Source organism: Methanococcus voltae, from assembly GCF_024807655.1.
Classification (GTDB): domain Archaea; phylum AGJL01; class Methanococci; order Methanococcales; family Methanococcaceae; genus Methanococcus; species Methanococcus voltae_D.
In genome coordinates, this window is record NZ_JANUCR010000002.1 from 230,686 (window position 1) to 288,356 (window position 57,671).

Here is a 57,671-nt window from a genome sequence, read left to right on the forward strand (position 1 = left end):
AAGTATTATAATCAAGATAAAACATTGTTGTACGTTGGAGTATCTAACGAGGTAAAATTAAGACTTTTAAGTGCTTATTATGGGCGTTCTGACTATGCCGTATTAGAAAATAAAAAGAAACTTAGACAAAACATTGCATATTATAAAGTTAAATATTGTGGATTAGACCAAGCTCGTAAGATTGAACATAGAATTAAAAAACAATGTAAATATAACCTAAATTAATTAAAATTTATAATTCTTAAAAATTTTATTAGTAATTATTTATTGATATTTACCACTTAGAATTTAAATAAATAAAATTAATAATTAAATTATTAATTAAATAAATCTCAAACGGTGGTATATATGGTTTTAAATCTTGAAGATTTAGACAAGTTGGACAGTATATTTTCCGATGGTGGTATTGATAAAATTGAGAATAAAACTAAGAATTATAATAATGATAGCGATAGCTTTAACGTTTTAGATGCTTTAAAGGAAGTAAATAAAATTTTTGAAAACTGGCGTTCTATTCGAGGCATCCCTAAAGCTCAAAATATTCAACCCCTTAAAGAATATCAAGTTTCAAAAGAAAAACAAACAGAAGTAAAAAAAGACTCAAACGAAATAACTAACGTTTCAAATACAAACAACATAAATAAAAATATATCTGCACAAGATATTTATGACAATTTTTTGCAAGCTTTAGAATTCTTTAAATCAAGTTATGGGGATATGCCAGTATCTGAAATGGTTTCTACATTGAAAGAAAATAAAGAAGATATACTTAGTGTAATAAATCTTAGTATGGGTGATGTAAATGGGGCGTAAACCATTAGACCCAAAAGCTATTAAAAAGAAATTAGAAGAACACGAAGCAGGAACTATAAAATTACCTTATTCTACATTACAACGTTATAAAAATACATTAGATAAACAAGACCTTAAGGAAAAAGACGAAGAATATAAACAAAATATTGATTTAGATGACGAATTAAATAATATAGATTTAAACAGTGAATATGTTAATTATTATGATATTATAGATTTTAAAAATCCCTTTTCGATGTGCGTATTTGGGATTAAGAGGCAAGGAAAAACAACTTTATTAAAACATATGGCATACAGTAATCAAAAAGATGTTTTAATTTATGATTTAGTGCATAATTTTAATAATTTTGGAAAAAGGTGTTATCAAGCAAAAGAAACGCAGTTCCCAGATAGTGCTTTAGAGTTTCAACGTTTTTATTCTTCAATATATAATAAATTAAATAAAAATCGTGAAAACCCTATATTACTATTAATTGACGAATGTGATAAAATAGCCCCTAATAATAGTCGAATGCCTGGAGGTCTTGCAGAACTTAACGACTTGCACCGACACGCTAAATTTAATACCTCATTTGTGTGTGTTGCCCGAAGACCTGCAACACTTAATACTAATTTAAAAGAAATTGCCGATTATATTATATTTTTTAAATTAACGGGTAAAAATGATAAATCATTTTTAAATGATTTACATAAAGACCTTTACAATGCAGTTGAAAGTTTAAACGCCGAAGAACACGAATTTATTATTTATGATATGCCTATGTCAAAAATTTATAAATCCAAATTGGATTTAAATATAAATTTTAAAAAATAACCATTTTTTTATTTTTAATATTATTTTTATTCTTAAAAATAATTATTAATTATTATTTTATTTTTTTGGGATTATTTAAGCAGTTAAGATATATTTTAGTAAATACAATTTAAAAACGTAAATAAATAAATAAAAAAATCTCAAACGGTGGTTATATGACCAAAACAATAAATGGTATTAACTTTAAAGCGATGGGAATCGTCACGATTTCCAAAGTTGTAGGTGAACAAGTATTAACCCCTATTATTGGGAACGGCACTGTAAAAAGTGGCTTACCTAAAATTTTAGGGGCGGTATTGTTGGCAGGAACAAAAAACACATATGCAAAATATGCAGGTACAGGTCTTGCAGTCGACGGCATAGAGGATATATTAATGGGTAGTGGTATATTATCCAAATTAGGCGCCGTAGCAGGTGCAAAAACAACAGCAGGAACAGGAAACACGAACAACATAGACATAATGTAAGGTGAAAAAATGGCAGTAGTAAAACCAGGAAACGGAGACCCTTCAGTATTGGGGCTTAATGATTTTGAATTTAATGCAAAAGGCGACACAATTAAGGCAGGTAGGTGGACAGATATATATAAATTTACCGTGCCAGTACAGGAACAGGTAGCAATAGGTAGCGATGACAACGGGAACGTAGGGATTTTATACGGTATCATAAAAGATAATTCAGAGACGCCTGCAGAAGTATCCGGAGTTATAAGAATTTCAAGACGTCCAGCGAGGGAGAATGTAAGCGATAGACAATTAGAAGTTAGAACTGAAATGATAAAAGACACTATGACGGATAGATTAAAAGCTTATTTTTTACCGGTGAAGCGAAATAAAAGAATAGGCGAAAACTCGAAGCTTGTTATTGAATTTATGCCCGATACTGATTTTGTTTTGGGCGATAGTGTTTTACAAATTCCTATTACCAGGTGGTAATATGGGATTATTTGACACATTGATAAAAGACACAGCCAGTAAAATAGATAAGGATACTTTAGAAAGTCCTTATTATCAAATTATCATTAATCCGGGCGAATTACAACCAGGCGAGGCAAACGCGCATTATGTAGATATCGATGAGATTAAGCAACTTAAAAGATTTAATTATTTCAACTCGATAAGTGTTTTAAATTTGAGTAATCAAGAAATAAATTTAAATTTAGACTCTGACAAGGTTAAAAAGCTAATACCCGGTAATTATGACAGTTTATTATTAGATGTAAAATTTAGACGTGTAAAAATCATAAATAACTCTAATGAAACAAATAATAATAAAATAGAAATCATATTAAGGAAAGAATTAACAACAATGGAAACATTTAAAATGATTTTAGGGTTATAGGTGGTGGTATATATGGTTGCCCCAGTAATAGCGGCGTTAGGCGTTGCAGCAGGTGGAGCAGTTGCCGGAGCGTTGGCGGGTGGGGATAATGAAACCGTGACCAACGCCAACCAGTATACAAGCACGTACGCCCCGCAAACCACGACACAAACAACAAGCACGTACGCCCCAGTTACGACAATACAGTATCCAAGCTATAATATACAGTATTATAGTCCGGGTGGGTCAATTACAACAAAAAAAGAACAAAAGACAGCAAGCGCCCCAACGGTACAACCAACCGCAACACCGACAAATGCACCAGAAACACGAGCAGACCAGGACGCAAGCGCCAGCACCAGCGACATGAAAAAAATCGCATTAATTGCAGGCATTGCGGCGGTTGGTTACGCATTTGTAAGTAGTAGCGGAAAAACTGCGGAGGCGGTTGCAAATGGATAAAAAATTAATTTTAGGAGGCGGTGCGTTATTACTATTCGCATTAGCGGGTAAATCTGAAAAAACGAACGAACAACCCGCAAGCGTTCAATATGTACCCTATACAGTCCCCGAAGAAACAACCCCACAACCCGTTTTTAATTTCCCAGAAATCCCGGAATACAACGCAAAAACTTATAATCCTCCAGATGATGAAAGTTCGGGAGTAAATACAAAAAAAGGAACGAAAACAAGCGGGGGAAATAATAATAATTTTGTAGACGTAGTTAATGCAACAACGGGGGAAACTCCGGGACTAAGATATATGGATACAGATTTACATCCTAATACTTATGTTGTTGCAGATAGTGCAAAAACAAGCGACTTTATTAATAGTCTTTCGAGTTCAGTTATTGAAAATTCTAAAAAATCGTACCGTGCACCTATTGTAAAGTTAGAGTCTGAAATACAACAAGAGCAAGCTGAAGCAGAAACCAAAAAAGAACAAAAGAAACAAGAACAGATAAATGAAACATTAGCTAATTTTACCCACCGGGGAGCGGGGATATTATGAATGACGTTAAAGAGTATATAACGGCGGGTTTAGTAGGTGGAAGTGCGTTATTATGGCACTTCTTACAAAAAATTAAGAAAGCAACAATTAAAATAAATACGGATGAAAAAGAAATATTTATAAAATATAGGTAGGTGGAAAAATGATAAAATCACAGTTTTTAAGCGTTCAAAGTGTTATAAGTGTCCCAAATATTGAAAGTGTTTCGCAACCCCTACCTAACATTTTATACATTGATGAAAATACTAAATTTTATTATTATTTAGTCGATGGGATATTATACAGCCCTCAAAAGGAGATTAAGGAAAGTATAGAAAGTAAAATAAGAAAAGCTATGATAATAGGGGGTGAATTATGATAATTAACAAATTTAAACGAATTAGTAATTATTATGTGAATAACTACCCGCATCAAAATATAGGGCGATTAATCGCCCGTGGGGGGGAATATTTAAAAAATATAATAAGTATTTCAGGGCAAGGTACTTATTATAATATCAATAGTCCGACCAATAGTACCAATAAAGTTGGATTATCAACAACTAAAACAAATATTGATACACTATTAACTAATGAAATTAATATATTATATCATAACTCAGACACACTAAATTTAGCAATATATGAAGACGACGAATTAATATTTTTCAGTAATGGAATATCCGGCGGAATATTCCTAATATTAGAAAAGAACGAGAGTTCAACGTATACAGCGACGACAAACGGTTCAGCAGATTTATTCGAAAGAAATATTACAAAAATTAATCAAACTCAAAATTTTACAGAAAATTTTACAGAAAATTTTAGTAAATACCCCCAAGATACAACGACACAAAATAATCTAATATTCTGTGTTGGAGAGGGTCAAATTGAAATATTTTCAAAAAGAACCGTAGACACAGACCCTACCGATTTTATAGATGTGATAGAATGATATTTTATAATTATGAACTTGGAAAAATTTTTAAAATAGAAAATGGGGAAAAAGTAGAATATACCCCACCAGTAGAAGAACCTACCGAAGAGGTTCAAGAATGAAAATTATAAAATAATAGTTAATTAATTTATTTTTGTATTATTTTTTTAATTATTTTTATTTTAAAATGTTAATTAAGTTACCCTAATATATTATAATATTATATGATATATTGGTGATATTTTGAAAACAAAATTATGTTTAATAATTGGATTACTTGGAATTGTTTTAATTAGTGGTTGTACAAGTAATAAAATATCTATAAGTGGTAGTGATACGGAACGTACTGTTTCAGGTCAGAATTTAGATATTGAGATAAGTGGAATAGATAACCATATTGTAGTTGCTAAAGGTTCGACAGTTAATAGTATATCCATAAGTGGTATAGATAATATTGTTGAAATACCTGAAGGTCAAACTCCATACATTGACCATAGTGGAATAGATGTACAAATAATATATTATTAATTTTTTAATCTTTTTTAAAATAGTTTTTTTATTAATTAAAAGTATGGGGTGGTTAGCCCCATACGGTTAAAATCTCAAACGATGTACATAGTCGACTATATACAATAATCTATTTTGAAAGATAGCTATATAAATATATCGCTTTATGATGATGTCCAATATTTATATATAAAAAGTTGTCTAATTATTATATAGTTGGTAAATTAATTTTACAAAAAAGGATGAAACACGTTAAAGTTAATAATTTAGAGTTTTAAAAACTCTAAATACCAACTAATAAAAAACCAACGTACTAAATAGTACAATAAATAGTACAATATATACTTTGAACTACTAACTATTTAAAATAAGTACATTATGCGATTAATACAATTGTCGACGTGATATAAACCATTTTATATACATTTTGTCTGCTTTATATACTAACGTCAAATAACTGTAAAATGTGCTTTTTTTAAAATTAATGGTTAAAATAAATGTTTCGTAATCCTTTAAAAAACCTGCAATACTTTCCTATGATGTATTAATTCATATGGTTTTAAAGGTTTAACTTCATAATATGGTAGTATGTTGCTAAAATAGTGTAAAAAACTAAGATATGCATACATATACATACGGATACGATAGAATATAATATCTTTTAACTTATAAAATTTATAAAATTTATAAAATAGCTTCTTTTTAATTTAGCATTGTTTTATCATTGTTTTAATGTATTTTAAAATAATATATGATATATTAACAATATCTGTAAATAATCAATTAAAAAAGAAAAAAAGTATTTTGAATTAATAATTTTAATTATATAATTAATTCATATCTTTTGTCCATTCTGCAACTGCTTCAGGGTTATTTGCAACCCATTCTTTAGCAACTTCTGAAGGTTCTTCGTTTAAATCACTGTATTTATATATCCATTCACTTTGTGTAGCAGATGATATATTGAATTTTTGGAAGAATGAGTATACTTCTGGATTATCATCTTTGAAGTCTTTTCTAACGATGGTATATACTTGTTCTGTACCGCCGTATACATTTTCAGGGTCTTCCAACATTGTAATGTTAAATTTAACAAATGCGGAATGAGGTTCCCAAAGTGTAACTACAACAAACTCTTCGTTTTTAATTGATTTATCTAATTCAGCAATCATAGCAGGAGTACTACTTGTTTTTAACTTGTAGTTATTTAATTCATAATCAGTAATTGCTTTTTCAGTGTTTATTACAACACCAGCACCAGGTTCAATACCTATGATTGTGCCATCAAATTTATCACCATTACCTTTTAAGTCTGCAATGGTGGTTATTCCACTATCATATACGTAATTAGGTACGGCTAAACCAACACAAGCTACATCTAAGTTAGCGTTTGCTTTATCTAATTTATCACCGTACTGTTTCCAATATTCTGCGTGGGTTACTGGCAACCAACCTGCAAGTGTACCATCTAATTCTCCATCGGCCAATTGGGCGTAAACAATACCTGCATCTAATTTAACTAATTCAACAGTATATCCTTTTGATTCAAGGATTTCTTTTACTACTTCTGATTTAACTGTAACTCCTGGCCAAGGAGGTAATCCTAATTTTACGACTTTTTCGTCAGTTTTGTCTGCTGTATCATCAGACCCAACACATCCTGCAAATGATACCATTATGCTAATTAAAGCAACTAATAATATTTTTGCAACATTTGAATTTTTTAAATAATTCACTGGTTTAATATCCAAATTAACACCTTTGATTTTATTATAATTTAAATAAATATTGATTAATATTTATTAATATCAATTAATATCAATTAATAAATTTAATACAATTATTGTCAATATTAACTATTTTTAACAAGATTTCTGGTAATTCTATCAAAAATCACTGCTAAAAATGTTACAGCGATGCCCGCTTCAAGTGCAGGGGCTAAACTATATCTCTGAATTCCAGAGATAATGGAATCTCCCAATCCACCTGAACCAATAAATCCAGAAATTACAACCATTGAGAATGAAAGTAATATCGTTTGATTTATTCCCATAAGTATGGAAGGCATAGCCGTAGGTAATTCTATTTTGGTCAATATCTGCCAAGAAGTTGCCCCAAAAGATTCCCCAACTTCTACGAGCTGGTCTGAAACCTGTTCAATACCCAAAGCGGTTAATCTAATAGTGGGGGGCATAGCAAATATGACTGTTGACAAAACCCCTGGAGCAACACCAGTACCAAAGAATAATACGGCAGGTATCAAATACGCCAAAGATGGCAAGGTTTGCATAAAGTCAAGCAATGGGTTAAGTAATAATTCAACTTTCTTACTTCGAGCTTTCATTATGCCCAATGGTATACCAAAAATCAACGCTATTAAAGTTGACGTTATTATTAAAGCAAGAGTATTCATTGAGATTTCCCAAAGACCCATGCTAATAATTGCCAACAAAAATACAATTGTAAAAGGAACGGTTTTTAAATTAACAACTTTCCAAACAATTAACGCTATAATTGCTACAAATAATAAAGGGGGAATTATTAAAAGTCCATCGTTAAAAAGAACTACTATTTGTTTAATAATTTCAGATAATCCATCGAAAAACCAAGAATAATTATCAACGAGATAATTAATAAGGTCTACGAGTAAATTACCTATTTCAATTTTAGGAATTAATTCTTCGTACAAGATTTCACTCTCTAATTCTGTGTTTTTCCATTTTTAATAATGTATTGTACATTATTTTGAATTTCGATATTCGTTTCAATTTTATTTTTAATTTTTAAGATTATAATTTATTTTTAGATTTATTTTTAATTTTTTGTCCGTTTTTTAAATTATTAGTTTTAACTTGTCAACTAATATAGTCAACTAATATGGGTTAGTCTTTAATTATCTCTACAACGTCTTTTAAGTCTACATAGCCCATAAATACACCATCTATATCAATAACTGGTACGGGGTGTTCCGATGTTATAAATACTGGTAGTACCTGATTTATTGTTTTAATATCTTCCACAGATTTAGTTTTAATAATACAATCTGCAACAGATTTGCAAGATTTTAATTGCTCAGTTTCAACAATACCCACATATTTACCCTGGTCTAAAACATAGGCATAATCCATTTCTAATTTTTCAAGAGCCTTCATTGCCGAAGAAATTTCCGTATCAATAGTAATGGTCATTTTTGGCTTTTTCATTAACATTTCTACCCTAATAACTGTAGTTTTGTCAACTTCTTTAACAAAAGACTCTACAAAATCGTTTGCAGGCTCTAAAAGTATCTGTTCCGGTGTACCCATTTGAACAAGTTCTCCCTGTTCATTTAATATCATAATTTTATCCCCAAGTTTAATAGCCTCATTTAAATCGTGGGTGATAAATATAATAGTCTTTTTCATTCTCTTTTGGATTTTAAGCAATAGTTCTTGCATTTCTACCCGTATGATAGGGTCTAACGCACTAAATGGCTCATCCATTAATAATATCTTAGGGTCGATTGACAAAGCTCTTGCAATACCCACACGTTGTTGCATACCGCCACTTAACTCTGTTATCTTACTCTGTTCCCAGCCTGATAAACCAACTAAATCAATAGCTTTTTCAGATTTTTCATATCGTTCATTTTGAGGCATTTTTTGAACTTCTAATCCTAACGCTACGTTATCTAAAACAGTTCTATTCGGTAATAATCCAAATTTTTGAAAAACCATTCCAAAATACTTTGTTCGAATTTCTCTTAATTCTTTTTTCGATAATGTGCAGATATCCGTACCATCGATTAATATATTACCACTCGTAGTAGGGATTAATCTGTTTATACATCGTAATAATGTTGACTTACCACTTCCTGAAAGACCCATTACAACGAATATTTCACCTTCTTCAACATCAAAATTGATATTCCTAAGGCCTACCACATTACCAATTTTTTCCTTGATTTCTGTTCTATTTAACCCTTCTTCGATTAAAGGGTAAGCTTTTTCAGGCTTTTTACCAAAAATCTTATATAACTTATTTACTTCTATAAGTGTCATTAAATCTCCTCTAAAATAAAAAAATATGGATTTTAAATAATTTTTTAATATTTCGTAATTTTTCCATATAATTTGTAAGTCTGAATTGTAAATCTAAAAACAATTTTAAATATAATTTTAAAAACGATTTTTTAAAATCACGATTAAAAACATAATCTTTATTTTATTTTTTACCCTTTATATAATTATGGGAAAAAGTTTATATACTATTAATTTTGAAAACCCCGAATATGTCATATTTTTTCATAATATGCCTTATTTCTAAAGATTTATAAAATGAATAGGAATACCCCTATAAGTAGTAGTATGTACGGCATACTGTAAAAAAATCACATTTAAATATATAACCCGTATTTTACTATTAAAATAACATTTATGGGTTATTTCATAAAAAATAAGATGTATTATGTACATTTAATTGATAAAATAGTATTTATAGTAAATTTAATCAAATAATAATCTGTTTAAATGTTTTATTCAACTTTTAAAACATTAAATTTGGTTTCATTGGAAAATATGCCCTTTTTTAAAAGATAATCGGATTTTAAATTCAATGTACCCGTATTCTTATCTATTTGAACGTTTATATCTATACCTTCGCCAGTATCCTTTAACAAATATGATATAATATACTTATTACTTTTATTTTCAAATTTATACGGTATTTGTATCTGATTTGATTTATTATCGTTTAAATCTTTTAAATAAATGTTTACTTTTTCATTGTCGTAGAATGTTAAATTTAATAAATATTTTTTATACTCATTATGATTATTATGATTATTATGATTATTATACTCACTATATTCGTTATTTTTTAAATTTTGATTATCGTCAGAAATATTAATTTCATAGATATAACTTGAAATTTTATTGCTGGAATTGTCTATACACCCACAAAATGAAATTAAAAAAGGAGGTAGTAAAGAAAAACATATTATTAAAATAAATATGGAAGTATATGTACTGTTTTTTCTGTTTTTCTGTTTTTTCTTAGTTTTTAATGATTTTTCCAGTAATGGACCTCTTACCATAACCTATTACCTCAATATCAAAGTATTTCCCTATTTCAATAATTTTTTTATCTTCATCGCTTGAGGTATCAATCCCTATAAGTAAAGGATAACTTCCAAATTGGCGACCAAAATATAAATTATCTCGCTCTTTAAGTTCAATGAACACGTTTTTTAAAACCGTACCTTTTGGAACCATTCTTTTTAACATTGGATTGTCTACTTCATTTCTAATCTTCTCACGGAATGTTAAAAACTTATGTCTGAATTTTTGAGCTTTTTTGATATCTTTTTCAGTAATATTCGTACCAAAGAAAGGCACAACCTGACGTATGTTTATCCTTCTTAACATATAACCCAAGTCATATATTTCCTTAAGATTTTCGTAGTTTGTTTCAAAAGTGTTCTTATTTTCTCCTTTAAGTCCAAATAATAGATTTATACCGGGTAATAAATAAGGAAGTCCTGTATCGCTCCTTTTACCGCCTTCTTCATTAAGTATTTGTACAGCGTTAAACACATCTTCAGGTTCTGTAAGTAAACAATTTTTTTCAATAACTTTTTTATCAAAACTTTCAACACCAAAAGCTGCAGTATTGCCACCCGTACAATACTTTACAAGTGTTTTAGCAATTTCTCGACTTTCTATTTCGTGCCGTGCAATTACGGAAGGGTTTGCGTTATCAATATGCAGTATTTTGGGATTTGCTACATCGACTATACCTTTAAACAATTTTTCAAGTGCTTCAGGATTTGGTTTAGGTATCTCGTATTTTTCAGACTCCTCACTCATATATGAAAATATACACGGTTGACGACCTACACGATAATATTTAATACCGTTTTGTGCAAGTGCCTTTACTTCGTCTATTACATCTGAAATAATTCTAAATTTTGGGCTTCCATAACGTTTTGGTTCTGTACAGAAGCTACATCCACAATTGCAATTACTATCGTAATTATCATTAAAGTTATTTCCTTCGGCACTTAAAGCACGGGAGCAACCCCTATATGTTTCAATTTCTAATATTATATTTGGATAATTCGGGTGCATTTTTACAATATTTGCCCCCAATATCGCAAATTCGCTAATTTCATCATATTTACGTGTTTTTAACGGATTAATTTTTAAATTTATTTTTGAAACAGTATCCTTTTTATTATTTGTATCGATTAACTTATTTTCCACAAATTCGGAAATTATGTCATTTAATACAATTTCAATATCTCCCTCAACTACAAAATCAAAGAAATATTTTAAATTATCGTCATTATTTATTTTACCGCCTTCCATAGAAGACCCGAATTTAGTGGCTACAGGACCGCCAAGCATTTTATATCCTTTAAAATTGTGCATAAGTGAAACAAATTCCCTAAGGGTTGCAGGATTTGCATTAATATACTTTCCAGGTGTGTGAAATCCACAAATGGCAATTATGGCATCATATCTATTTAAATAATCAATTCCTTTGCCATTATATTCTTTTAAATCTTCCCTAAGTTTGTCAATAGTCGTATAATGGACTTCTTGTTTATATTTATATAATACCCCGGCAACATATCGGGGATAGGTGCCCATATAAGGGGGAACTCCAAGTCCTGCAGGTTCGTCAGTGTATCCATCAAGTATTAAAAATCTCATAATTTCCCTTAGTTTTTAAATTTATTTTTTTATTTTTATTAATTTATCAATTCATCAACTTATTATTTTATAATTTGATATTTTTTGTACTAAATTTTTAAATTTATTTTTAAGTTTTTAATTCTAAATAGAATAATAATATATATTAATTAACAATAGTAATTAACAATAGTAATTAACAATATGGTAAATTAGTTTTAAGCCGATGATGAATTAAGCTATCTGAATATTCATTTTTATTGAAATGGTATTTATTATCTTTTTCAATCAAGTATGAATATGTATGATGAACCGTATGAGCTCTGAGGCTTTAACCTTTTAGGTTAATTTACTAACTGAAAACATATTTTATTCAGATTCAAAATTATCCCCAATTGTTTTTAAGGTGGATGAAATAACCATTTCTCGCACATTCGGTATACTTTTTTCAAGGTCTTTTAATACAAAATGGGCTCTTTTTCTAATTCCATCGCCGTTAGCTCTACTATATGGACATTCATCTTTATCTTTGTAATACCAAAGTCCACATTCTTCAAGTGCTTTGATTATTTTTTCCTCCTTAATTGCTAATATCGGTCTTATGATTGTACAAGGTTTTAAGTCCAAATCAAAACCAAAATCCTCAAATGATATATTCATAGGCGTAAATTTTTTTATCGGTGCCAAAGATTTTATTTTATCGCCTTTAAACATATTTGCAAGTATTGTATCTGAATTATCTTCAAGAGTATGGCCAAAAGCTACTTTATAATTTTTATATTCCGCATTTTTTCTATTATTTTCCCTATTTTCCCTATTTTCATCGTTTCCATTGTTATTATTTGTATTATTGGTATTGGTATAAGTATTATAATTATTATTACAATGTTCGTGAATATAATTTGTAATTATATGTCGTCTTGTAAGTGAGCAGGAAAAACAAGGGGAGTATTCCATACCTTTTATTTTGGCATTTTCAGTTAAATAGTTCGACATTTCCACAACGTTTCCACAATGGCTAATGATTTTATGAGGAATGTTTAAATTTTCACATTGTTTATGAACTTTTTTTAAGTTAGGATTTTCCTCAATATTTCCCCAAGGTCGTTTACCATTAATATTTAAATCTGCCGTAATTGCAGTAATGGATATACCAAATTTACGGCGATAAGGTTCTAAAAGATGCATTAAAGCTATACTATCTTTACCACCGCTCAAACCAACTATGATTTTATTTCGAGGGTTTATAATGTTGTATTTTGCTACAAATCTACCCATTTTTTCAGAAATTTCTTCATAGACTCGAGAATAAACAACGGGTATCCCGAAATCTTTTTCAATTTTCTTCATTTTTTCCCGAGATAATTTTGCATATCTCTTATTTGAAACAATTAATTTATCGTTTCTTATTACAATATATGAGGGATTACAATATTTTTTTAATTCTTTAATATCAATAGGGTAATCAATTTTGTAATCATTATTTTTATAGTCCTTATTATCTTTATCATTAAATTCATAATTTTTAGAATTAGTCATAACTTCACCCATATTTAATATGCAATCTGTTTTAAATTAGTTTTAAATTAGTTTTATTTTATTTTATTTTAGTTTAATTTTTATCAATTATGTAGTTTATCTATATATTGATATCTAAATTTATAAAATATATGATTATCAATCTATTAAAAATATTAATGGCATACGGCTGATAAATTAGATTATTTTCTATTAAAGAGGGTTAATTAAGAATAATCCGATATTCGTTAATTTTTTTTAGAAAAAGACGAATTACACACCATTAATATAATATATAGATTATCTACATAGATATTATTTAGAGATACTAATACAATAAAACGTACAATAAAAAGTACAACATATATTATATGAGGTGAATCAGTATGAAAGCAGATGCTTTTAAGATATCAGACGGCACTTATTGGGTGGGTGTTATGGACTGGGATATACGAATGTATCACGGTTATACGTTAAAAGGTACTACTTACAACGCTTATTTAGTATTTGGTGAAGATAAGACTGTACTGATAGATAACGCTTATCCTGGACAGTCAGCACAGATGTGGGGTAGAATAAAAGATGCCTGTGAAAAAGAGGGAAAACCTTTTAAAATTGATTTAATTATTCAAAATCACGTGGAAAAAGACCATAGTGGTCTTTTGGTTGAAATACACAAAAAATTCCCTGAAGCACCCATATACTGTACAGAAGTGGCAGTTAAAGGTTTGTTAAAACATTATCCTGCTTTAAAAGGTGCAGATTTTAAGGTTATTAAATCGCTTGAAACCTTAGATTTAGGTGGTAAAACATTAACATTCCTTGAAGCACCATTATTACATTGGCCAGATAGTATGTTTACATTATATAACGAAGAAGGAATTTTATTCTCAAATGATGCTTTTGGGCAACATTTATGTTTCTCTGAGAGATATGATAATGAAATACCTGAAAATGTATTATTAGATGCAAATAAGAAGTTTTACGCTAATTTAATAACGCCTCTGTCAAAATTAGTTCTCAAAAAATTTGAAGAAGTTATTGAATTAGGGTTATTGGATAAAATAAAACTTATAGCTCCATCACACGGTCAGATTTGGACAAATCCTATGAAAGTTATTGGAGAATATCAAAAATATGCAACTGGTAAATGTGATGATAAAGCTACGATTATATACGACACCATGCACGGTTCAACTCAAAAAATGGCACACGCTTTGGCAGAAGGTTTAATGAGTGAAGGAATAGATGTAGTAATGTATAATTTACACAATGACGAGAGAAGCGAAATAGTAAAGGATATGTTGGACAGTAAGGCAGTATTATTTGGAATTCCGACAATTAATGACGTACCATATCCAAGTATTGGAGATTTAATGTACTATATTAAAGGCTTAAGATTTGCAAGAACTGGTTATAAAAAGAAATCTGTCGTGTTTGGTTCTATGGGGGGACGTGGAGGGGCTATAAATTTCATTGCAGATGAATTAAAAGATTCAGGATTTGATGTATTAGATAATTATGAATTATACTATATTCCAAATGAGGAAGAATTGGAAAACTGTTATAATATTGGTAAAAAATTAGCAAATGAAATTAAATAATAATACCAATAATACCAATAATAATAATAATAATAATAATACTAATAATACTAATAAACAACTAAATTACCCTTATCATATAATATGCCTAATGCCCAAATTAATTTTATTAATTTTATTAATTTTTTATAAATAATTTGATTTTAATAGATATATATGCCCACAACTTTTTTTATTTTTATAATTTATTATGAAATATGCACATTAATTTAAATAAATCTTTAAATATTTGGTAATCTATTTTTATATTAATTAACCTATTTTGACATTATGGATTTTGAACTTATTAATATTATGCGATATATCAAGAGTATGAATTTGGACGTGAAAAATTGGAAGAAACAAAACAACAAGCAAATAAAAAACAAGCAAATAGACAAGAAATAAAAAAGAAACAAATTGAAGAGTTAAATAAAAAAATAGATAATGAAGATTTAAATTTAAAATATTTTATCTTACGTTATGGTGAAATTGGCACAAAATCAAGGCAAACTATGCACAGATTTGAGCGCTTACTCGCAAAAAATATTAAATCAGTCTGTGAAATGTATGGTTTTAATGTGAACGTATATTTATTGCACACCAGACTACTTGTAGCAACAGAAGAAGAAAATAAAAATAAATTAAAAGAATTGTTATCTAAAACACCAGGTATAGTATCTTTTAGCCCTTGCACTGTAATACAAGAGCCTACTATCGAAAAAATAAAAGAAAAAGCTTTCGAAGAAGTAGAAAAGCGATTAAATAATATGAATAATAAAAACGATAAAAATAATAAAAACGATAAAAATAATAATGAAAAAATCACTTTTAGAGTTAAAACTCAAAGAATGCAGAAAAAATTCCCTATGAATTCATTGGAAGTTAATATGGCCGTAGGGGGTGAAATGGGTGGTAAATACGACCTAAAGGTTGATTTGGAAAATCCAGATATCTCTATAGATATAGAACTTTTAAACGATTATTCGTTTATATTTAGCGAGCGTATTGAAAGTATTGGGGGTTTACCTGTAGGAACACAAGGAAAAGTTTTAGTTTTAACATCTGATGGTATAGATAGCCCAGTTTCAGCTTTTATGATGGCAAAAAGAGGATGTAAATTAGTGCTTTTACATATGAAAACATCTGAAGAAGGGGCTGAAAAAGTTCAAAAATTAGTAAATGTATTAAAAGATTACGACCCCAGCTTAAAATACGTTGAAGTAGACTTTAAAGAGACTTTGCAAGGTATAAAGGACGATTTAACCGTATTAAAAAAAGAAAAATATACCTGCATTTTCTGCAAGAGACGAATGTTAAAAATTGCTGAAAGATTTGCATATAAATATAAGTGTGATGCCATAATAAACGGGGACAATATGGGACAAGTGGCTTCTCAAACGCTTAAAAACTTACGAGTAATCAGTAATTGCACTAATTTGCAAGTTTTACGACCTTTAATCGGTTTTGATAAGGTAGAAATTATGAGATTGGCCGAAAAAATCGGTACGCTTCAAATATCTATAAGTAAAGAATTACATTGTTTTGCGGTGCCAAAATTCCCAGCAACTGATGCAAAGGAAAATGAAATTAACAATATTGAAGAATTATTATTAAAAAATAAATTAGAAGAAAATTATTAATTAATAAATAAGTAATAAATAAGTAATAAATAATTAATAAATAATTAATAAATAGTCATATAATTATTAATTAGTTTTTAACTTTTATTTTTATTATTTTTTTATGGTGAATGTATGAAAACAGTTTTAGGAAAAATTCATTTAAGATGGTGTGAAAATTGCAACGTGCCAGTTTTAGATAAGAAATGTTCAAAATGTGGCAATCCTACCTTTGAAGTAAAAATAACACCCCCTGCAGACGCAAGACCTGCTTTTGAAAATGATATAACTTTAATAAATGAAACATTATATAATCAATTTGGAATTACCGAAAATCTCTTCGAAAATAAGATAACTTTGGTAAATAAAGTGCCTGGCATAGAATATATGCAGGAAATAATAATCGATGGGCAAGTTGTAGGTATATTAAATTATAATGAGAAAAAAAGCCAATGGAAAGTTATTCCCACGATTGAAGGTGCAAGAAGGTTTATAAACACATTGAATAAAAAAGTGATAATCGTTAAACACGATGTACCAAAATATATTTTAAAAGGTGCTTCAATATTAAGACCTGGTTTAGCTTATGCGTCAAATGATATACAAATAGACGACGATGTAATAATTTTAGTGGAAAATGAAGAGTTAATAAGTAAATATGGTAATATTGAAGGCGTATACACCGATTTATTAGAAAAAACCCCTCTCGAAATAAATGTAAAAAAAATGGACATTTTAGGCGTTGGTAAAGCCAGAATGAATTATAATGAAATTATTGAAGCTCAAAAGGGAATGATTGCAAAAGTAAGAAAGTCTGAAGAGCCAAAACCTGCAAATATCAATCCTATTCATTCAGATTTTAAAACAATGGTCGAAGCAAATAAAACACCAATGGATAAATTTGAGACTCAATCTGTAGGTTTTATGAGAAATACTGCTGAAAAAATAAATTTACCTACAACAGTGGCTTATTCTGGTGGGAAAGATAGTTTAGCAGTTTACTTACTTGCAAAAAAAGCATTTAATAACGACCCTGAAATTGAAAAATCACAGATAAATTATGAAATACTTTTCAATGATACAGGTATCGAATTTAACGAGACACTCGAAAATATAGATATGATGGAAAAGCATTATGGTAAAGAAATATTAAAGACTAAATCAAACGATTTCTGGGAATTAGCAAAGAAATATGGTCCACCTTCCCGAGACAATAGGTGGTGTAGTGAGGAATGTAAATTAAGACCTTTGGGCGAGCTGATAGACTCTAAATATCCAAAAGGTTGCCTCACTTTTGTAGGATTACGAAAATATGAATCCATTAACCGTTCAAAGAAACCAAGAATTTGGCAAAGCCCAAATATTAAAAAGCAAACACTTGCAGCTCCAATATTGGAATGGACAGCTATGCACGTATGGATTTACATATTCCGAAATGAAGCACCTTACAACGTACTTTATGAGCAAAATTTTGATAGAGTAGGTTGTTTTATGTGTCCCGCAATGGAAACCGGTGAAATTGAGCTTATAAAGCGTAATTATGCAGAATTATGGGAAAAGTGGGAAAACTTTTTAAAGAACTGGGCAAAAGAAAACAATTATGATGAAGAATGGGTTAAAAAAGGTTGGAAATTGAAATATCCAAAAGATGGTAAGAAAAGAGATAATAGTGATTATAATAATTAATTAAATATTTTTATTCTTTTATTCTTTTATTATTTTATTATTTTATTATTTTATTTATTTTTTATAGTTTATTTAATCCTATTTTTTATAATTCTATTGTATATTATATCTTAAAACACACCTTAATTATAAATACTATATTTTTAATAAATTTATTAAATTATATTCACAAAAAGATAAGTGATACTATGGGAAATACTGAAAATATGGAAAGTGATTACAGAAAATTTATAAATTCCTTGGATAAAATAAAAATTGATTCCGCAAACAAAGTATTTGAAATTTCAAAAATATTGAATGATAATGATAAAACCACTGTTAACACCTTAATGATTAATGACGTTGGCGGTTATAAAGTAGTTGGTAATTTATGCACTCGTGAGAATGTAGCAAAGAGCCTAAATATAAAGCCAAATGAATTAATGAATCATATGATTAAAGCAATGGAAAACGAACCAAACGGTCAACTTGTATTGGATGAGGAACTTGAGAAGCAATACGTAGACGATGACGTAAAGAAAATAACAGATTATCCAATTCCTACTTATTACGGTGAAGATGCAGGACCTTACTTAACTTCAGGTATCGTAATTGTCAAGGATAAAGACGAAGGAGTTAATGCTTCAATACACAGAATTTTAGTAAGACCAGATGGAAATTTAGTAATTAGGATGGTTGAACAGAGACACCTCCATTATATATATAACAAAAATATCGAAAATATGATAAAAGAAGGTAAAGACGGCGTTGATGTAGCAATAGTAATCGGTGTAGAGCCCGCATTACTTTTGGCAGCTTCAACTTCCGGAGATGTATCTTTCAACGAGTTAAAATATGCTTCCGCAATAATGAACAAACCTATCAAAACAATTAAAGGTAAAACGGTAGACTTAGAAATTCCAGAAGCTGAGTTTATAATAGAGGGTAAGATAACTAATAAAAATGATGACGAAGGTCCATTTGTGGATATTACAGGAACTTACGACGTTATCAGAAAACAGCCAGTAATTAAAATAACCGCACTTAGGACAAAAAAAGACCCAATTTTCCACGCTTTACTTCCTGGTGGAACAGAACATAAGATTTTAATGGGTTTACCTCAAGAGCCAAGAATGTTTAAAGGTATTAGAAACACCGTACCATCTGTTAAAAATGTTGCTTTAACCGAAGGTGGTTGTTGCTGGTTGCACGCAGTCGTATCTATTGATAAAAAAACACAGGGCGATGGTAAAAATGCAATTTTAGCAGCTTTAGCGGCTCACCCAAGTTTAAAACACGTTGTAATAGTTGATGATGATATAGATATCTACAATCCAATAGATGTAGAGTATGCAATTGCTACAAGAGTTCAAAGTGCAAAAGATGTTATAATCGTAGATGGTGCAAAAGGCTCATCTTTAGACCCTTCTGCAGACCATAAAATGAAATTAACGTCAAAAATGGGAATAGATGCTACTATGGACTTAATAAAAGGTAAAAAAGAATTTGTAAGGGCTGTAATTCCCGATATAAAATAAATTTGAGATATTTAATTTAAAGTAAGTTAAAGTAAGTTAAAAAAAAATACTTATTGAATTTTCCAATTGGAATATAATAATTAACATTTAGGATTGATTATATTTTTAAAAATTCAAAAATATTTCAATATATAAGATATCCTTAAATATGATTAACCTAAAAACAATATCTAATAATAAGAATACTATTAAATATATGATTAAATTGATTATCAAATTATTATATATTTTTAGTATTTTTTATTTTGTTAATGTTAAATGTGCATATATATGGCACATATTTTATATTTATCGTGGTGGTTAAATGCATAAGGATGAATTAATTCAATTACATCAACTTTTGGTATATATGAGAAAGGACCTATACACTACTTTTGGGGAGGATAACTTAGGAGAAAGTTTTGAGGAATATGACAATTTAAATATTAGACCTCATCACATTCATAGGACAAAATCAGAGCATACCTATGCAATATTTTTATTGTCAAGCATTATTGGGAAAATCTTGTCTGAAAAAGGAGATGTTCCGAGAAGTGTTGCAAGTAGGTTAAAAGATACTGGGGAAAAAATTGGGAAAGAAATTGCAAGAAAAAAAAGATAATAAAATAATAATAAAATAATAATAATAATAATAATAAAATAATCTTTTTTAATATATTTTAAAATAAAAAAAATAAATATTTTATGATTGTAAATAATTTTACGCTTTTAATTCATTGAATGAAAGTAATCTCAATTCTGACGGTCTTTTTGATACATTAACGTTTTTACCAATAATCAACTTAGTTTTATCGTATAATTTATCAACAATTTGCTGATTTATTGGATAATCTAAAATTATCACATCATTATCTTTTATTTCTGGATTATCCATTAATTCGTCGATATTTATAAGTTTTTCCACACCTTCGTGTATTAAACTTACCATTCCAGTACCTTGGATTTTATCAACGATAGATTTTACACTGATTATGTTGTTAATATCAATAACTGATTGTAATTCGTTTTCAGCACTTAATTCTTTGGCAGGTATTAATTTTTCAACCAATTCTTTGTTTTTTGAATCTTTACTTATTAATTCGCCAATGTTAAGTTCAGATTCGCCACTGGTATCTTTAGAAACTTTTTTAACATCGTTTTTTGATTTAATTTTACTATTTTTATTTTCGATTTTCTCAATTTTTTCAGTTTCCTTTTTTGATAAGTCATCAGACTTTTTAAACACTTTTTCTTTTTCTTTTTCCACAGCTTCTAAATTGGAAGTTTTTATACTCACTTCTGCAGGTGATTTTTTGTATTTTTCAACCCCTAATGTAGTATCTTTATCTTTATTTTTTTCTTTAGAACCTGTTTTAAGTGTTTTAGACTCTTCATTTAGTTTATCAACGTCTATGATTCCATCACTCTTTAGATAATTTTCCGAAGATGCTGATTTTTCAAATTTTTCAGTTTTTTCATTTAATATCTGAGATGTACTAAAATTTTCTTTTATATGTTCTAAATTAGAATTTAATTCTTTTTTATACTTATGGTATCCAAAACCCTCTGGTTTATCTTTAGATTGCTGTGAAGACTGTACTGCTACTTCTTCAAGTTTTTTAGCACCCTGAATATGCCCGTTTCCATTTCCATTTCCATTTCCATGCGGTTTTTCGTATTTGTTATATTTTTCGTATTTATCATTTTTAAGTTCTTCTGTATTGATATTATATTGTTCTATCGGTATTTTAGACCTTAAACACTTTAATATTTCTTTTTTAGATGTTTCTTCAACTTCTTTACCATAAGGCGCTCTTGCAACGTAGTCTACATCACAAGTTTGTAATAACTCTTTTAATATAAGTTCTCCGCCCCTGTCTCCATCAGTAAACACAGTAGTAGTTTTTCTTTTGGTTAATTCGATTATTGATTTTGGAACCGATGTACCTTCAACAGCTACGGCGTTTTTAATCCCACATCTCAGTAAATTTAAGACGTCCGCTCTACCTTCAACTACGATTATGGCATCAGAATGTATTACATTAGGGCCACAAGGCAAGTTTTCTTCGCCAAACTCTAAAATTTCCTGAACCCTAAGTGATTCCTTTATTTCATCGGTTATTTCGTAGGAATCTGCCATTTCGTCCATTAATTTTTTAAGTATATTTTGAGCACGTTCAGTAATGTAGTGCCTTTTAGATATTCTAATATCTTCTACATTCGTAATATTGACGGTGGCTAAGCAAGGACCCACTCTATCGATAGTTTCGAGAGTGGCAGCGAGTATCGACGTTTCAACCTTATCTAAACTTGAAGGGAGGGTAATTTTTGCAAGAGATTTACCACCCATATTTTCAAGTTCTACATCAATACGGCCAATCCTTCCACTTTTTTGTAAATCCCTTAAATCCAATTCATTACTTAAGAGACCTTCAGTTTGCCCAAAGATTGCACCAATAACGTCGTGTTTCTCCACATAACCGTCAGCCATTAATTCTGCGTATATAATATATTTACTTGTACCTAAATCCATAATAATCCTCTTATAAGTTTCATAGTTCATAATTTAATAAATAGAATTATAATTGTAGTTATTTATATCTAACATCAGTTTATTATTTTATTAATTTACTTTACAGTATCTAATTTATATATCAGTATATATTAATATTCAAATATATTAATATTACAATAATTTAGAATCATACTTTTAGCTATTCTGTACCCGTTTTTTAGGCTATATTTGTATTTTATATCACAATTTTCCAAGTATTTTAATTTTTTAATCATATTATTAGTTTTTAAGGGTTTTTTTAAAATTTAATTGATTTTATTCGTTAAAATTTTTGAATGTTTTGTTTCCTGTTTATTTCATAAACTTTATAATACGGTGATGAGATAATATATTAATCAATAATAATCATAATAATTGAAATAATGTATAAATTATTTTTTCATAATCTATACTAAATATGTTTTTATTGTTTTTTGTATATAAAGTATAACACAATGATTGATGATATTGTTTTTTAAAAATGTTTTGAAAGCGATAAATTTATAAGTATTATGAAAATAAGTACAAATGAAAATATATTTATTAACAAATTATTGCACTAATTATGCTAATTTGCATTAATCTATTAAATATTAAAATGGGGCAAAATATGATATTAAAGACTTTAGAACTTCAAAACTTTAGAAGCCATCGAAATAGCAAGATTGAGTTTAAAGAGGGCATTACAACAATCGTGGGGAAAAATGGTAGTGGGAAATCATCTATTTTTCAGGCAATTAATTACGCATTGTTTGCTCCAAGTAAAAGAAAGGAATATGAATTAAGCAATATGATAAAAAACGAAGCAGATAGTTTTAAAATTGTTTTTACGTTTGAGGTTAGGGGAAAAACCTACAAAATCATAAGGCAAAGAAATAGAAAGTCGACAAAACCTGAAAATATATTGCTTTTAAACGATACAATACTCGCAGATAATAATAGTATGGTTAATACGAAAGTTCAAGAAATTTTGGAGATGGATAATAACGTATTTTCTAATGCAATCTATATTAAACAGGGTGACATCATTAATTTGATTAATTTACCACCTAAAGACAGAAAAGACGTTATTGATAAAATATTGGGTGTGGAAAAATACGTAAAAGCACACGATAGAATGAAAGACGTTATAACACGTTATGATGAAAAAATAAACTTATTAAATAAAAATTTGGTAGATGAAACGCAAATAAACGAAAGTATTTTAAAAAATAATCAAGAAATAGAAAATTATAACAATTTAAGTTATGAAAAATCTCAAAATCTAAAAAATCTAAAAAATGATGAAAAAGAGATTTTAAATAAATTAAACCTTTTAAAAGCAAATAATGAAAAAAATGAGGAATATAACTTAAATTTATCCAAAAATAATCAAGAAATTTCCGTATTTAATGATACAATTTCTAATATAACGGCTGATTTAAAGACAATATTAAATAATAAAGATAATTTAAATTCTAAAGAAGAAAACTATGAAAATTATATTACTTTAATGGAAAAAATAAACAATTTAAATGAAAAAATAAACAATGAAACCAATAAACAGATTTATAATCATTATAAAGAGTTAAATTCAAAATTATCGTATTTAATTTCTGAATATAACGAATCTATAAGAAATGAACAATTTAACATCCGCAATGGAAACAAAAAAGAAGAAGAATGCAATTTATTAGATATAACAAATATAACAAATATAACAAATATAACAAATAATGAACGTTTAATATCAAATAATATTGCTGAAATGAATAGTATCGCAAAAAATACTAAATCTCTCAAGGATTTTGATAGTTCGTTAGAACTTTTGATAACCAATTTTGAGCAAATAGTTAATCAACTGGAAAATATGGAACTTCAAGAACGAAATAAGCAAGAAAATGAGCAATATTATAATACTTATGAACAAATAAATAATCAAATAATTGATTTAACGGAAAAAATAAACAAATCAACCTTATTGGAAGCTAATATTAAAAATACACTAAATGAACTTAAAATTTTAGAAAATAAATTATGTGAAAATACTAAGCAAACCGTAAAATTTAATGAAATCAATGAGCAATTAATAAGTTTAGATACTGTAAAAATAGAAAATGACATAAAAGCAAGTACTGAAAAACTAAACAATTTAAAATCAACAAAAATAAATTTGGAGTCTAAAATAGGCGAATTAGATTTATCAAATGATGAATTAAATAACATAAGTGATAAAAAAGTATGTCCTACTTGTAGGGCAGAATTATCTGACGAAAAAAAGAATGAAATCATAATGAATAATAATACTTTGATAAAAAACTACAAAGGGCGTTTATTGGACTGTAATAGCTCTATAGATAATGTTTCAAGTGATTTGAAAATATTAGCGGATAATCAAAATTTATCAAATCAATTAAAGACTGAATTAGCACGTTTAAGTTCTAAAATAGAATCAGAAATTAGTTTAAAAGATGAAATTACTGCTAAAAAAGAAATTTTGTCAAATTTACAAGCAGAAAATAAATTAAATGGTAAATTGGAAGATTTAGATTTATTAAATCAAGATTTAAAAGATAAACAACAACTTCTTAAGGATAAATATACAAAATATTTGTATGCTGTAGATTATCTTAAAAATTCTAAAATGGATAAAAAAACCTTAGAAAATAAAAAGAATGAAATTTTACTTAATTTTTCAGAAATAATTAAAAATTACAATGATTTGGATTTAAAAAACAATGAGGAGTTTGGAAATAAATTAAATTATAAATTAAATTATAACTTAACTCATTTGAAAACTATTGAAATTACGCAAACTATTAAAGCATTTAAATCTTCTTTAAAATCAAATTTAGATCTATTAAAAGATACTATGAAGTATTTAAGTGGTTTAAACAAAATATTGTGTAGTATTAATGATATATTGAATGAAATACTTGAAAAAGATTTAAAAAACAAGTATGAACAGTATGAAAATAATTTAAATGATAAATACCGATTAGAATCTGAGATAAAAATCTACACTGAAGATTATGAACAATATAAAAGCTCAGAAGCAATTATTAATACTTATATCTCAAATTACTGCTCTAAAAGTTCTAAATATTACAATACTTTTGAAAATCTAAACTCCGAATACATCGAATACCTCAAATATTTAATGGATAAAAACGTTAAAATAACTGAAAAGATAGTTAATTTCGAGAAATTACTTAATAATTTGTTGGATTTCTTTAAAAATTCCATAATGAATATTGAACTTAAAAATGAAGCTATAAAAAATGATATTCAGACTTTAAATTATTCTAAAGAAGAGCACGAGAATATTCGAATACAAAATGAAATCCTAAAACAACAAATTTATGATATTAATTTGGAGTTGCAAAAAATAGATTATAATATTTCAAGTTTAAATAAGGATAATATTGGCTTAAATCAAATTTTAGAAGATAATATTATTAAAAAAGATGAATTAAATAATTTAACGTACTTTAAAAACTATTTAGTTAAGGTTAGAGAAGTATTTTCAAGAGATGGCGTTCAAAAACATATTAGGGAAATGTACATACCTTTAATTCAAAAATATGCAAATGAGATATTTTCTGAATTTGGTATGCAATACTCCCACATACAAATAACCTCAGATTGTGATTTAATCGTTGATGGGATACCTGTAAGTAATATGAGTGGTGGGGAGCAGGTTGCTGTTGCTTTAGCTCTTAGATTAGGTATCGCAAATGCAATATGTGATAATATGGAATGTATTATATTAGATGAGCCTACTGCTTATTTAGACGAAGATAGGAGAAGGAATTTGTTGACCATTTTTTCAAGCATAAAGAAAATAAACCAAATCGTTATAATTACCCACCATCACGAAATGGAGGAAATTGCAAACGAAGTAATACAAATTTCCAAAAATGGGGATGATTCCAAAATAAAAATTGCTGAAACAAATTAAAATAATAAAAAAAGAATAAAAATAAAAGTATAAATATAATATATAATTTTAATTACAAGTTATTTGATAATAAATTGGCAATACATTGGCAATACATTGACAATAAATTTATAAATAACCTTGTAATTCGTAATATTTTTGTTGTTTAATTAATATAATTGGCACGCCTAATTCAATAATTGTTTTTTTTAAGAATTTGTCATTAGTCCCCACAATACAATTTTTATGATTTTTAACGTAATTAACTATCATTTCATCGGCGTATTTCCCTTCAGAATAATCTACAATTTTATAGCGAGTAATCAATTTTAAAGCTAAATTAATGGCTAACTTCTCTTTTCCCTTTAATTCCTTCTTAAGTTTATTTAATTCGTCAATAACACACTGTAGTATTATTACTTCACTATTTACAGGTATTACTCTTTCCAATTCATAAGTTATGTTTATACCTTGCTTAAACGAATATATTAAAAAATTTGTATCCAATATTATAGAATACTTGCTTAATTCAGTTTTAACACGGTTATCTACGTTATTATCTATTTTATCTATTTTATCCATTTTATCCCTTATTTTTGATATTATTTTTAACATATTCATTATAGTAATCTTCCACGTATTCCAGGTAGTTTTCTTCTTCCGAATTGATTTTATTATGTACATTCTCAACAAAATTAACATCTAAGCCTTTTGAGTATACGTAATCCTCAAAAACCTGTTTAATACTGGTTTCATTTACATTTGTAATATCTATTTCTTCAACGGATTTTCTAACTAATCTATAGAATAATGTATGTTCATTTAATTTGGCTTTTAAAGGTTCGTAAAGCTCTTCACAGACTTTTCCAATTGCAATAGGTTTTGAATCGTAGCTTTTTAAATTATTAACGAGCGTATTATAATCAATTTGATTGTCTACATCTATTTTCTCAAATTTTCTGCATTTAATATTTATTTTTTCAATGTTATTTTTATCGAGGTCGCAGTTGTCAAAATCAACGTAATAAAATCCTTTTCCATTTTTTTCATAATCGTAGTATTCTTTTTCAGACAATGAATCAGTAGAGCCAGAATATGCCAACAGTGGACTTTTTGTTTTAAATTTATGGTTAGAATCTTCATCGTATGATACAAGACTTCTTTTATGGATATGACCGCAAGCAATGTAATCTACTTCTGGAATATCGCCAATACCAACCTCGCATAATTCATCAAGCGGTAAAAATCCATTAAAACCTTGGTGCATCAATAAAATGGATTTTTTAACACCGTCATTCTGATTCAAGTTTATTTTTTGCTCTATTTCTTCAAGTTTTTCATCAATAACGGGTTTTTTATTAACTGGGTAATAATCAAAACCACAAACTGAGATGTCTCCAATGTTATGGCAGTTTTCTTTCCCAAAAGTTTTAAAAAACTCGTTTCCAAGCACTCTTTTTAAAACTACAAAAGGTTTACCTTTTGAAATATCTCGGGGCATATCGTGATTGCCTTGTATCGCATATATGGGTATCTTATGCTCTTTTAACTTTTCAAAGCCCTTAATGGCGGTTAACATCGCATTAATTGATGGATTTGACCTATCAAATAAATCACCACTATGTACAACAAAATCAGGCTCTAATTCTATTATTTTATCAATACACTGATTAAATGAATTATAAATGTCTTTTTCCCGTTCATCAAGTCCGTACTGCCTATTACTCAAGTGCGTATCTGCAATATGTACAAATCTCAAATTATCCCCTTTATATCTATTTTGTTATTATCTATTTTTTTATTTTTCTTTATTTTATACTATTTTCATTTTAATCTTAATTTTAGTCTTTTTTTATAAATTTAAGCTCATTATGATTAATAATTATGTTTCCAATACATTTATCATAAGTTTCAGGATAGTCTTCCCTATAGTGTGCACCCCTACTTTCCTTACGATATAACGCTGATTTTATAACTAATTCGGATACTAAAGCCATATTTTTAAATTCGAAATATTTTTGAACGTCATAAAGTCCCTTAACGTTTAAATTTTTAGATTTTTCAACTAATATGTCTAATTCAGCGAGTGCTTTATATAATCCTTTTTCATTTCTTACAATTGAAACATAGGTCCACATAATATTCTTTAATTCATTTATTAATTTAGAATAATTTAATTTTTCGTCTTCGTAATTATTTTCGCACTCTTTTTTTAATTTAATTTCGTTATTTACCTTTTTTAACTCTAATTCTATTATTTTGTTTAATTTATTCTCGTCTTCACGTTCAGTTTCATTGTTCAGTGCATATTTAACCGCATTTTCACCTGCTATAGCACCAAAAACTTGAGTATCTGCGAGTGCATTACCGCCTAATCTATTTGCACCGTGTATACCTCCTGCAATTTCGCCACACGCAAATAAACCGTTAATGGAAGTTTTACAATTGTTATTTATTACAATACCGCCCATAAAATGGTGTGCAGTGGGTGCAACGAGCATAGGTTCTTTCCTAATATCAACGCCTAAATTCATAAATTGTTTGAACATCGTTTCGAGTTTCTTTTCTATAACATCGTTATCAAGATGGCTTACATCTAAATAAACCCCTCCATTAACTCCATTATCCAAATTTAAGATTTCATTGTAAATAGCTTTAGCTACAACATCACGAGTGGAGAGTTCCATTTTTTTAGCATCGTATTTTTCCATAAATCGCTCGTGATTTTTATTGTATAATATACCGCCTTCTCCCCTAACTGCTTCCGTTACAAGAGTACCTTTCCCTACAACCCCAGTCGGGTGAAATTGAACCATTTCCATATCCATTAAATCTAAACCTGCATCATATGCCATAGCAAAGCCGTCCCCGACTTTTTGAACAGGATTTGACGTAATCGGGTATATTTGACCAGCACCGCCTGTGGAAAGAATGACAGATTTTGCATAAATCGGGAAAATTTCTCCAGTTATCAAATTTAAGAATATTGCACCAATGCAAATTTTATTATTATTATTATTATTTTTTATTTCTTTATTTTCGTTATTATTCTTATCATCTTTATTATTTTCCTTAATAATTAATTTTAAAGCCATTACTTCTTCCATAATGGATACATTTTCCAATTTTCCAATATATTCCATTAAACCAGTCATTATTTCGTGCCCAGTTCTATCGCCTGCATAGCAAGTTCTATTGAAGCTCTGACCACCAAAAGCCCTCTGAGCTGTTTTAAATCTATCATAAGGGTTATTGGAATTATATTGATTATTGTTATTCTCAGAATCTTCTTCGTATTCTTCGTATTCTTCGTATTCTTCGTTTTTCTCATTTTTTCGGTCAAATAAGCAACCAAACTTTTCTAAATTCTTTAATTCTTTTGGAGAATTTTCCACTAAAATTTTTACAAGCTCAGAATTATTTATAAAAGCACCGCCCTTCATAGTGTCGTAATAGTGCTTTTCACAACTGTCTCGGGAATTTAAAACAGCGTTATACCCCCCTTCCGCCATAACTGTACAGCCACTTTTACCAAATAAACCTTTTGATGCTATTGTGATATTTAAGTCCTTTTCAGTTGTTTTTGCGTTAGAAGAAGCTTCAACACAAGCACGTGCCGCAGCCCCTCCTCCACCGATTATTAAAATATCCGTTTTTACGTAATTATCTTTAGTACTTATTTTTTCGTCTCTCATTACTTAACCACCTGAATATTTTCCATAGTAATTAACCCATTTTCTCCAACAACCTTTGTTAATTCTGGTAAAACCTTTTTAAAATTTGTTTCATAATCGATACACTCTATAATTACAGGTAAATTCATAGATAATCTTAATATGTCAAATCGAGATACTCCACGTCTCCCATATCCACATTGTGCTTTAAATACTGTAGCACCCGATATACCACGACTTTTTAACAATTTTATAATTGTTTGAGTCATGTTTTGACCTTCAAATTTATCACTTTCTTTTAAATAAATCCTTAAAATTTTGCAATCTATAAATTTCATAATATCATCTCATAAACCGAACTAATTAAAATTATTAATTATATCTATCATCTAATATCTATCAATTTCTATTAAAATATATGGATTAGTCGAAAAAAATAGTATAAAATAAAAATAAAAATAAAAAATAATATAAAAATAATATAAAAATAATAAAATCAAATGTTTTATGAATATTTTATAATGTAATTATTCAAATTCAATGGTTGCAGGTGGTTTATCTGTAATATCAAGTACAACACGTGTGACATTTGGAATTTCAGAGGTAATTCTTTTACTAATTCTTTTAATAATCTTAAAGGGTAATTCTGGAGCTGTTGCAGTCATAGCATCCAATGATTCAACAAATCTAAGTGCTACAACCCAGTTGTAGTCCCTAATATCTCCTTTAACCCCTGTAGCTTTTGTATCGAGCACAGCAGCAAAGTATTGCCATAATTCTTTGTCAAGACCTTCTTTTTCAATTTCTTCGCTTACAATAGCATTTGCTTCCTTGCAAATTTCTAATTTTTCCTCGGTAATCTCTCCGAGTATTCTAACAGCTAAACCTGGACCTGGAAAAGGTTGTCTGAAAGCAACGTTGTCTGGCAAACCTAATTCAACAGCAACTTGCCTAACTTCGTCCTTATACAATTCTCTGATAGGTTCTACAACATCTAATACCATTCCTGAAGGTAAAGCAATGTTATGGTGTGTTTTAATTTCCCCTTCACTTTCAATCCAGTCTGGAGCAATTGTTCCTTGAATTAAGACTTCTTCGCCGTTTTCTTTTGCAACATCTTCAAATATTTCAATAAATAATCTTCCAATTATTTTTCTTTTTTCTTCAGGGTCGGTAATTCCAGCTAATTCTTTTAAAAACATGTCTTTTGCATAAACAACTTTTAAATTTACACCCATTTCTTCCTGGAAAATTTTTTTAATTTCTTCAGTTTCGTTTTTTCTCATTAAACCTGTATCTACAAATACAGCTAATAAGTTCTCTCCAACCGCTTTGCTAACTAAAACAGAAGCTACAGAGCTATCAACGCCACCACTTAATGCAATAATTGTTTTTCTCCCGTTGATGGCTGTTTTTATTTCTTCGATAGTTTCTTCTATAAACATTTTTGAATTAAACATATTTTAATCCTCCAATATAAAAAATTGAATTAATTGACGTATGGATAATATAATTATTATGTACCTTTTTATCAATACTCGTAATATTTATTTAATATAATTTTAATATACTTTTAATATACTTTTAATATAATTTTACTAATAGTTTTTAATTATTATATATACTTTTAGATGATGGGATTAAATAATCTAAAATTAAAATTAAATTGTATTTAAAGTCATATATACAATTAGATTTAATAAGATTTAAAATTAAAAATTTAAAAGAGAAAAATTTATTTTCTATAACTTCTATTCATAGCAGCTTTAACCAATCCATAGAATAAGGGGTGTGAAGCACTGAATCTTGATTTAAACTCAGGATGTGCTTGTGTAGCTATAAAATACGGATGGTCTTTAAGCTCTATAAATTCAGCTAATTTTCCATCTGGTGAAGTCCCTGAAATTATAAGGCCTTCGTTAGTAAGTACTTCGTGGAATTCAGGGTTTACTTCATATCTATGTCTATGTCTTTCCCAAGCTGTATCTGTACCGTAAAGTTCTTTTGCAAGTGTACCATCAGTTAAATGAGCTTCATAAGCGCCCAATCTCATAGTACCGCCCATTTCTGTAATTTCACGCTGTTCTGGCAAGTAATCTATAACTGGGTAAGGTGTTTTTTCATCAAATTCCGTTGAATTTGCACATTCTAAACCGCAAACATTTCTCGCATATTCGATAACTGCACACTGCATGCCCAAACAAATACCTAAAAATGGTATATTGTTTTCTCTTGCAAATTTAACGGCGTTAACTTTACCATCTACGCCCCTATCTCCAAAGCCACCAGGTATTAATATACCGTCTAATTTTCCATCTTCAACCATTACTGCTAATGATTTTGAAGGTTCTTTTTCCAATTCTTCGGAGTTTATCCATTCAATATTTACTTTAGCATCGTTTTTAGCACCTGCGTGTATCAAAGCTTCAGTAATGCTCATATACGCATCTTTCAATTGAATGTATTTTCCTACAATACCGATTGTGATTTCATTCATCGGATTTACAATTCTATCAACAATGGCTCTCCATTCGTTTAAATCCGGTTTAACGTTTTTCAAATTCAATTTTTCAGTAATTAATTTACCAATTCCTTCCTTTTCAAGATTAAGGGGTACTTCATATATTGTTTTAGCGTCTCTTGCTTCCACAACTGCCTCTTTTTCAACGTCGCAGAATAAAGCTAATTTTTCCCTCATTTTTTCGCCCATAGGTATTTCAGTCCTACAAACTAAAATATCAGGCTGTAAACCAATTCCTCGTAATTCCTTAACGCTGTGCTGTGTTGGTTTTGTTTTTAATTCTCCTGCAGCTCTGATAAATGGTAATAATGAAACGTGGATGTATAAAACATTTTCTTTTCCAATATCTTTTTTAAACTGTCTGATTGCTTCTAAAAATGGTAAACTTTCGATATCTCCAACAGTACCGCCAATTTCAATAATTGTAATATCTTGGTCACTACCTAATGTTTTAATCCTTTCTTTAATTTCATTAGTAATATGGGGTATTACCTGAACGGTTTTCCCAAGATAGTCCCCTCTTCTTTCTTTTGATAGTACGCTCCAGTAAACTTTACCTGTGGTTATGTTATTATCCGCTAATAGGTCAAGGTCAACAAATCTCTCGTAATTTCCTAAATCGAGGTCTGTTTCTCCCCCATCTTCAGTTACATAAACTTCCCCGTGCTCGTAAGGTGACATAGTACCTGCATCGATTTGTAAATAAGGGTCTATTTTTATCATATTCACTTTGAAGCCTCTTGCTTTTAGCAATCTACCAATCGATGAAGAGGTAATTCCTTTCCCAAGTGAAGAAACTACACCGCCAGTTACAAAGATATATTTCATTTTTTCACCAAATAATTATTTTTATCATAACAGTATAATTTTAAATTAATTTACTATTAAACTTTGTAATTTATCTTTTATAATACTTTATTGTACTATAAAATATATGAAAATTATAATTTAAGTATAGACTTATTGTATAAATGTTATAAAAACATAACTTATAATACATATGCAATTATAAAATGATGTACCTATAAACATATTTAAATAAATATATTTATAAAATATAATAATTATTATCACATATGTGTTAAACTACTAAATAATTCACGAATATATTATTAACTAATCATATAAAGATGTGATATTATGAGAATTTCTGCAATCGTAGACTTATCAAGTTTAGATTATCCAAAAGTACCTTCTTCTGTCGTATTTTTCTCAGACTGTAATATGAAATGTGGTTATTGCCAAAATTATGACCATATGCAAGAGCGGATGCAAGAATTAACCGCAGAGCAAATTTTCAATGGAATGGACAGAATGTTTTCTGAAGCAATTGTAATAAGTGGTGGAGAGCCTACTTTACAATTAGATGGTGTAAAAGAACTTTTAATAATTGCAAGAGAAAACAATTTAAAAACAAAATTAGATACAAACGGAACAAATCCTGAAGCTGTAAAAGAATTACTCAATGAAAATTTACTGGATTATGTTGCAATGGATGTAAAATGTGGTTTTGATAATTATTTGAAATTTACAAACTACAAAAATGAAAATATTGAAAATAAGTCCGAAGAAGAATTTAAACCAATAAATGACAAATTTAAAGAAAAAATGAAGCAAAATATTTTGAAAATCATAAAATACTGTAAAGACGCAGGCGTATTTATAGAATGTAGGACAACCTACATACCTCAAGAAATATCAAATACCGATATCGAAGAAATAGCAAAAATTGTAAAAGATGCCGATTTATATGCAATACAACAATACGACAATGAACACGCTTGTTCTGAGGAATATAAAGAAATGAAGCCTGCAACAGATGATGAACTTTTAAATGTGGGAAAATTAGCTAAGAAATATCATAATAATGTGGTTGTACGTGGTTTAGCTGGCGAAATTGTGGATTTAGAATAATTTATTATTAAATTTAATAATCTAACAATCCAAAATCTTTTTTATATATTATATCATATTGTTTTAATATTATTAAATCCATAATATCATTGAAATTAATAATATATGGATTAAACGATTATTAAAATTATTATATTGAATATATTTTTATATTTTTATATCTATATATTTTTATATTTATTATTTAATTAAATTTAAAAAGGGATAATTTGGATAAAAACACCTGGAATTCTTGGTATCATAAAATTATGGATGATTTAGGCTTCAATAAACATAATGATTTAAAAACAACGGAATTATTAAATAATTTATTAAAAGAACACCCTAAAAAATCCAATTTAAATGATTTGAAAAATTTAATCGAAAATAAAGAAGTTTACGTGTTTGGTGCAGGGCCTTCAATTAACAAACACATAGAAAAATTCAAAAAATTGCAAAAAAATAACCCGAATAATATAAATAAAAATAATAATTACGTGATTATATCTGCAGATGGTACTACAAAAGCACTTTTGGAGGAAAATATTTACCCTGACGTAATAATTACGGATTTAGATGGTCATATGGACGAAATCATACAATCATCTAACAATGGAGCCATAATTATAGTTCACGCACACGGGGACAATGAAGAAAACGTTATTATGTATGTAAATCAACTTTCAAATATAATAGGCAGTTCTCAAGTTCCAGATGTTTCAAATTTTGAAAATATATTAAATTACGGCGGTTTTACTGATGGAGACCGTTGTATTTTTTTAGCAAATGAATTTAAACCTTCAAAAATAGTACTTTGCGGTATGGATTTCGGAGACAAAATTACAAATTATTCAAGACCTAATTTAAAGAATAAAATTGAGCAAGCCGATGAAATAAAAATTAAAAAATTAAAATATGCTGAGGAATTAACTAATTGGTTAATTAAAAATGGAAATTGTACAATTGAATTTATAAAATAAATTTATAATAACATTATATGTGTAAAAATAACATATTTAAAAATTATAAGTAATTGGATTACTCAATTAATTAAATTAATCGAAACTCGTGGAATGAAATTATGACAATTAACTTAAGAACTTTTAAAGAATCGGATTTAAATAGGGTTTTGGAAATTGAAAAACAATCGTTTGATTATGAATATCCTGAATTTTTAATAAAGAGTTTACATTCAAAATGTCCAGACGGTTTTTTAGTTGCTGTAGACGAAAGCGGTTATGTTTTAGGCTATATAATCACAGTTTTAGAATGGGGCAATGCTCACGTAGTTTCTATTGCAGTGGATAAAGACTATAGACATCAAGGAATAGGTAATTTGCTTTTAGACGCTATTGAAAATCACTTTTTCACAGTTTACGCAGTGAAACACGTAGTTTTAGAGGTAAGGTTTACAAACACCGTTGCCAGAATGTTTTACTATAAACGAGGCTACAGTGATAGGAAAATTTTATATAAATATTATGATGATGGAAGCGATGCAATTTTAATGATTAAAAAAAGAAAAGGATTACTTAAAGATTACCCTATTTACATAAATATGTGGTAATACCGGATAATAATTTATTTTTTTACTATTTTATTCTTTAATCTTTTAAATTTTTTAAATTATACCTTACGTTTTTTAAGTAAATTATCAAATCCAAAAGATAATTTTATAAGTTATAATTTAAATATGTAAAATTATTATAATTATCATAATGTATTATCTAATTTATTAAGTGATATCATGCCAAGTAGTAAAAAAACCGAAATAACAATTTATTCCCCAAATTATTACACTTACGGTGCGATGCTAATCGGCGGAATCTTGAAAAACGAATTTAAAAATGGTAAGGTTAATTTAATAAATAATCTAAATCCCCAAAATAAAAAAATCTTATCAAATTCAAATTTTATAATATTTAGCCTTTATTCTACTCTTCATATATTAAACCAAGAGATAAAGGACACGATAAATGAAATTAAGCTAAAATCTCCCGATACAAAAGTTTTTGTAGCCGGTGCTATTTCTGCATATTATGAAATTATATTAAATGAAATGACAAATGTTGATGCTGTAATTGTGGGTGAAGGTGAATATACAACCCCTAATTTAATTAAATACTTCCAAAATACTGAGGATACAAAAAATTCAAAAAATTCAAAAAATATAAATCTCGAAGATTTTAAAGAATTTGGCGGTATAGCGTATTTATCAAAAGAAAATATAAAAGAAAATATTCAAGGAGAAAATCTCAATAAAATATCTATTCAAGAACCAAAAATGAATAATTCAATAGAATTGGACTTTTCGGACTTGTTAATCCCTAAAGATATTGAAAAACAAAGTATACGTGGAGCAAACGTATATATTGAAACACATCGGGGTTGTTTGGGTAATTGTACATTTTGCCAAGTCCCTGAGTTTTTTGGACGAGATATTAGAAGTAAACCACTTGAATTAATCTTAAAAGAAGTTAAAAACCTTAAAAAGCACGGCGTAAAAAGGATAGCAATTAGTGGTGGTACTGGAAGTTTATACAACTTTAAAAAATCATCTAACAGAAATTTGTTCATAGAAATGATAGAAAAAGTTTCAAGTATGGTGGGGTCAAAAAACTTATCGGTACCTGATATGAGGGTGGATTATGTTGATTCAGACATATTAACAGCTGTAAGAAATAATACTGTAGGTTGGGTATTTTATGGTATAGAAAGTGGCAGTAATAAATTGTTAAGTGATATGAAGAAAGGTACGAACCCAGAAAAGAATTTAAATGCAATAAAGCTTGCAAAAGACTGTGGTGTAAAAGTAGGGGGTAGTTTCATTGTAGGATACCCTACAGAGCGAGAAGTTGATTACTTAATGACTAAAGACTTTTTAGTCGACGCAGAACTAGATGACGTATTTGTAAGCAGTGCAGAACCTATCCCTAAAACCAGATTGTGCAATAAAGTACTGGAAACAAAAAAAGAAGATAATCCTACGTTTAAATCTCATAAAGGAATGTATGGAAAGTTAAATTTAACTGAAAGTGAGGCAAGATGTTTTGATTTGCTATTGCACGCAGAAATGTGGCGTTCAGTTCCAAGAATCCCGAACCCTCAAATCAAAAAGATATATTTGGATGAAGCTAAAACACAGGGTAATGATATTAGAAACATTACAAATTTGGTATATGAATACAAAGATTTAATTTATAAAGATTTTAACAATTAAATTTATGGATTTATGCAAATAGAAAATAAAACTAATATAAAATTAATATAAAAATAATATAAAATAATATAAAAATAATATAAAAAATCAAAACGTGAAATTATGAAATGCACAAAATCTGATTTAAAATCAAAAAATGAAACTAATCCAGATATAAAAAGCAAAACTAACGACTATACGGGCAATATTAATAAAAATATTGAATTAAACGTGTTGGATAAAAAAGTAAATTTAATAGTTGATTTTATAAGGGAATATTATGAAACTACGGGGGTAAAAGGCGTAGTTTTAGGACTTAGTGGCGGTATAGATAGCTCTTTAGTGGCTCATTTGGCAGTAAAAGCTTTAGGTGCTGATAAAGTTTATGGAATTATTATGCCAGAATCTAAATCTAACCCAATGGACAAAGAACACGGCGAATTAGTAGCTCACTTACTGGGAATTAATTATCATATAAGTGATATTACGCCATTAATGGAAGCATTCGGAGCAGGAGGATATTCCAAAGACGAAAATGGTAATTTAAAAGAGTTTGATAAATTAGCAGATGGTAATTTAAAGTCAAGATTTAGAATGTGCACGTTATATTATCACGCAAATAAAAATAATAATTTAGTACTCGGTACTGGCAATAAATCAGAGATATATATGGGATACGGCACTAAATTCGGCGATTTGGGTTGCGATGTATTACCTATCGGTCATTTATTTAAAACTGAAGTTCGTGAGCTTGCAAGATATATCGGCGTTCCAGAGGATATAATTACAAAAGCACCGTCAGGTGGCTTATGGGAAGGTCAAACCGACGAAAAAGAGATGGGAATTACTTATGAAACATTAGATAAATTATTAGGTGCAATGGAAATGGGTAAGGACCCAGAATATACTGCGGAGCTTTTAAATATTTCCACCGAGCAAATGATTAACGTAATGACTAGAATAGATAATAATAAACACAAATCATTACCTCTTCCAATACCTAATAAATATTTAGAATTAATCGATTAATATAAATTTACATTAAACGTTGGGTGATTTTATGTATATTTTGGGATATGATAAGAATATGGAAAGTGCCAATGAAATTTTAAAGGCATATAATAAGTTAAATTCTGAAAATATAAATGTAAAATTAGTTGAATCACCTAAAAAGTTTTTAAAATTGTTTGAAGATAGTCTAATAGATGATGATAACATATACAATAAAAGTCATACGGATAATATTGATGGCTTTGTGCGGGGTAATTTATCATCGTCCAAAATAATGCCTGAAATAAAAAGTATTATTGCAAATAAATTAAAAAGCAGATTTTACCGAGCTTCAATTCTAAAAAATCCTTTTACCGATAAAAATTTTATATTGGCACCTGTAGGTATCGATGAATTTAGTTTCGAGTATAATAAAAGAATTGATGATAAATTAGAGTTCATAGACTATATTGTAAGCTATTTAAAAACTCAAAATAATACAACTAATAAAAATAATACAACTAATATAAAAATAGGTTTACTATCCGGTGGCAGATTGTCCGATTTAGGTAGAAATCCTTCCATAGATAACACAATATACGAATGTAATGACATTGTAAAGTTATTTGAAAAATCTAAGCAAAATAATACCTTTTATGATAATGTAGATGTTGTACATAATGGTATTTTAATAGAGGATTATTTAAAAGAGGGTTTTGATGTAATTATTGCCCCCGACGGCATTTCTGGAAATTTAATATTCCGTTCTTTAGCGTTAGTTTGTGGATTAGAGGGTTGTGGTGCGCTTTTAACATCAAAAAAACCCATAAATTTTATAGATACAAGTAGAAGTGGAAATTATATGCGGTATTATAATGCTGTAAAATATCTTTATAATCAAAAAAATAAATAATTAATAATAATAAAATAGTAAATTAAAATAGTAAATTAAAATAGTAAATTAAAATAGTAAATAAAAAAAGTTAATAATTTAATGTTTTAAATATTCATATTCTATTTTTTCATCAATAGTTAATTTTAGACCTATTTTAGCAGGGATTGTTAAAATACCCGTTCTTTCAGTAATCAATTGCCCAAATTTGTCCGGCTCTTTCATTTTAGTGCCCATATGATATATGACTATTAATTCGGGCTTTTCAGACGGTTTCATACTATTTATTATAGAAATAATATCTTCCGAATACATATGTCCAGGGACTTTGATATCAGCTCGTACAACATTTGCAATTAATAATTTAACGCCGGAAAAGTCCTTAATAAGTGAAGGAATATTTTCAGTATCTCCAGTATATCCAATAATTCCTTTAGGGGTTTCAATTTTAAATCCAACTCCGTAAGGGTCGCCGTGCTTAGTTTTAGTTCCTTTAAAGCTTACATCATCTATATTAATGGATTCCCCAACTTTGAGGACGTGTTTTTCTAAAACTTTACTTTGATGGTATGTAGATATCTTTTTTTCAAATATCTCATTTCCAAGTAATACCGAGCTATTTCCGATAATTCGACCAGCTATTTTAGTCATACCAAAGGTCATAGCTTCAATAATCAACTCTGAATCCGTATAATGGTCAGGATGGCAATGGGAAACCACCAATAAATTTGTATCCCAAGGGTCAATGTTTAACTGATTCATTCGAACCAAAGCACCAGGTCCCGGGTCAACGTGAGCATTTAATTGCTCAGTGGTTATTCTAAAACCTCCAGTACCTTTATTTTGCTTAATGGTTTCCCATCTACCGCCACCGCCACCTAAAAATATTATTTCAACAGGTTTTGACAAATTAACACCTTACGATACTTATAAATTTATAAGTCTTAATGTATATTATTTTAATAATTTAATAATTTAATAATTTAATAATATTGTAATTCTTTATTTATTTAGTTATTTATTTTGTTTTTGTTTTTTAATTATCCCGTGGATTATATTGATATATTGAATATAGAATATGACAATTGTCTACCGATATATATCATCAATAAACAGCCTGCAACGTTTAAAAAAACATTGTAAAAAGCTTTGATTAAATAACCTTCATCCATCAATGAAAATGTTTCATAACTAAAAGTTGAAAACGTGGTTAAAGCTCCGCAGAATCCTGTAGTTATTAAAATTTTCCATTCTACAGGTATATCGACTAATAATGTAGAATAAAGCACAAAACCCATTATTAAGCTACCTATTAAATTAACTGTCAAAGTTCCAGAGGGTATTCCAAATTTTACCGGGATTATCCCGCTTATCACATACCTCAAGACCGCACCTAAGAAACCACCTATTCCTATAAGCAATAATTCTCGCAAATTTTCACACCCTATCTAAAAATTCATATTTTAATTTATTTTTCGTTCGTAATTAAGATATTTAAGATATTTTTTAGTTTAATAACCATACTAACCTATTTTATATTATATAAATATTTTTCAAATATACAATAATTAAAATAAAAATAAAATAAAAATAAAATAAAATACTTAAAAAAATGATTAAAAACCCATAAAATTAACTATATACTCATAATTAACTAAATAATCGTAATTATTTTAAAAAAATAGATTTTATTAAAACTACATAAATAGTTATATTTATATACAATAAAGTACAAATAACCGATTTAGATTGTTTTAAATTTAATAATACTACTGGTTGAATTATATGTGAAAATACAGCCGTAAAGTATGTTTTCACTGATTCTATGGGCCCGTGGTTTAGCTTGGATAGAATACAGGGCTTCGGACCCTGTGGTCGGGGGTTCAAATCCCTCCGGGCTCGTCCATTTAAATTAATATTATAATGTTTATTTTAAAAATATTTATTTTATAATATGTTATTATTTTTCAAATCTGCGACATAACTAACGAAAGCACCCGAAGAAATAGTGTCTCCAAGACCTACTGTACTTTTGGGGTTATTTACGAGTCTTGAAGGGACGAGAACTATATTATAATCGTTATATGTAATTTCTGACGTTGATTCATTTATTTTATAAACTAAATTTCTCAATAAATCACCATATTGATTGTAGGGCGTTTCCAAACCCATTTTTAAATCTTCGATACTCGTAATTAAACCATTTTTAGCTTTCGTAGATGCTAAAATCGTGGCAAATTCCAAAGATTTTTTTAATTGAGCGATTTTTATATCGTTTTTCGCTTTATCTTCAATTTTTTTACAAATAAACATAATGTAATAAATCGTATGTATCTGTATCATTTCTAAATTATAATTTTCGAGAACTATTTTAGAACCTTCTATTACATCTTCTATTTTACTATTTTTTAATATTTTCTCGCTTAATTCCGAATAACCGACTGAATTTAGTATATTTGCTATTTCGGTCTCGTCTAAGCCTGCACAATCTACAACGGAGTATAAATATTCGACAATTTGTTTACGTAATTTTGGATTTTGGACAGAAGCAAATTCTAAATGTACTTTTAAGTTAGGATTTTTACTTTTTAATAAGTTAATGTCTTCAACAGCTCTTTTAAAGTAATATTCGTCAGTTTTGCCATCGGAATATTGTTCTTTAATGCTTTGATATCCTGAAACGATTGCACAATCGATATTTTTTCCCAATTCACTTAATCCCGTTTTTGTTTCATCGGGTATATTTATTCGTAAATTTTCAGGACGTGAAGCGAGTATTAAACGATTTGCACGAGGTACTTCAATTTTTTTATTATCAAATTCGAAACTGAATTCTTTATATTCAAAAATCCTATTTATTTTAGTTTCGTCATTTTTATGGGCTTTATTGATGTTTTTTAATACGATATCGCCCTCATTAGTTGAAACAGGGTAATATATATTTGTATGACTACCCTTATTTTCGAACATTTCGCTCTGTTTTTGAGATAATAATGGCGTATATGCCACTATTTTGTCTAAATTCAATATTGAAAGTAAATTGGCTATAATTCCAACTTGCCCGCCAATCCTTTCCTCATTAAATTTTAAATTTTCTAACCATTTTTTGAATTTTGGGGATAAATCTGCACTAATTAATGGTATTTCAACAGGTTTGCCAGATTTCATTGCTAAAATCAGCCTTGCTAAAAATTCCTCAACTGTTTTTATTTCTCGAGGGTAAATTTCCATATTTTCAATTACTTTATTTATATCAATTTTTAAATTTTCATTTAAATTTTCATTTAAATTTTTATTCAAATTTTTCTTACAATCTCCATTTAAAAGTTCAAAAAGTTCATAAAACTCTTTTTCATTAGATATATACTTTAAAGCGTCCACATTTGCATTATATCCTAAAAATATAGATATATTTTCCAAATTTTCACAATGTTTTTTCACATCATTCAAATTTTTAAATGGCAAGCTATCCCCTCATTTTTTAAATTAGCTGGTTATTATGATGTTATTACTTTATTATTCAATTTTTATTTCGTTGTATGATTTTTCGACAATACTTCCTTTAAGGACTGCGTGCGATAATTTCTTAGCGTGCTCTACAGCAGGTTGATTAAACGCATTTATACATAATAATTCTCCACAATATGCCGTTTGAAGTTCATAACCGTACATTAACATTCCTAATGTATACTCGTTTAATTCACTAAGCGTAATTTTCACATTTGGTATTCCTTTTTCAGTAATCGATTGTTCAGTTCCTAATTGTTCAGAAATTATTAATTCTGATAATTTATGCTCTATAAGGTCAGAATCATAATCCGTTTCAATTGAATAATCTTGTTTAAATTTATTTACTTTTAAAAAGGTCATAATTTTGTCTTCTGGACCATCCATATACAATTGTAGTTGTGAATGTTGGTCTGTAGCACCTAAAGCGATTACTGGTGTTTGTCCATTTCCATCTTTTCCCAAACTTTCAGCCCAAAGTTGCCTATACCACATACCAAATTGGTGTAATCTCCCAATGTATGGCATCATAAGCGATATTTTTTTACCCCTATTGTCCATCTTGTAATGAATTAAAGCATTTAAAAGTGCTGGGTTTCTAAATATATTGTCTGTATGACAAATATCATTCATTTTTCTTGCCCCTTTCACAAGATTGTGGATATCAACGTTTAAGCAAGCTAATGGTGCAAGTCCAACCGCTGAAAGAACTGAAAACCTACCGCCTACGTTTTCAGGTACTTTATAGCACATATAACCCTCTTTTTCCGCAATTTTTTGCAAAAGACCTCCGCCCGTAATTGCAACAAAGTTCGGTTTTGCAGGTATTATATTATTTTTATCCATATGTTTTTTGATTACAAAGTAATTTGCGAGGGTTTCCACAGTATTGCCAGATTTGCTAATTACGAATATCAATGTTTTTTCTAATTTAACCGCTTTTAATGTTTCGTAAATCTTTTCTGGGTCTGAATTGTCTAAATAAAACACTTTAGGGTGATAGGTATTGCTTGAGCCGTATATACCTTGATGTACAGCTTTTGAGCCTAAAATAGAGCCGCCAATACCTATAATTATAACATATTCAAATTCTTTCGATAATTCTTTTACTTTTTCGTATTCATCTAAGTCTTTATCTAATGCTTCAATAAATCCTAATTCCCCATTTTCATACTTTTTTGAAACATTTGCTTTTGCAATATTCGTAAAATCTCTTAATTCATCGATTCCATCAATAGATATCCCATTTTCCCCAATTTTATCCTTTAATACGTTGTCAAAATTGAATTTATACGTTCCCTTCATAATTTACCTCGCAGGCACATTTAAAATAAATTAAGATATTAAATAAGCTATTAAATAAGCTATTAAGTAATCCATTAAGTAAGCTATTAATTAAACTCAAATAGGGCTACTTTTAATTATCGAGTTATTTTATCATTTGATTATATTATTCTTCTTAATTTAATTTATATCTTCGTCATATATAATCTTAGCACTTGTAAATTGCAATTTATCCAAAATTTATTTTTGATATAACTTATCATATGAGATATTAAAAAAGAAAAAATAAAGAAAATAAAAAATAAAATATCGTTAATAATAAAAAGTTTTAATTAAAAAATATATATTAGGTTAATTTTATTTTTAGTTTTATATCCTTCGAATCAATTATTAATTAAATAAATATATAGGTATTGAAATTAAATATTAATTTGTAGGGATAAATTGGCTACTATGAAGCATATTATTATGCCATAGGTTATATTATCAATTATTAGTACTTTAGAATTGAATTTAAAAATTTGGGGGCGGGATAAGATGAAAATAGCAATGTTAACTTGGGAGTATCCTCCATTAATAGTTGGTGGATTGTCTATTCACTGTAAAAATTTAGCAGAAGCTTTGGTTAAAATGGGTCACGAAATAGATGTAATAACTACAGGGGAAGTTTTATACGGCTCTAAACCTGAAATTATCAATGGAGTTAACGTTTATCGTGTAAAATCGATGGTAAAAGATGAGGATTTCCTATCGTGGTCGTTGTTAATGGCAAGTGAGATGGAAAAAAAACTGGGGGACTTAGGAATTGATAACTATGATTTAATACATTGTCACGATTGGATGACTTCAAAAGTCGGTATAAATTTAAAATATTTATTAAATAAACCTTATATCCAGTCAATACACAGCACTGAATACGGTCGTTGTAGCGGTATTAATTCAAAAATATCCGAAATTATAAATGAAATGGAGTTTTTAAGCGTTTTTGAAGCCGACGAAGTGATAACTGTAAGTAATGCTTCAAAAGAAGAACTTTGTAGGATATTTAATGCCCCAGATAATAAAATACATGCCATTTATAACGGTATTAACCTTTCGGAATACTGTATTAATCAAAATTCTGATGAATTAATGGAATTTAGGGAAGAATTGGGTGTCGAAAATGACGATTATATGCTACTTTACGTAGGTCGTTTGGAACATCAAAAAGGAGTTAATTATTTGATAAGGGCATTTAAAATATTGCTGGATAAATACTCTAATTTAAAATTAGTACTCGTAGGAGAAGGTTCTCAACAAGATTATTTGCAATCTCTTTCCGAGAATTTATGCTGTAAGGACAATTTGATATTTACAGGTTTTAAAAATGGTGATGAATTAAAAAAACTTTACTGTTGTGCAGACATTTGCGTAGTTCCTTCAATTTACGAACCTTTTGGACTCGTAGCATTGGAATCTATGGCTTCAGAAACCCCTATCGTAGTTAGTAATACTGGAGGGTTATCTGAGATTGTAAATTCTAAAAATGGCATTAAAGTTGAGCCAAAAAATCCAAAGAAGCTTGCTACAGCAGTGTCTAAATTAATTGAAAATAATGAATTTAGAAATAAAATTGTAAATAACGCTAAAAATGATTTATTGAACTACAATTGGGATAATATTGCATATGACACCTCAAAAATTTATGGGAGAGCTGTTAAGAATAAATTGGACTCTAAAAATGATAATTCTTCCGAAATAGTTGAAAAAATATAATATAATATAATATAATTTAATATAATTCAATATAATCCCTATTAAAATATCGATATTTAAACTTTTTAAAAAATAGTTATACGGATATCTATACAAATAGTATATAATAACCCATAAATATTAAATTCAGGGGGCGAATTTAATGTATTTATCTTTTAATTTTGAAGTACATCAACCACATAGATTAAATAAATTTATAAACAATGATATGGACTTATGGGGTAGATATATGGATATAAACCTCAACAAAGAGCTTTTTAAAACCGTATCTAAAAAATCATACTACCCGGCAAGTTATTTATTGTTAGATTTAATCGATGAGTACGATATAAAGGTTTCTTTTAGTATTACCGGCACTTTTATCGAGCAAGCTTTAGAATATGACAATTATCTTTTAGATATTTTTAAAGATTTGGTCGATACTAAAAATGTTGAATTAATGACCGAAACATATTATCATTCTTTAAGTTGTTTTATTTCCGAAGAAGAATTTACCGATGAAGTTAAAAAACATCAATATATGACAAAAGATTTATTTAAATACGAGCCGAAAGTTTTTAGAAATACTGAATTAATCTATAATAATCGAGTTGCAAAGATAATCGAAAATATGGGCTTTGATGGCATTTTTACCGAGGGTGTAGACCGTGTTTTAGAGTATGGCTCTCCAAATTATCTTTATAAAACACTTTCTGGGTTAAAAGTACTTCTTAGAAACTATAGTTTAAGTGATGACATAGGATTTAGATTTTCATCACAAGATTGGTCAGAATACCCCTTAACTGCTGAAAAATATGCAAATTGGATAAATGGCTGTAATGGGGATTGTATCAATCTTTATATGGATTATGAAACTATAGGGGAGCATCACACTAAAGAAAGTGGTATTTTCGAGTTTTTGACTGCACTTCCTGAGCAATTAGCTATGTTGGAAGATATAGAGTATGCTACACCGTCAGACTTAATAAAAAACTGTAATCCTCGGGGTATTATCAATGTATTTGAGCATAATACTATATCTTGGGCAGATATGGAAAGAGATGCAAGTGCTTGGTTGGGAAACAAAATGCAGGATTTAGCATTTCAAAATTTGGAAAGTTTGAAAAATTATATAAATTTCTTTGAATATTCAAAAGAATCACAAGAATATTTGTTGTATAAAAATTTACAAACGAGTGATAATTTTTATTATATGTGCAATAAATCGTCAAGTGATAAGGACGTTCATAATTATTTCAGCCATTTTCAAAGCCCTTATGACGCATATGGAATTTATTTAAATACAATACACGATTTTAAGAATTATATAATCTTAAAATCAACAAATAATGAAATTATTGATGATATATGGATAAAAAATTAAAAAATACTAATAAAAATAAACTAACTAACTTAATAAATAAAAAAATAAAATATTTAATCATTATTTTAATTATCTTAATTTTGCACCACAGAATGGACAAACAAGCCACGTAGCATCAACTTCTCTTCTACATTTCCTACATTTTGGAATCGTGTCTTCTTTTTTCTTCAATTCAACACCACAGTGTGCACAGTGCATCCAATCCGGTAAAATAGGTTTAGAACATTCTTTACAGTATTCTACGTCGTCAAATACCATATTTTCAGTACTTGCACCGCAATGTATACAGTGTTCCCATCCTACATCTATAATACCATTACATTTATTACATAAAGTTAAACTGTTGAAGAATTTGATTCCTAACGTTCTTTTAACCTTTTCTAAGGTTACCATTGCTTCTCTTTTAAGAACTTCATCTAAATCATAAGATATTATGTATTCAATGCCAGTTATAATTTCATTTAATGACCTTTTATCATACATATCCATATATTGAAATGATTCCGGTCGAGATTCTGTAAGGTCAACTAATCTTTTTAATGTAACTAATTTTGTAGCTGGAACTGCACTTCTAAGCCCTTTTACAACACTTGCTTTTTCTTCTTCGTTTAGGGGTATAACGGTAACCATGGTAATCCTCCCAGTTTTCACATAATGGTTAATAGCATTACATTTTGCTACTTTTTACTACTTTTTTATTAGGACATAATTATTTAAATATTTATTTAATTAAATTTACGTTTTAAACAATATATGGTATTTGAGAATTAATCAATGAATTAATGAATTAATGAATTAATGAATAATAATTGATAAATATATTTATATCAATAAAGGGTTATTATCGATAATATACCTCTAATTCCCCTAAACTCATAATTTTGGGATAGTAATATTCTAAATTTCCATAATATTCACTTCTTGAAACATTGCGTAAATTTAAAACTTTGAAATTTTGCTGTTCAATTTCAAATTTATAGTAATCAACTAATGTGCCAGAATTATTGTATTTCGATAATATCGTACATTTTTCAAGAGTTTCAAACTCATTTACTGAAATCCAAACTATTTTACAAATATTTAATTTACTATCCCTATCTAATTCATTATGTAATCTATTACCTAATTCTGAAACGACTTGATTACATGTTAAATATGTATTTCCATCTTCATCTTCATAGGTTTCATAAGAAACTACGCCAACCTGTTTGACTTTATAGTCGTAAGTTTCTGATTTTACTTTTTCAGTCGTAAGTATAAGTGGAACAGCGGTTAATATTATTATAATTATCCCTACGAATATTATTGGTATATTAGAATCTCTTGATGCCATGGTTTCACAATAAATACTTTTAAACTAATTTTTAGACTTAGAATTTTTTAATTTAAGGGTATGATTCACATTATCTATTACAATTAGTTATGAAATTTACCATATATAATACTTACCTCATCAATAAGACATAATATATTAAAAAATTAAAAATAAAAAAAATAATTAATAAAAAAAATAAAAACAAATACTATGTAATAAAATAATAATTAATAAAATAATAATTAATAAAATAATAATTAATAAAATAATAATTGGTATAATTATAGATAATTATATCCTTTATCAAATGCCATAGTATTCTTTTGTTCAGTTCCTTTTGGAACGCTTTCTAAAAGTGCTTTTTTGACTATTTCGGGGTTTATTTCTAATATTTTAGTCAAAGAGCCAAGCATTACAATGTTTGCAACAATTCCCAATCCTATTTCTTTATTCGCAATTTCTGTAAATGGAATCTTATAAACATTGTTTTTTGATTCGTACTCCTTAGAAATACTTACAAGGTCTTTATCAATTAAAATAGTCGCATTTTCTTTTATTTCTTCACCATATTTGTCAAAAGCAGGCTGGGACATAGAAATAAGTACATCTGGTAATATAACTTTTGGGAAATCTATTTCCTCCTCTGATATCACCACTTCAGATTTACTTGCTCCGCCTCTTGCTTCCGGTCCGTATGATTGTGTTTGAACGGCATTTTTGCCACCGTACAAGGATATTGCTTTACCCAATATAACGCCGGCTAATATGATACCTTGACCGCCAAATCCTGAAAATCTTACTTCTTTTCTCATAATTTCACTCGATAGCTTAGTTATATTATATCATAATTTTTTACAATTTTATAATTCAGTTATGGTTTTATAAATTTTTAAATTTAAAAGTTTAAAAGTTTAAAAGTTCATATTTCTAAGTTAATTCAAAATTTCGTTATAATTCTTGTAATTTCTTCAATTGTTCAATATATTCTGGTTTTTCAATATCTTGGAATTCTCCAATAATTATTTTATCAATTAATTCCTCAGCACTCATTTTTTCAGCTTTAGCAACCCTTAAACTACTATTTTTTAAATGAGTCATCATTTCTCCAGGTTTCTTAGAAACGTTAAATCTACCGTAGTATGTAGGACACTGTGAAATGACTTCAATGAAAGCGAAACCTTTCTTTTCCATTCCCTTTTTAATTGAATTAGCAATTTGTATCGGATGTGCAGTTGTCCATCGAGCCACATATGAAGCACCCGCAGCTTTTGCAACTTCGCATAAATTTAAAGGGTTTTCAGGGTTTCCATAAGGTGCTGTCGTTGCCTTTTTTTCGTGTGGAGTCGTAGGTGAGCATTGTCCCCCAGTCATACCATAAATATTGTTGTTAATACATATCACAGTCATATCAATGTTTCTTCTACAGCCGTGTAAAAAGTGATTTCCACCTATTGCAGAGGTGTCCCCATCACCTGTGAATACCACTACTTTTTTGTCTTGTCTTGATACTTTTGCCCCCAAAGCAAAAGCAATCGGTCTACCGTGAGTAGTGTGTAATGAATCACAGTTTAAATATCCCGGAACTCTCGAAGAACATCCGATTCCTGAAATTGCTATTATATCATCAGTTTCTAATTTCTGTCTTTCCATAGCATTTATAAAACAGTTTAATACAATCCCATTACCGCAACCTGCACAAAAAATGTGAGGCAATCTATCTTCACGCATATGTTTTATCGAAGGATGCATTTTATCACCACTTGAATTAATCAAATTAATCAAATTAATCAAATTCAACGTAATCAATCCGATTGTATTGATTATCAATAATACTCATAATTAATTGTAAATCTCATAATTAAATATTTATTACATAATTTAATAATATAATATCTTAACTTCATTTAAATAATTAATTATCTCAAAAATAAATAAAAGGATAAATAAAAGGAATTTAAAAATAAACTTTATTACTCGTTTAATTATTATTCGTAGATAAATATCCATATATTTACATTTATATATATGCATATTACATTACATATTACATATTACATATTTGCTGCAGCGTGAGATAATTCGAATACTGCCCCGCCTAAATCATTACCTATGTCTTGTATTTCACTAATGTCTAATTCGATGTTTTTTTCTTGGAATTTAACCGTGATTGGTAAGTATTTGTATGTGAATTCTATGAGTTCAAAAGGTTTTGCAAATACTTCAACAGCTATTAATCCAGAAAACTCTGGTTTTACAATATTTACGCCGTTAACGGATTCAAATTCCATAGGCTGAGTAATAACCTTGTTAACATACATATCTTCGCTAACGGTTTTTACAATGTTTGATATTACTTCTTCTTCGCTTTTTCCAAATCCTTTTAATACAAATTTAGCATCAATATAACCGTCTTCTAAAAAGTCGAATTTATCGTCTTCGTCGTAAATACCTTCTTTTAGCTCTTCGATTGTATTTTCTATTTCCGGTTTTGTAGATACTGTATAACTAATATCATATCTTGCTTGGATTTTATTGAAAAAGTCAAGTATGTATATCAATAGCTCTCCAAATTCTTTTGAATTTACAGTTATTTTTGAAGGCTTCATTACTTCTAAATCAGCACCCTGCTCCATACAGTATTTTATATAGTCCGTAAAAGTTTCAAAATTCAATTTCATTTCTAAAATTTTAGAATAGAATGTGGTACCGCCATTTTTCTTTTCATCAAATTCTTCATCACAATCTTCAGATAATACTTCCATATTCGGGTATTTTTCTTTTAATTCTTTTAAAAATTTGTCGTACATAACTTCAGTGACATCTTTATCATTACTTTTTACTTCTTGAAATGTTATGATTTCTATTTCATTTGTCATAATATGCCCTCATTGTTTATCGTTTAAATTAATGTTTTGTAAATTTTTATAAATACACTTGTCATTTGAATTTTGATTTTTTAACGCATATTTTTTATTACTTTTAGAAATTATATATAAGTATCTATATATAATTAAACACATATACTTAAAAAACTAAAATATATTTACAATTTTTTGTTAATATTATACAAAATATTATACAAAATATTATATAAAAATTTAAAATTTAATAATTTATTATATCTGGGGTTTTATTTATGTTAATTATGTTAATTTTGATATTTGGTGTATTATTAGGTTATTTATTCAGAAAACAATTAAAAAATAAAAATATGTCAAATATTATTAATTTAACCTTAATTTTGCTGGTATTTTTTATAGGTGTTTCAACAGGAAAAATGGAAACAAATGCACTATCTACAGTTATGGTTTCGTTAGAATTTTGCCTACTAACAATGATTATAACTCTAATACTTGCTACAATTTTAATGAATAGGATGAAAATGAACTTAAACGCAAAGAAAACAAAAACAAGAAATACTAATTAAAAAATAAACTAAAATAAACTAAAATAAACTAAAATAAAATAAGAAAAACAAAAAAATAAATCTAAATAAAAAAATAAGGATGATTATATGATTAAATCACAATTTATATTTAAAAATTCTATATTAAAGAAAATAGTTGATAAAATATCTTTTACACATATAATGCTATTTGCTTTAATAGGGGGATATGCAGTAGGGAAATATACATCCATAGATTTTGCAAATACCTATGAATTAATGCTTTATCTTATGATATTTTTGATAGGCGTCGATTTAGCAAAAAGCGACGGTTTAAAAAGTATAAAACACGTGGGTAAAATGGGATTAATATTGCCTGCAATATCAATTTTGGGGGCAGTAATAGCCGCACTAATTGCAACGCCACTTTTTGGAATTCCTATAAAATATAGTTTAGCTATTTCTACGAGTGTAGGGTGGTACAGCTTAGCAGGTCCTACAATAGCAACTTACTCCACAGAATATGGGCTTATTGCCTTTTTAATGAATTTTATGAGGGAAATATTCACAATGATAGGTTATCCACTTGCAGTAAAGAAATTCCCAAAGGATAGTGCTATAACTTTGGGTGGGGCTACCTCAATGGACTCTACAATGCCAGTTGTGGCTAAATTCGGAGGTACTGAGTATACTATGCTGTCATTTGTTCACGGCGTTATATTGAGTGCTTTAGTACCGTTTATATTACCATTAATATTGATGTTATAAATTAATAAATTAATAAATAAATTATGTAGTTATTTTTTATTATTATCTTATTTTATTATCTTATTTTATTATCTTATTTTATTATCTTATTTTATTATCTTATTTTATTATCTTATTTTATATTATTTCATTATTTTTATTAAACTTAATTTATACCACATATTATCTTATAATTCATCTTCTTCATCTTCAAAAATACTTTTGCCCAACGTTTTGTCTGATAAATCATTTTCAGTTTTTGACCATAACTCATCAAACATTACATCTTCCCCGCCGTAAACTCCGTTAAATCTGTTCATTTTTACAAGTGCAGGGATTTTAAGACAAGGACCTAATACAATAGCTTCACCCACGTTTAATGAAGGTAATTGCGTGATTAAATCTTCACTTAAGCTTTCAGAAGCTTGTTGTATGTATCTTTGGTCTTTTGGTTCTATTATCTTTGAGATTATAAAGTTATTGCACTGTGAAAGTGCTTCTTGGTCAAGTGTTTTAGGACGTTGAGAGACAAGACAAATACCGACACCGAATTTTCTACCTTCTCTCGCAATTCTTGAAATAGGAGTTTTTGACTTAGTCGGCCTATTTTGAGGAATTACCAAATGTGCTTCCTCATATATTATAAATATTGGATTTGCAGTTTTTGTATTCCAAAATGATTTTTTTCTATCTTTTAATATCTCTTTTGAGAAATAAGAGATTATTAAATCGGTACTCTCTTCATCAAGTTCGCTGATATCAACAATATTAATTCTATTTTCTTTAATTCCCGAAATTGGGTTGTAATTTATTGCAGTAATTTTTGATTTATACGCTAATAAATCCTCAAATCTCATTTTTAAAGTTATTAAACTATCTAATTTATTTTTATACTCGTCCATATCGGCGTAAATTTCTATTCTATTTAATATGCTATTTATATACTCTTCAACGCTGTTAAATTCAACTTCTTCGTGCTCTTTATTTAATCCAAGTATTGCACGTCTACCGAAAGACCTTTGAATTGATGCAGAAGGGTCTACACCTGCTAAATTCATAAGTGAATCAGGATGCATATTATAAACATTTATTTTAGGTTTTATCGGGTTTATTTTTAAATCGATGCTATAACTTTCCATTTCTAAATATTCCCTATGCATATCAAACACTATTACCGTAGCATTCAATTTTTTAAACTGTTCTAATAACACGGAAATCGTATTCGATTTACCCTGCCCAGTAATTGCCAAAACTGCCAAATGTCGAGAGCATAATTTATTTACGTCTAAAGATACACCTATATCTGATGATATCAATTTTCCAACTTCTAATTTACCATTTGCAAATACTTTATTGAGTGTTTGTTTTGGAGTTTTGTATATTTCATTTAATGGCTTAGGTGGACGTCTCGGTATTTGCATATTTTTGGTATCTCCCAAAATTTTTATTGAAGAAATCGTATATATCTCATCTTCGTCTTCAAATTCTTTTAATTTGGAAATTGCACCATATTCTTTTAATTCATTAGTAATTCTATTCCCTCGAATTACATTTTCAACCATTCCCAATATTTCAGTTCCTTCGTCGTCATATATTGATAAATATTCCCCTATTTCTGGAACTTCTGAAGATATCATTTGTAACTCATAAGAAGACGTTTCACCTATCGTATACCCTAAAATTTTTAAATCATCAAATTCCTTTAAATCGTTTCCCTGATTCATATTTACCCTCTGTTGTAATTCTATAACTAAATTAACAATTATTGTTGTAATATTTAATAATTTACTATTTAATAATTTAATTGCACATCTATTTGATATTTAATTATAATATGCCTCAATTATAAATAATCTATTTATTTAATATCGATTCGGATTTACACAACTATGGGAAAATATTTGGATTTTGGAAATATTACCTGTAATTAACCTCAAAATCTTAATCAAATGTATATTAACTATCGAATGTTATTTTATATCAAAAACTATATATGTTTTAGAAACAATTTATAAAATATTAAGTATATAATTGACTAAAATCGTTTTTAGATTAAAAAATTTAATGGATTGGTAATATCTATACGATAAAAAGGTTTTACAATTGTTAATTAATTTAAATCAATTCTAAACCCATACTTAACGTAATAATTTTAAATTTAATTTTAATATTTAAATATCTTCATATAATCAACTAATTATTATTTATTAACTAACAATAACTAACAATAATTATCATACTAAATAATTATATAATTGATAATAACAGACCCATAAACATATTGGGGGATTTTTATGGCAAAAATTTCGAGTTTAGAACGTTCTAAGCTAGATAGAATTGCAATTGATATGTTAATATCCGCTCCATTAATGGATGGGAAGGAAATGGAAGAAACTTTGGAACAGTTAAAATATATGGCAATGTTAAAGTCCGGTAAAAGAAAAGTGAAAAAAGAGCTGGACAACTGGGCTTCAATAGCTTATTTGGAATCTTTAGATAAGGATGAAACTAAAACTTCCGAATCTAAGCAATAATATATCTGATAATTAAAATTCAAAAAATTATATTATATTATATTATATTCCATATTTCTATGTTTTTATTTTAATATTTTAATATTTTAATGTTGAGTGATTATATTTAATTTAAATGCTTTTTTTTAATAAGGTATATTAATAAATTTTATAAAAATAGCTATATATTCGAAATAACTATTTTAACTATAAGGATATAATATACAATAGTAAATACATTATATGCAATAACTGTTCATAAGAGCAACGCATATAACTAAATAATTTCAGGTGTAATATGATAAAAGATTGTAAAATATGTGGCGGGACTGGTAAAAAGGTTATAAAGTACGACGTATGTCCCGATTGTGAAGGAACTGGTTATCAGGAAGAATTTGAGACCAAAAAGCACTTTAAAAGTGCATCTAAAAATTCAAAATATGATTTTGATGATGCCGAAATACCTTGTTCAAAGTGCGAAGGAACTGGAAAAGTACCTGTTTATGGTTTGTGTGAATTTTGCGAAGGTACTGGTAAAATAATAGCTTGTGATGAGTGTGGGGTTCAAATAGGTAAATATCCGGACGATTCAAACAAAAAGCTATGTAAAAACTGTCAAAAATCTAAGAAAGACGAACAGGATAATAAAAAAGTAGTCTACGTTTTAGATGAATTTATTACAATGGAAGACCTTGAAGAAGGTAAGTTCTACAAGGGTAGAATTTCAAGAACCGAAAAATACGGAGTTTTTATTCAATTAAATGATAAAGTTAGGGGATTATTACGATTTAAAGAAGTAGTTGGTAGGAAAAACAGCGACTTTAAAATCGGTGATGACATAGTAGTGCAACTTTCAGAGTTAAAATTAGGTAAAAGAGAAGTAGACTTTAGATACATACCAACATCCGGATACGAACTTAAGAAATTTGAAAAACACTATGATTTAATACCTATTGCTCAGATATTTGAGAATGGTCTCGAAAATATGAAAGATAAGGTAATTAAAATTAGAGGGGAAGTAATCCAAGCAGTACAAACTCCTGGACCAACTGTATTTACGATTACAGATGGTACTGAAGTTGGATGGGTTGCAGCATTCGAAAGTGCAGGTGTTAGGGCTAATCCTGAGGTAGACCTCGGTTCAGTAATTGAAGTAGTTGGTTCAGTTGGTGTAAGGGATGGAAAACTCCAAATTGAGAGAATGACTATTGATATACTCGAAGGGGCAGAGGAAAAATCTGTAAAAGATACAATTGAAATACAATTGGATAAAAAAGCGGAAGCTAAAAGTGATATTGAATTTTTAGTGGAAAGTCCAATTTTAGAAAAATTAAGACCTAAAATGGCAGACGTTGCTAAAAGAATTAGAAGAGCAATGTTAGATGGTAGACCTCTTATATTAAGACATCACGCAGATACTGACGGTTATTCTGGAGGTATTGCCTTAGAAAAAGCAATATTGCCGGTATTGAATGAATTTTCAATGGATTCAGGAGCTCAATGGCACTACTATAGGAGAAGTCCTTCAAAAGCACCATTCTATGAATTAGAAGACGTTACAAAAGATATAATCTTTTCATTGGAAGACTACATAAGATTTGGTCAGAAAATGCCTATGGTAATACTCGTAGATAACGGAAGTACAAACGAAGATATACCTGCTATTTCAGAGATTAAAGCTTATAATGTAGAGGTTGTTGTTGTAGACCACCACTACCCTGGTGAAGTAATCGATGGAAGAGCAGAAATTGACGATTATATCGATGCACACGTAAACCCTTACTTAGTTGGTGGAGACAGCAATTTAACAGCTGGTGCACTTGCAACTGAAGTAGCAAGAATGATAAATGACGACGTGACCGATTTAATTAAGCACTTGCCTGGTGTTGCAATGGTAGGGGACCACGCAACCGGTGATGAAGTAAATCAGTACATAAAATTAGCTTTGGAAACCTTAACCGAAAATAGTAAGACAGCTTCAGCAAAAGAATATACTTTCGAAGACTTAGATACAATCGCATTATGTATGGACTTTGAAGCATTCTACTTGAAATTTATGTCTGGAAACGGAATTGTAGAGGATATCCTTGCAGTAAATAAAGAAGAATTTGCAAGACACGAAAGATTAATTAATATATTATACCACAGGGCTATGAAAATGGTTGACAGGCAAATGAAAAGCGTAATACCATCTATTAAG

The 57,671-nt window shown here is 28.4% G+C and carries 53 protein-coding genes and 1 tRNA gene (2 of these 54 only partly in view); 31 read left to right on the plus strand and 23 right to left on the minus strand.

Annotated elements, in window-relative coordinates; translation table 11 throughout:
• From J3E06_RS03655 to J3E06_RS03710, 12 genes are all read left to right on the plus strand, one after another.
• A protein-coding gene (locus tag J3E06_RS03655; RefSeq protein ID WP_013179457.1) for a hypothetical protein crosses the window boundary here: on the plus strand, positions 1–225 show its 3' portion. 90 nt of this gene lie to the left of the window's left edge; 225 of the gene's 315 nt are visible here — the last part of the coding sequence; its start codon lies beyond the left edge, outside the window; it ends in the stop codon at positions 223–225.
• Positions 226–348: 123 nt separating this feature from the next.
• Entirely contained in the window at positions 349–813 is a 465-nt protein-coding gene (locus tag J3E06_RS03660; RefSeq protein WP_013179458.1) for a hypothetical protein, read from the plus strand.
• Positions 803–1,627, plus strand: coding sequence for an ATP-binding protein (locus J3E06_RS03665; RefSeq protein ID WP_013179459.1), 825 nt, complete (start codon positions 803–805; stop codon positions 1,625–1,627). Before J3E06_RS03660 ends, J3E06_RS03665 begins: the two co-directional genes overlap by 11 nt.
• A gap of 155 nt (positions 1,628–1,782) precedes the next feature.
• Positions 1,783–2,094 (plus strand): hypothetical protein, encoded by a 312-nt coding sequence (locus J3E06_RS03670; RefSeq protein ID WP_013179460.1) that lies wholly within the window; start codon positions 1,783–1,785, stop codon positions 2,092–2,094.
• Positions 2,095–2,103: 9 nt separating this feature from the next.
• Complete coding sequence (locus J3E06_RS03675) at positions 2,104–2,562, plus strand: hypothetical protein (protein ID WP_013179461.1); 459 nt, start codon at positions 2,104–2,106, stop codon at positions 2,560–2,562.
• A 1-nt stretch (position 2,563) separates the two neighbouring features.
• Entirely contained in the window at positions 2,564–2,968 is a 405-nt protein-coding gene (locus tag J3E06_RS03680; protein WP_013179462.1) for a hypothetical protein, read from the plus strand.
• Positions 2,969–2,980: 12 nt separating this feature from the next.
• Positions 2,981–3,409, plus strand: coding sequence for a hypothetical protein (locus J3E06_RS03685; RefSeq protein WP_013179463.1), 429 nt, complete (start codon positions 2,981–2,983; stop codon positions 3,407–3,409).
• Positions 3,402–3,959 carry a hypothetical protein gene (locus tag J3E06_RS03690; protein ID WP_013179464.1) on the plus strand — a complete coding sequence of 186 codons (558 nt, stop codon included), beginning with the start codon at positions 3,402–3,404 and terminating at the stop codon, positions 3,957–3,959. Before J3E06_RS03685 ends, J3E06_RS03690 begins: the two co-directional genes overlap by 8 nt.
• Positions 3,956–4,093 (plus strand): hypothetical protein, encoded by a 138-nt coding sequence (locus tag J3E06_RS03695; RefSeq protein ID WP_013179465.1) that lies wholly within the window; start codon positions 3,956–3,958, stop codon positions 4,091–4,093. The genes J3E06_RS03690 and J3E06_RS03695 overlap by 4 nt, the downstream gene beginning before the upstream one ends.
• A gap of 8 nt (positions 4,094–4,101) precedes the next feature.
• A complete protein-coding gene (locus J3E06_RS03700; protein WP_013179466.1) occupies positions 4,102–4,317 on the plus strand; it encodes a hypothetical protein in 216 nt (71 codons plus the stop codon).
• Positions 4,314–4,892 carry a hypothetical protein gene (locus J3E06_RS03705; protein WP_013179467.1) on the plus strand — a complete coding sequence of 193 codons (579 nt, stop codon included), beginning with the start codon at positions 4,314–4,316 and terminating at the stop codon, positions 4,890–4,892. Before J3E06_RS03700 ends, J3E06_RS03705 begins: the two co-directional genes overlap by 4 nt.
• A gap of 225 nt (positions 4,893–5,117) precedes the next feature.
• Positions 5,118–5,402: a DUF3060 domain-containing protein gene (locus tag J3E06_RS03710; protein WP_013179469.1), complete on the plus strand. Its 285-nt coding sequence runs from the start codon at positions 5,118–5,120 to the stop codon at positions 5,400–5,402.
• A gap of 809 nt (positions 5,403–6,211) precedes the next feature.
• Here J3E06_RS03710 and J3E06_RS03715 read toward each other — a convergent pair.
• From J3E06_RS03715 to J3E06_RS03740, 6 genes are all read right to left on the minus strand, one after another.
• Positions 6,212–7,132 (minus strand): glycine betaine ABC transporter substrate-binding protein, encoded by a 921-nt coding sequence (locus J3E06_RS03715; RefSeq protein ID WP_013179470.1) that lies wholly within the window; start codon positions 7,130–7,132, stop codon positions 6,212–6,214.
• Between the two features lie 101 nt (positions 7,133–7,233).
• Positions 7,234–8,070 carry an ABC transporter permease gene (locus J3E06_RS03720; protein ID WP_013179471.1) on the minus strand — a complete coding sequence of 279 codons (837 nt, stop codon included), beginning with the start codon at positions 8,068–8,070 and terminating at the stop codon, positions 7,234–7,236.
• A 193-nt stretch (positions 8,071–8,263) separates the two neighbouring features.
• Complete coding sequence (locus tag J3E06_RS03725) at positions 8,264–9,421, minus strand: quaternary amine ABC transporter ATP-binding protein (protein ID WP_013179472.1); 1,158 nt, start codon at positions 9,419–9,421, stop codon at positions 8,264–8,266.
• Between the two features lie 473 nt (positions 9,422–9,894).
• On the minus strand, positions 9,895–10,455 hold the full coding sequence (locus J3E06_RS03730; RefSeq protein ID WP_013179473.1) for a hypothetical protein: 561 nt from the start codon (positions 10,453–10,455) through the stop codon (positions 9,895–9,897).
• Positions 10,415–12,076, minus strand: a complete 1,662-nt coding sequence (locus tag J3E06_RS03735) for a radical SAM protein (protein WP_013179474.1) — start codon at positions 12,074–12,076, stop codon at positions 10,415–10,417. Before J3E06_RS03735 ends, J3E06_RS03730 begins: the two co-directional genes overlap by 41 nt.
• A gap of 348 nt (positions 12,077–12,424) precedes the next feature.
• The gene (locus tag J3E06_RS03740; RefSeq protein WP_157209389.1) at positions 12,425–13,594 is read right to left on the minus strand and encodes a tRNA lysidine(34) synthetase; all 1,170 of its coding nucleotides are present in this window, start codon (positions 13,592–13,594) and stop codon (positions 12,425–12,427) included.
• Between the two features lie 365 nt (positions 13,595–13,959).
• On the opposite strand from J3E06_RS03740, the gene J3E06_RS03745 reads away from it, so the two are divergent.
• From J3E06_RS03745 to J3E06_RS03765, 5 genes are all read left to right on the plus strand, one after another.
• The gene (locus tag J3E06_RS03745; protein ID WP_013179476.1) at positions 13,960–15,177 is read left to right on the plus strand and encodes an FprA family A-type flavoprotein; all 1,218 of its coding nucleotides are present in this window, start codon (positions 13,960–13,962) and stop codon (positions 15,175–15,177) included.
• Between the two features lie 383 nt (positions 15,178–15,560).
• Complete coding sequence (gene thiI, locus J3E06_RS03750; protein ID WP_418904711.1) at positions 15,561–16,799, plus strand: tRNA uracil 4-sulfurtransferase ThiI; 1,239 nt, start codon at positions 15,561–15,563, stop codon at positions 16,797–16,799.
• 114 nt (positions 16,800–16,913) lie between these two features.
• The gene (locus tag J3E06_RS03755; protein WP_013179478.1) at positions 16,914–18,464 is read left to right on the plus strand and encodes a phosphoadenosine phosphosulfate reductase family protein; all 1,551 of its coding nucleotides are present in this window, start codon (positions 16,914–16,916) and stop codon (positions 18,462–18,464) included.
• A 188-nt stretch (positions 18,465–18,652) separates the two neighbouring features.
• Complete coding sequence (locus J3E06_RS03760) at positions 18,653–19,981, plus strand: UbiD family decarboxylase (protein ID WP_013179479.1); 1,329 nt, start codon at positions 18,653–18,655, stop codon at positions 19,979–19,981.
• A gap of 304 nt (positions 19,982–20,285) precedes the next feature.
• A complete protein-coding gene (locus J3E06_RS03765; RefSeq protein WP_013179480.1) occupies positions 20,286–20,582 on the plus strand; it encodes a UPF0058 family protein in 297 nt (98 codons plus the stop codon).
• A 99-nt stretch (positions 20,583–20,681) separates the two neighbouring features.
• Here J3E06_RS03765 and dnaG read toward each other — a convergent pair whose 3' ends face one another.
• The gene (dnaG, locus tag J3E06_RS03770; RefSeq protein ID WP_013179481.1) at positions 20,682–22,493 is read right to left on the minus strand and encodes a DNA primase DnaG; all 1,812 of its coding nucleotides are present in this window, start codon (positions 22,491–22,493) and stop codon (positions 20,682–20,684) included.
• Positions 22,494–23,124: 631 nt separating this feature from the next.
• Here dnaG and J3E06_RS03775 point away from each other — a divergent pair.
• Positions 23,125–26,454: an AAA family ATPase gene (locus J3E06_RS03775; protein ID WP_048187012.1), complete on the plus strand. Its 3,330-nt coding sequence runs from the start codon at positions 23,125–23,127 to the stop codon at positions 26,452–26,454.
• Positions 26,455–26,562: 108 nt separating this feature from the next.
• On the opposite strand, the gene J3E06_RS03780 is transcribed toward J3E06_RS03775, so the two are convergent.
• The 6 genes from J3E06_RS03780 to pyrG form a co-directional block, all read right to left on the minus strand.
• The gene (locus J3E06_RS03780) at positions 26,563–27,015 is read right to left on the minus strand and encodes a PIN domain-containing protein (RefSeq protein ID WP_013179483.1); all 453 of its coding nucleotides are present in this window, start codon (positions 27,013–27,015) and stop codon (positions 26,563–26,565) included.
• 1 nt (position 27,016) lies between these two features.
• On the minus strand, positions 27,017–28,192 hold the full coding sequence (locus J3E06_RS03785) for a metallophosphoesterase family protein (RefSeq protein ID WP_013179484.1): 1,176 nt from the start codon (positions 28,190–28,192) through the stop codon (positions 27,017–27,019).
• Positions 28,193–28,274: 82 nt separating this feature from the next.
• Entirely contained in the window at positions 28,275–30,128 is a 1,854-nt protein-coding gene (tfrA, locus tag J3E06_RS03790) for a fumarate reductase (CoM/CoB) subunit TfrA (RefSeq protein WP_013179485.1), read from the minus strand.
• Entirely contained in the window at positions 30,128–30,445 is a 318-nt protein-coding gene (locus J3E06_RS03795; protein WP_013179486.1) for a DUF190 domain-containing protein, read from the minus strand. The genes tfrA and J3E06_RS03795 overlap by 1 nt, the downstream gene beginning before the upstream one ends.
• A gap of 189 nt (positions 30,446–30,634) precedes the next feature.
• Positions 30,635–31,567 (minus strand): glutamine-hydrolyzing GMP synthase, encoded by a 933-nt coding sequence (gene guaA / locus J3E06_RS03800; RefSeq protein ID WP_013179487.1) that lies wholly within the window; start codon positions 31,565–31,567, stop codon positions 30,635–30,637.
• Between the two features lie 275 nt (positions 31,568–31,842).
• Positions 31,843–33,456: a glutamine hydrolyzing CTP synthase gene (gene pyrG / locus J3E06_RS03805; RefSeq protein ID WP_013179488.1), complete on the minus strand. Its 1,614-nt coding sequence runs from the start codon at positions 33,454–33,456 to the stop codon at positions 31,843–31,845.
• A gap of 312 nt (positions 33,457–33,768) precedes the next feature.
• Here pyrG and J3E06_RS03810 point away from each other — a divergent pair, with 312 nt between their 5' ends.
• From J3E06_RS03810 to mtxX, 6 genes are all read left to right on the plus strand, one after another.
• On the plus strand, positions 33,769–34,542 hold the full coding sequence (locus tag J3E06_RS03810; RefSeq protein ID WP_013179489.1) for an anaerobic ribonucleoside-triphosphate reductase activating protein: 774 nt from the start codon (positions 33,769–33,771) through the stop codon (positions 34,540–34,542).
• A 209-nt stretch (positions 34,543–34,751) separates the two neighbouring features.
• Positions 34,752–35,501: a 6-hydroxymethylpterin diphosphokinase MptE-like protein gene (locus J3E06_RS03815; RefSeq protein WP_013179490.1), complete on the plus strand. Its 750-nt coding sequence runs from the start codon at positions 34,752–34,754 to the stop codon at positions 35,499–35,501.
• A gap of 101 nt (positions 35,502–35,602) precedes the next feature.
• Positions 35,603–36,088 (plus strand): ribosomal protein S18-alanine N-acetyltransferase, encoded by a 486-nt coding sequence (gene rimI, locus J3E06_RS03820; protein ID WP_013179491.1) that lies wholly within the window; start codon positions 35,603–35,605, stop codon positions 36,086–36,088.
• Between the two features lie 180 nt (positions 36,089–36,268).
• Positions 36,269–37,741 (plus strand): methyl-coenzyme M reductase glutamine C-methyltransferase, encoded by a 1,473-nt coding sequence (locus J3E06_RS03825; protein WP_013179492.1) that lies wholly within the window; start codon positions 36,269–36,271, stop codon positions 37,739–37,741.
• A 102-nt stretch (positions 37,742–37,843) separates the two neighbouring features.
• Positions 37,844–38,749: an NAD+ synthase gene (locus tag J3E06_RS03830; RefSeq protein ID WP_013179493.1), complete on the plus strand. Its 906-nt coding sequence runs from the start codon at positions 37,844–37,846 to the stop codon at positions 38,747–38,749.
• A 31-nt stretch (positions 38,750–38,780) separates the two neighbouring features.
• Positions 38,781–39,623 carry a methanogenesis marker protein Mmp4/MtxX gene (mtxX, locus tag J3E06_RS03835; RefSeq protein ID WP_013179494.1) on the plus strand — a complete coding sequence of 281 codons (843 nt, stop codon included), beginning with the start codon at positions 38,781–38,783 and terminating at the stop codon, positions 39,621–39,623.
• Between the two features lie 78 nt (positions 39,624–39,701).
• On the opposite strand, the gene J3E06_RS03840 is transcribed toward mtxX, so the two are convergent.
• Both J3E06_RS03840 and crcB read right to left on the minus strand, forming a co-directional pair.
• Positions 39,702–40,511, minus strand: coding sequence for an MBL fold metallo-hydrolase (locus tag J3E06_RS03840; RefSeq protein ID WP_013179495.1), 810 nt, complete (start codon positions 40,509–40,511; stop codon positions 39,702–39,704).
• A 143-nt stretch (positions 40,512–40,654) separates the two neighbouring features.
• On the minus strand, positions 40,655–41,035 hold the full coding sequence (crcB, locus tag J3E06_RS03845) for a fluoride efflux transporter CrcB (RefSeq protein WP_013179496.1): 381 nt from the start codon (positions 41,033–41,035) through the stop codon (positions 40,655–40,657).
• A 394-nt stretch (positions 41,036–41,429) separates the two neighbouring features.
• Between crcB and J3E06_RS03850 the strand changes: the two genes are divergently transcribed.
• Positions 41,430–41,504 (plus strand) — tRNA-Arg (locus tag J3E06_RS03850).
• Between the two features lie 45 nt (positions 41,505–41,549).
• On the opposite strand, the gene pfkC is transcribed toward J3E06_RS03850, so the two are convergent.
• Both pfkC and pgi read right to left on the minus strand, forming a co-directional pair.
• Positions 41,550–43,067 carry an ADP-specific phosphofructokinase gene (pfkC, locus tag J3E06_RS03855; RefSeq protein WP_013179497.1) on the minus strand — a complete coding sequence of 506 codons (1,518 nt, stop codon included), beginning with the start codon at positions 43,065–43,067 and terminating at the stop codon, positions 41,550–41,552.
• Positions 43,068–43,118: 51 nt separating this feature from the next.
• Complete coding sequence (gene pgi, locus J3E06_RS03860) at positions 43,119–44,414, minus strand: glucose-6-phosphate isomerase (protein WP_013179498.1); 1,296 nt, start codon at positions 44,412–44,414, stop codon at positions 43,119–43,121.
• Between the two features lie 516 nt (positions 44,415–44,930).
• Here pgi and J3E06_RS03865 point away from each other — a divergent pair.
• Positions 44,931–46,148, plus strand: a complete 1,218-nt coding sequence (locus J3E06_RS03865; protein ID WP_013179499.1) for a glycosyltransferase family 4 protein — start codon at positions 44,931–44,933, stop codon at positions 46,146–46,148.
• Positions 46,149–46,290: 142 nt separating this feature from the next.
• The gene (locus J3E06_RS03870; protein WP_013179500.1) at positions 46,291–47,511 is read left to right on the plus strand and encodes a glycoside hydrolase family 57 protein; all 1,221 of its coding nucleotides are present in this window, start codon (positions 46,291–46,293) and stop codon (positions 47,509–47,511) included.
• 69 nt (positions 47,512–47,580) lie between these two features.
• Here the strand turns inward: J3E06_RS03870 and J3E06_RS03875 are convergent, their stop codons facing one another.
• The 5 genes from J3E06_RS03875 to J3E06_RS03895 all read right to left on the minus strand — a co-directional run bounded on the left by J3E06_RS03875 (position 47,581) and on the right by J3E06_RS03895 (position 51,702).
• Entirely contained in the window at positions 47,581–48,141 is a 561-nt protein-coding gene (locus tag J3E06_RS03875) for a double zinc ribbon domain-containing protein (protein ID WP_013179502.1), read from the minus strand.
• Positions 48,142–48,352: 211 nt separating this feature from the next.
• Positions 48,353–48,844, minus strand: a complete 492-nt coding sequence (locus J3E06_RS03880) for a hypothetical protein (protein WP_013179503.1) — start codon at positions 48,842–48,844, stop codon at positions 48,353–48,355.
• Between the two features lie 263 nt (positions 48,845–49,107).
• Entirely contained in the window at positions 49,108–49,638 is a 531-nt protein-coding gene (locus tag J3E06_RS03885; protein ID WP_013179504.1) for a 2-oxoacid:ferredoxin oxidoreductase subunit gamma, read from the minus strand.
• A 136-nt stretch (positions 49,639–49,774) separates the two neighbouring features.
• A complete protein-coding gene (locus tag J3E06_RS03890; protein WP_013179505.1) occupies positions 49,775–50,575 on the minus strand; it encodes a 2-oxoacid:ferredoxin oxidoreductase subunit beta in 801 nt (266 codons plus the stop codon).
• Between the two features lie 302 nt (positions 50,576–50,877).
• Positions 50,878–51,702: a hypothetical protein gene (locus tag J3E06_RS03895; RefSeq protein ID WP_013179506.1), complete on the minus strand. Its 825-nt coding sequence runs from the start codon at positions 51,700–51,702 to the stop codon at positions 50,878–50,880.
• Between the two features lie 260 nt (positions 51,703–51,962).
• Between J3E06_RS03895 and J3E06_RS03900 the strand changes: the two genes are divergently transcribed.
• A complete protein-coding gene (locus J3E06_RS03900) occupies positions 51,963–52,253 on the plus strand; it encodes a LysO family transporter (protein ID WP_013179507.1) in 291 nt (96 codons plus the stop codon).
• Between the two features lie 87 nt (positions 52,254–52,340).
• Complete coding sequence (locus J3E06_RS03905; RefSeq protein ID WP_013179508.1) at positions 52,341–52,979, plus strand: lysine exporter LysO family protein; 639 nt, start codon at positions 52,341–52,343, stop codon at positions 52,977–52,979.
• Positions 52,980–53,146: 167 nt separating this feature from the next.
• On the opposite strand, the gene J3E06_RS03910 is transcribed toward J3E06_RS03905, so the two are convergent.
• Positions 53,147–54,682 (minus strand): helicase HerA domain-containing protein, encoded by a 1,536-nt coding sequence (locus tag J3E06_RS03910; protein ID WP_013179509.1) that lies wholly within the window; start codon positions 54,680–54,682, stop codon positions 53,147–53,149.
• Positions 54,683–55,252: 570 nt separating this feature from the next.
• Between J3E06_RS03910 and J3E06_RS03915 the strand changes: the two genes are divergently transcribed.
• Complete coding sequence (locus tag J3E06_RS03915) at positions 55,253–55,492, plus strand: hypothetical protein (protein WP_013179510.1); 240 nt, start codon at positions 55,253–55,255, stop codon at positions 55,490–55,492.
• Positions 55,493–55,769: 277 nt separating this feature from the next.
• A protein-coding gene (locus J3E06_RS03920) for a DHH family phosphoesterase (protein WP_013179511.1) crosses the window boundary here: on the plus strand, positions 55,770–57,671 show its 5' portion. The gene runs 372 nt beyond the window's last position; 1,902 of the gene's 2,274 nt are visible here — the first part of the coding sequence; it begins with the start codon at positions 55,770–55,772; its stop codon lies off the right edge, out of view.

Excerpts from the sequence above, each read along its gene's own strand:
- J3E06_RS03905 (WP_013179508.1), top strand. The coding sequence starts at position 52,341 with ATGATTAAATCACAATTTATATTTAAAAATTCTATATTAAAGAAAATA.
- J3E06_RS03825 (WP_013179492.1), top strand. The coding sequence starts at position 36,269 with ATGCCAAGTAGTAAAAAAACCGAAATAACAATTTATTCCCCAAATTAT.
- tfrA (WP_013179485.1), bottom strand. The coding sequence starts at position 30,128 with ATGAGAGACGAAAAAATAAGTACTAAAGATAATTACGTAAAAACGGAT.
- rimI (WP_013179491.1), top strand. The coding sequence starts at position 35,603 with ATGACAATTAACTTAAGAACTTTTAAAGAATCGGATTTAAATAGGGTT.
- J3E06_RS03685 (WP_013179463.1), top strand. The coding sequence starts at position 2,981 with ATGGTTGCCCCAGTAATAGCGGCGTTAGGCGTTGCAGCAGGTGGAGCA.
- J3E06_RS03700 (WP_013179466.1), top strand. The coding sequence starts at position 4,102 with ATGATAAAATCACAGTTTTTAAGCGTTCAAAGTGTTATAAGTGTCCCA.
- J3E06_RS03760 (WP_013179479.1), top strand. The coding sequence starts at position 18,653 with ATGGGAAATACTGAAAATATGGAAAGTGATTACAGAAAATTTATAAAT.
- J3E06_RS03730 (WP_013179473.1), bottom strand. The coding sequence starts at position 10,455 with ATGGTAAGAGGTCCATTACTGGAAAAATCATTAAAAACTAAGAAAAAA.
- J3E06_RS03885 (WP_013179504.1), bottom strand. The coding sequence starts at position 49,638 with ATGAGAAAAGAAGTAAGATTTTCAGGATTTGGCGGTCAAGGTATCATA.
- J3E06_RS03660 (WP_013179458.1), top strand. The coding sequence starts at position 349 with ATGGTTTTAAATCTTGAAGATTTAGACAAGTTGGACAGTATATTTTCC.
- J3E06_RS03915 (WP_013179510.1), top strand. The coding sequence starts at position 55,253 with ATGGCAAAAATTTCGAGTTTAGAACGTTCTAAGCTAGATAGAATTGCA.
- J3E06_RS03705 (WP_013179467.1), top strand. The coding sequence starts at position 4,314 with ATGATAATTAACAAATTTAAACGAATTAGTAATTATTATGTGAATAAC.
- J3E06_RS03675 (WP_013179461.1), top strand. The coding sequence starts at position 2,104 with ATGGCAGTAGTAAAACCAGGAAACGGAGACCCTTCAGTATTGGGGCTT.
- J3E06_RS03795 (WP_013179486.1), bottom strand. The coding sequence starts at position 30,445 with ATGAAATTTATAGATTGCAAAATTTTAAGGATTTATTTAAAAGAAAGT.
- J3E06_RS03755 (WP_013179478.1), top strand. The coding sequence starts at position 16,914 with ATGAAAACAGTTTTAGGAAAAATTCATTTAAGATGGTGTGAAAATTGC.
- J3E06_RS03810 (WP_013179489.1), top strand. The coding sequence starts at position 33,769 with ATGAGAATTTCTGCAATCGTAGACTTATCAAGTTTAGATTATCCAAAA.
- J3E06_RS03900 (WP_013179507.1), top strand. The coding sequence starts at position 51,963 with ATGTTAATTATGTTAATTTTGATATTTGGTGTATTATTAGGTTATTTA.
- J3E06_RS03745 (WP_013179476.1), top strand. The coding sequence starts at position 13,960 with ATGAAAGCAGATGCTTTTAAGATATCAGACGGCACTTATTGGGTGGGT.
- J3E06_RS03895 (WP_013179506.1), bottom strand. The coding sequence starts at position 51,702 with ATGACAAATGAAATAGAAATCATAACATTTCAAGAAGTAAAAAGTAAT.
- J3E06_RS03890 (WP_013179505.1), bottom strand. The coding sequence starts at position 50,575 with ATGCATCCTTCGATAAAACATATGCGTGAAGATAGATTGCCTCACATT.
- J3E06_RS03680 (WP_013179462.1), top strand. The coding sequence starts at position 2,564 with ATGGGATTATTTGACACATTGATAAAAGACACAGCCAGTAAAATAGAT.
- J3E06_RS03870 (WP_013179500.1), top strand. The coding sequence starts at position 46,291 with ATGTATTTATCTTTTAATTTTGAAGTACATCAACCACATAGATTAAAT.
- J3E06_RS03830 (WP_013179493.1), top strand. The coding sequence starts at position 37,844 with ATGAAATGCACAAAATCTGATTTAAAATCAAAAAATGAAACTAATCCA.
- pgi (WP_013179498.1), bottom strand. The coding sequence starts at position 44,414 with ATGAAGGGAACGTATAAATTCAATTTTGACAACGTATTAAAGGATAAA.
- J3E06_RS03695 (WP_013179465.1), top strand. The coding sequence starts at position 3,956 with ATGAATGACGTTAAAGAGTATATAACGGCGGGTTTAGTAGGTGGAAGT.
- J3E06_RS03670 (WP_013179460.1), top strand. The coding sequence starts at position 1,783 with ATGACCAAAACAATAAATGGTATTAACTTTAAAGCGATGGGAATCGTC.
- J3E06_RS03780 (WP_013179483.1), bottom strand. The coding sequence starts at position 27,015 with ATGGATAAAATAGATAAAATAGATAATAACGTAGATAACCGTGTTAAA.
- J3E06_RS03865 (WP_013179499.1), top strand. The coding sequence starts at position 44,931 with ATGAAAATAGCAATGTTAACTTGGGAGTATCCTCCATTAATAGTTGGT.
- pyrG (WP_013179488.1), bottom strand. The coding sequence starts at position 33,456 with ATGAAATATATCTTTGTAACTGGCGGTGTAGTTTCTTCACTTGGGAAA.
- J3E06_RS03725 (WP_013179472.1), bottom strand. The coding sequence starts at position 9,421 with ATGACACTTATAGAAGTAAATAAGTTATATAAGATTTTTGGTAAAAAG.
- J3E06_RS03910 (WP_013179509.1), bottom strand. The coding sequence starts at position 54,682 with ATGAATCAGGGAAACGATTTAAAGGAATTTGATGATTTAAAAATTTTA.
- J3E06_RS03735 (WP_013179474.1), bottom strand. The coding sequence starts at position 12,076 with ATGAGATTTTTAATACTTGATGGATACACTGACGAACCTGCAGGACTT.
- J3E06_RS03880 (WP_013179503.1), bottom strand. The coding sequence starts at position 48,844 with ATGGCATCAAGAGATTCTAATATACCAATAATATTCGTAGGGATAATT.
- J3E06_RS03765 (WP_013179480.1), top strand. The coding sequence starts at position 20,286 with ATGCATAAGGATGAATTAATTCAATTACATCAACTTTTGGTATATATG.
- J3E06_RS03665 (WP_013179459.1), top strand. The coding sequence starts at position 803 with ATGGGGCGTAAACCATTAGACCCAAAAGCTATTAAAAAGAAATTAGAA.
- J3E06_RS03775 (WP_048187012.1), top strand. The coding sequence starts at position 23,125 with ATGATATTAAAGACTTTAGAACTTCAAAACTTTAGAAGCCATCGAAAT.
- J3E06_RS03875 (WP_013179502.1), bottom strand. The coding sequence starts at position 48,141 with ATGGTTACCGTTATACCCCTAAACGAAGAAGAAAAAGCAAGTGTTGTA.
- guaA (WP_013179487.1), bottom strand. The coding sequence starts at position 31,567 with ATGTTTAATTCAAAAATGTTTATAGAAGAAACTATCGAAGAAATAAAA.
- dnaG (WP_013179481.1), bottom strand. The coding sequence starts at position 22,493 with ATGGATTTAGGTACAAGTAAATATATTATATACGCAGAATTAATGGCT.
- J3E06_RS03740 (WP_157209389.1), bottom strand. The coding sequence starts at position 13,594 with ATGACTAATTCTAAAAATTATGAATTTAATGATAAAGATAATAAGGAC.
- J3E06_RS03690 (WP_013179464.1), top strand. The coding sequence starts at position 3,402 with ATGGATAAAAAATTAATTTTAGGAGGCGGTGCGTTATTACTATTCGCA.
- mtxX (WP_013179494.1), top strand. The coding sequence starts at position 38,781 with ATGTATATTTTGGGATATGATAAGAATATGGAAAGTGCCAATGAAATT.